Source organism: Streptomyces regalis, from assembly GCF_001509475.1.
Classification (GTDB): Bacteria; Actinomycetota; Actinomycetes; order Streptomycetales; family Streptomycetaceae; genus Streptomyces; species Streptomyces regalis.
The window spans coordinates 1-55,837 of record NZ_LLZG01000354.1 but is presented as its reverse complement, the minus strand read 5'-3'; the positions used below and the strand labels follow the sequence as shown (position 1 = coordinate 55,837).

56 protein-coding genes and 1 pseudogene (1 of these 57 cut by a window edge) are annotated in these 55,837 nt (G+C 69.8%); 32 read left to right on the top strand and 25 right to left on the bottom strand.

The window, feature by feature from the left end:
* Both ADL12_RS30140 and ADL12_RS30135 read left to right on the top strand, forming a co-directional pair.
* A protein-coding gene (locus ADL12_RS30140) for a TIGR03619 family F420-dependent LLM class oxidoreductase (protein ID WP_079052360.1) crosses the window boundary here: on the top strand, positions 1–284 show its final stretch. 661 nt of this gene lie to the left of the window's left edge; only the last 284 of its 945 coding nucleotides appear in the window; its start codon lies beyond the left edge, outside the window; it ends in the stop codon at positions 282–284.
* A gap of 132 nt (positions 285–416) precedes the next feature.
* Positions 417–1,064 carry a response regulator transcription factor gene (locus tag ADL12_RS30135; RefSeq protein ID WP_062707287.1) on the top strand — a complete coding sequence of 216 codons (648 nt, stop codon included), beginning with the start codon at positions 417–419 and terminating at the stop codon, positions 1,062–1,064.
* On the opposite strand, the gene ADL12_RS30130 is transcribed toward ADL12_RS30135, so the two are convergent.
* Positions 1,061–1,861, bottom strand: a complete 801-nt coding sequence (locus ADL12_RS30130; protein WP_062707285.1) for a hypothetical protein — start codon at positions 1,859–1,861, stop codon at positions 1,061–1,063. The genes ADL12_RS30135 and ADL12_RS30130 overlap by 4 nt on opposite strands.
* Positions 1,862–1,910: 49 nt before the next feature.
* Complete coding sequence (locus ADL12_RS30125; RefSeq protein ID WP_208614644.1) at positions 1,911–2,654, bottom strand: hypothetical protein; 744 nt, start codon at positions 2,652–2,654, stop codon at positions 1,911–1,913.
* A 176-nt stretch (positions 2,655–2,830) separates the two neighbouring features.
* Between ADL12_RS30125 and ADL12_RS30120 the strand changes: the two genes are divergently transcribed.
* From ADL12_RS30120 to ADL12_RS30105, 4 genes are all read left to right on the top strand, one after another.
* Positions 2,831–3,601 (top strand): SDR family NAD(P)-dependent oxidoreductase, encoded by a 771-nt coding sequence (locus ADL12_RS30120; RefSeq protein ID WP_062707282.1) that lies wholly within the window; start codon positions 2,831–2,833, stop codon positions 3,599–3,601.
* Positions 3,602–3,725: 124 nt separating this feature from the next.
* Positions 3,726–4,844 carry an LLM class flavin-dependent oxidoreductase gene (locus tag ADL12_RS30115; RefSeq protein WP_079052357.1) on the top strand — a complete coding sequence of 373 codons (1,119 nt, stop codon included), beginning with the start codon at positions 3,726–3,728 and terminating at the stop codon, positions 4,842–4,844.
* A gap of 124 nt (positions 4,845–4,968) precedes the next feature.
* Positions 4,969–6,699, top strand: a complete 1,731-nt coding sequence (locus ADL12_RS30110) for an N-acyl-D-amino-acid deacylase family protein (RefSeq protein WP_062707272.1) — start codon at positions 4,969–4,971, stop codon at positions 6,697–6,699.
* Positions 6,700–6,707: 8 nt separating this feature from the next.
* Positions 6,708–8,162, top strand: coding sequence for an aldehyde dehydrogenase family protein (locus tag ADL12_RS30105; protein ID WP_244188111.1), 1,455 nt, complete (start codon positions 6,708–6,710; stop codon positions 8,160–8,162).
* A 9-nt stretch (positions 8,163–8,171) separates the two neighbouring features.
* Here ADL12_RS30105 and ADL12_RS30100 read toward each other — a convergent pair whose 3' ends face one another.
* A complete protein-coding gene (locus ADL12_RS30100) occupies positions 8,172–8,471 on the bottom strand; it encodes a type II toxin-antitoxin system PemK/MazF family toxin (protein WP_159053332.1) in 300 nt (99 codons plus the stop codon).
* The gene (locus ADL12_RS55110; RefSeq protein ID WP_079052355.1) at positions 8,468–8,698 is read right to left on the bottom strand and encodes a hypothetical protein; all 231 of its coding nucleotides are present in this window, start codon (positions 8,696–8,698) and stop codon (positions 8,468–8,470) included. Before ADL12_RS55110 ends, ADL12_RS30100 begins: the two co-directional genes overlap by 4 nt.
* 83 nt (positions 8,699–8,781) lie before the next feature.
* Here ADL12_RS55110 and ADL12_RS30095 point away from each other — a divergent pair, with 83 nt between their 5' ends.
* The gene (locus ADL12_RS30095; RefSeq protein ID WP_244188110.1) at positions 8,782–8,958 is read left to right on the top strand and encodes an alpha/beta fold hydrolase; all 177 of its coding nucleotides are present in this window, start codon (positions 8,782–8,784) and stop codon (positions 8,956–8,958) included.
* On the opposite strand, the gene ADL12_RS30090 is transcribed toward ADL12_RS30095, so the two are convergent.
* Positions 8,948–9,343 (bottom strand): nitroreductase family deazaflavin-dependent oxidoreductase, encoded by a 396-nt coding sequence (locus ADL12_RS30090; RefSeq protein ID WP_062707263.1) that lies wholly within the window; start codon positions 9,341–9,343, stop codon positions 8,948–8,950. The two genes, ADL12_RS30095 and ADL12_RS30090, sit on opposite strands and share 11 nt — an antisense overlap.
* A gap of 147 nt (positions 9,344–9,490) precedes the next feature.
* On the opposite strand from ADL12_RS30090, the gene ADL12_RS30085 reads away from it, so the two are divergent.
* Positions 9,491–10,318, top strand: coding sequence for an endonuclease/exonuclease/phosphatase family protein (locus ADL12_RS30085; RefSeq protein WP_062707357.1), 828 nt, complete (start codon positions 9,491–9,493; stop codon positions 10,316–10,318).
* A gap of 45 nt (positions 10,319–10,363) precedes the next feature.
* Here the strand turns inward: ADL12_RS30085 and ADL12_RS30080 are convergent, their stop codons facing one another.
* The 3 genes from ADL12_RS30080 to ADL12_RS30075 are packed head-to-tail and all read right to left on the bottom strand — an operon-like array spanning position 10,364 to position 12,296.
* The gene (locus tag ADL12_RS30080) at positions 10,364–11,254 is read right to left on the bottom strand and encodes a hypothetical protein (RefSeq protein ID WP_062707256.1); all 891 of its coding nucleotides are present in this window, start codon (positions 11,252–11,254) and stop codon (positions 10,364–10,366) included.
* The gene (locus ADL12_RS51145; RefSeq protein ID WP_079052354.1) at positions 11,251–11,433 is read right to left on the bottom strand and encodes a DUF397 domain-containing protein; all 183 of its coding nucleotides are present in this window, start codon (positions 11,431–11,433) and stop codon (positions 11,251–11,253) included. The genes ADL12_RS30080 and ADL12_RS51145 overlap by 4 nt, the downstream gene beginning before the upstream one ends.
* A gap of 11 nt (positions 11,434–11,444) precedes the next feature.
* Positions 11,445–12,296: a helix-turn-helix domain-containing protein gene (locus ADL12_RS30075; RefSeq protein ID WP_062707254.1), complete on the bottom strand. Its 852-nt coding sequence runs from the start codon at positions 12,294–12,296 to the stop codon at positions 11,445–11,447.
* A gap of 212 nt (positions 12,297–12,508) precedes the next feature.
* On the opposite strand from ADL12_RS30075, the gene ADL12_RS30070 reads away from it, so the two are divergent.
* From ADL12_RS30070 to ADL12_RS30060, 3 genes are all read left to right on the top strand, one after another.
* Positions 12,509–12,943 (top strand): ATP-binding protein, encoded by a 435-nt coding sequence (locus ADL12_RS30070; protein ID WP_062707252.1) that lies wholly within the window; start codon positions 12,509–12,511, stop codon positions 12,941–12,943.
* 74 nt (positions 12,944–13,017) lie between these two features.
* Complete coding sequence (locus ADL12_RS30065) at positions 13,018–13,296, top strand: hypothetical protein (protein ID WP_159053331.1); 279 nt, start codon at positions 13,018–13,020, stop codon at positions 13,294–13,296.
* On the top strand, positions 13,293–13,574 hold the full coding sequence (locus tag ADL12_RS30060) for a hypothetical protein (RefSeq protein WP_062707249.1): 282 nt from the start codon (positions 13,293–13,295) through the stop codon (positions 13,572–13,574). The genes ADL12_RS30065 and ADL12_RS30060 overlap by 4 nt, the downstream gene beginning before the upstream one ends.
* A gap of 120 nt (positions 13,575–13,694) precedes the next feature.
* On the opposite strand, the gene ADL12_RS30055 is transcribed toward ADL12_RS30060, so the two are convergent.
* The 4 genes from ADL12_RS30055 to ADL12_RS30040 form a co-directional block, all read right to left on the bottom strand.
* Complete coding sequence (locus ADL12_RS30055) at positions 13,695–15,980, bottom strand: FtsX-like permease family protein (protein WP_062707248.1); 2,286 nt, start codon at positions 15,978–15,980, stop codon at positions 13,695–13,697.
* Entirely contained in the window at positions 15,977–16,669 is a 693-nt protein-coding gene (locus ADL12_RS30050) for an ABC transporter ATP-binding protein (RefSeq protein WP_244188109.1), read from the bottom strand. Before ADL12_RS30050 ends, ADL12_RS30055 begins: the two co-directional genes overlap by 4 nt.
* 58 nt (positions 16,670–16,727) lie before the next feature.
* Positions 16,728–17,138, bottom strand: coding sequence for a hypothetical protein (locus tag ADL12_RS56930; RefSeq protein WP_062707246.1), 411 nt, complete (start codon positions 17,136–17,138; stop codon positions 16,728–16,730).
* Between the two features lie 201 nt (positions 17,139–17,339).
* Positions 17,340–18,890 carry a CehA/McbA family metallohydrolase gene (locus tag ADL12_RS30040; RefSeq protein WP_062707245.1) on the bottom strand — a complete coding sequence of 517 codons (1,551 nt, stop codon included), beginning with the start codon at positions 18,888–18,890 and terminating at the stop codon, positions 17,340–17,342.
* Positions 18,891–19,091: 201 nt separating this feature from the next.
* On the opposite strand from ADL12_RS30040, the gene ADL12_RS30035 reads away from it, so the two are divergent.
* From ADL12_RS30035 to ADL12_RS30020, 4 genes are all read left to right on the top strand, one after another.
* The gene (locus tag ADL12_RS30035; RefSeq protein ID WP_062707244.1) at positions 19,092–19,940 is read left to right on the top strand and encodes an LLM class F420-dependent oxidoreductase; all 849 of its coding nucleotides are present in this window, start codon (positions 19,092–19,094) and stop codon (positions 19,938–19,940) included.
* 168 nt (positions 19,941–20,108) lie between these two features.
* Entirely contained in the window at positions 20,109–22,694 is a 2,586-nt protein-coding gene (locus ADL12_RS30030) for a bifunctional FO biosynthesis protein CofGH (protein ID WP_062707241.1), read from the top strand.
* A 121-nt stretch (positions 22,695–22,815) separates the two neighbouring features.
* Entirely contained in the window at positions 22,816–23,376 is a 561-nt protein-coding gene (locus ADL12_RS30025; RefSeq protein ID WP_062707236.1) for a hypothetical protein, read from the top strand.
* Between the two features lie 92 nt (positions 23,377–23,468).
* Complete coding sequence (locus tag ADL12_RS30020) at positions 23,469–24,677, top strand: DUF418 domain-containing protein (RefSeq protein ID WP_062707230.1); 1,209 nt, start codon at positions 23,469–23,471, stop codon at positions 24,675–24,677.
* A gap of 22 nt (positions 24,678–24,699) precedes the next feature.
* On the opposite strand, the gene ADL12_RS30015 is transcribed toward ADL12_RS30020, so the two are convergent.
* Positions 24,700–25,539, bottom strand: a complete 840-nt coding sequence (locus ADL12_RS30015; RefSeq protein WP_062707229.1) for a pentapeptide repeat-containing protein — start codon at positions 25,537–25,539, stop codon at positions 24,700–24,702.
* A gap of 357 nt (positions 25,540–25,896) precedes the next feature.
* Entirely contained in the window at positions 25,897–26,409 is a 513-nt protein-coding gene (locus ADL12_RS30010) for a DUF2165 domain-containing protein (protein WP_062707351.1), read from the bottom strand.
* Between the two features lie 115 nt (positions 26,410–26,524).
* On the opposite strand from ADL12_RS30010, the gene ADL12_RS30005 reads away from it, so the two are divergent.
* Positions 26,525–27,253 (top strand): class I SAM-dependent methyltransferase, encoded by a 729-nt coding sequence (locus ADL12_RS30005; RefSeq protein ID WP_062707348.1) that lies wholly within the window; start codon positions 26,525–26,527, stop codon positions 27,251–27,253.
* Positions 27,254–27,281: 28 nt separating this feature from the next.
* Here ADL12_RS30005 and ADL12_RS30000 read toward each other — a convergent pair whose 3' ends face one another.
* The gene (locus ADL12_RS30000; protein WP_244188108.1) at positions 27,282–27,785 is read right to left on the bottom strand and encodes a glycine-rich domain-containing protein; all 504 of its coding nucleotides are present in this window, start codon (positions 27,783–27,785) and stop codon (positions 27,282–27,284) included.
* Positions 27,786–27,915: 130 nt separating this feature from the next.
* On the opposite strand from ADL12_RS30000, the gene ADL12_RS29995 reads away from it, so the two are divergent.
* Entirely contained in the window at positions 27,916–29,217 is a 1,302-nt protein-coding gene (locus tag ADL12_RS29995) for a helix-turn-helix domain-containing protein (protein WP_062707225.1), read from the top strand.
* A gap of 79 nt (positions 29,218–29,296) precedes the next feature.
* The gene (locus tag ADL12_RS29990; RefSeq protein ID WP_063806751.1) at positions 29,297–32,095 is read left to right on the top strand and encodes a tetratricopeptide repeat protein; all 2,799 of its coding nucleotides are present in this window, start codon (positions 29,297–29,299) and stop codon (positions 32,093–32,095) included.
* Positions 32,096–32,098: 3 nt separating this feature from the next.
* Here ADL12_RS29990 and ADL12_RS29985 read toward each other — a convergent pair whose 3' ends face one another.
* Both ADL12_RS29985 and ADL12_RS29980 read right to left on the bottom strand, forming a co-directional pair.
* A complete protein-coding gene (locus ADL12_RS29985; protein WP_062707223.1) occupies positions 32,099–32,290 on the bottom strand; it encodes a DUF397 domain-containing protein in 192 nt (63 codons plus the stop codon).
* A complete protein-coding gene (locus ADL12_RS29980; protein WP_062707221.1) occupies positions 32,287–33,099 on the bottom strand; it encodes a helix-turn-helix domain-containing protein in 813 nt (270 codons plus the stop codon). The genes ADL12_RS29985 and ADL12_RS29980 overlap by 4 nt, the downstream gene beginning before the upstream one ends.
* A 113-nt stretch (positions 33,100–33,212) precedes the next feature.
* Here ADL12_RS29980 and ADL12_RS29975 point away from each other — a divergent pair, with 113 nt between their 5' ends.
* The 4 genes from ADL12_RS29975 to ADL12_RS29960 all read left to right on the top strand — a co-directional run bounded on the left by ADL12_RS29975 (position 33,213) and on the right by ADL12_RS29960 (position 36,488).
* A complete protein-coding gene (locus ADL12_RS29975) occupies positions 33,213–33,647 on the top strand; it encodes an ATP-binding protein (RefSeq protein WP_062707217.1) in 435 nt (144 codons plus the stop codon).
* Between the two features lie 267 nt (positions 33,648–33,914).
* Positions 33,915–34,748 (top strand): helix-turn-helix domain-containing protein, encoded by an 834-nt coding sequence (locus ADL12_RS29970; RefSeq protein WP_062707215.1) that lies wholly within the window; start codon positions 33,915–33,917, stop codon positions 34,746–34,748.
* A 100-nt stretch (positions 34,749–34,848) separates the two neighbouring features.
* Positions 34,849–35,196, top strand: coding sequence for a DUF6247 family protein (locus tag ADL12_RS29965; RefSeq protein ID WP_062707213.1), 348 nt, complete (start codon positions 34,849–34,851; stop codon positions 35,194–35,196).
* A 176-nt stretch (positions 35,197–35,372) separates the two neighbouring features.
* The gene (locus tag ADL12_RS29960) at positions 35,373–36,488 is read left to right on the top strand and encodes an ADP-ribosylglycohydrolase family protein (RefSeq protein ID WP_062707211.1); all 1,116 of its coding nucleotides are present in this window, start codon (positions 35,373–35,375) and stop codon (positions 36,486–36,488) included.
* A gap of 384 nt (positions 36,489–36,872) precedes the next feature.
* On the opposite strand, the gene ADL12_RS29955 is transcribed toward ADL12_RS29960, so the two are convergent.
* Together ADL12_RS29955 and ADL12_RS29950 are read right to left on the bottom strand one after the other, a co-directional pair.
* Positions 36,873–38,441, bottom strand: coding sequence for a sodium:solute symporter family protein (locus ADL12_RS29955; RefSeq protein WP_062707209.1), 1,569 nt, complete (start codon positions 38,439–38,441; stop codon positions 36,873–36,875).
* Between the two features lie 126 nt (positions 38,442–38,567).
* Positions 38,568–39,353, bottom strand: coding sequence for an SDR family oxidoreductase (locus tag ADL12_RS29950; protein ID WP_062707207.1), 786 nt, complete (start codon positions 39,351–39,353; stop codon positions 38,568–38,570).
* Between the two features lie 76 nt (positions 39,354–39,429).
* Here ADL12_RS29950 and ADL12_RS29945 point away from each other — a divergent pair, with 76 nt between their 5' ends.
* Positions 39,430–40,269, top strand: a complete 840-nt coding sequence (locus ADL12_RS29945) for a hypothetical protein (protein WP_062707205.1) — start codon at positions 39,430–39,432, stop codon at positions 40,267–40,269.
* A 10-nt stretch (positions 40,270–40,279) separates the two neighbouring features.
* Here ADL12_RS29945 and ADL12_RS29940 read toward each other — a convergent pair whose 3' ends face one another.
* Entirely contained in the window at positions 40,280–42,172 is a 1,893-nt protein-coding gene (locus tag ADL12_RS29940; RefSeq protein ID WP_062707203.1) for an MFS transporter, read from the bottom strand.
* 212 nt (positions 42,173–42,384) lie between these two features.
* Entirely contained in the window at positions 42,385–44,991 is a 2,607-nt protein-coding gene (locus tag ADL12_RS29935; protein WP_244188107.1) for a D-alanyl-D-alanine carboxypeptidase, read from the bottom strand.
* Between the two features lie 662 nt (positions 44,992–45,653).
* On the opposite strand from ADL12_RS29935, the gene ADL12_RS29930 reads away from it, so the two are divergent.
* The 3 genes from ADL12_RS29930 (at position 45,654) to ADL12_RS29920 (ending at position 48,104) form a co-directional block, all read left to right on the top strand.
* Positions 45,654–46,409, top strand: a complete 756-nt coding sequence (locus ADL12_RS29930; protein ID WP_062707201.1) for a GOLPH3/VPS74 family protein — start codon at positions 45,654–45,656, stop codon at positions 46,407–46,409.
* 371 nt (positions 46,410–46,780) lie between these two features.
* The gene (locus ADL12_RS29925) at positions 46,781–47,638 is read left to right on the top strand and encodes a helix-turn-helix domain-containing protein (protein ID WP_062707199.1); all 858 of its coding nucleotides are present in this window, start codon (positions 46,781–46,783) and stop codon (positions 47,636–47,638) included.
* A 274-nt stretch (positions 47,639–47,912) separates the two neighbouring features.
* Positions 47,913–48,104 (top strand): DUF397 domain-containing protein, encoded by a 192-nt coding sequence (locus ADL12_RS29920; RefSeq protein ID WP_062707197.1) that lies wholly within the window; start codon positions 47,913–47,915, stop codon positions 48,102–48,104.
* A 125-nt stretch (positions 48,105–48,229) separates the two neighbouring features.
* Here the strand turns inward: ADL12_RS29920 and ADL12_RS29915 are convergent, their stop codons facing one another.
* From ADL12_RS29915 to ADL12_RS29905, 3 genes are all read right to left on the bottom strand, one after another.
* Entirely contained in the window at positions 48,230–49,099 is an 870-nt protein-coding gene (locus ADL12_RS29915; protein WP_062707195.1) for a MerR family transcriptional regulator, read from the bottom strand.
* Between the two features lie 65 nt (positions 49,100–49,164).
* Positions 49,165–49,668 carry a glutathione peroxidase gene (locus ADL12_RS29910; protein WP_062707193.1) on the bottom strand — a complete coding sequence of 168 codons (504 nt, stop codon included), beginning with the start codon at positions 49,666–49,668 and terminating at the stop codon, positions 49,165–49,167.
* Between the two features lie 9 nt (positions 49,669–49,677).
* Complete coding sequence (locus tag ADL12_RS29905) at positions 49,678–50,670, bottom strand: ArsR/SmtB family transcription factor (protein WP_062707191.1); 993 nt, start codon at positions 50,668–50,670, stop codon at positions 49,678–49,680.
* A 95-nt stretch (positions 50,671–50,765) separates the two neighbouring features.
* Between ADL12_RS29905 and ADL12_RS29900 the strand changes: the two genes are divergently transcribed.
* From ADL12_RS29900 to ADL12_RS29885, 4 genes are read left to right on the top strand one after another with little or no spacing between them, the layout of a single operon-like run.
* Positions 50,766–51,959: an MFS transporter gene (locus tag ADL12_RS29900; RefSeq protein WP_062707189.1), complete on the top strand. Its 1,194-nt coding sequence runs from the start codon at positions 50,766–50,768 to the stop codon at positions 51,957–51,959.
* 18 nt (positions 51,960–51,977) lie between these two features.
* Positions 51,978–52,388, top strand: coding sequence for a hotdog family protein (locus tag ADL12_RS56925; RefSeq protein WP_244188106.1), 411 nt, complete (start codon positions 51,978–51,980; stop codon positions 52,386–52,388).
* The gene (locus ADL12_RS29890; RefSeq protein WP_062707186.1) at positions 52,361–53,680 is read left to right on the top strand and encodes a sensor histidine kinase; all 1,320 of its coding nucleotides are present in this window, start codon (positions 52,361–52,363) and stop codon (positions 53,678–53,680) included. The genes ADL12_RS56925 and ADL12_RS29890 overlap by 28 nt, the downstream gene beginning before the upstream one ends.
* On the top strand, positions 53,644–54,288 hold the full coding sequence (locus ADL12_RS29885; RefSeq protein ID WP_062707185.1) for a LuxR C-terminal-related transcriptional regulator: 645 nt from the start codon (positions 53,644–53,646) through the stop codon (positions 54,286–54,288). The genes ADL12_RS29890 and ADL12_RS29885 overlap by 37 nt, the downstream gene beginning before the upstream one ends.
* Before the next feature lie 51 nt (positions 54,289–54,339).
* Here the strand turns inward: ADL12_RS29885 and ADL12_RS29880 are convergent, their stop codons facing one another.
* Positions 54,340–54,771: an SRPBCC family protein gene (locus ADL12_RS29880; protein ID WP_062707183.1), complete on the bottom strand. Its 432-nt coding sequence runs from the start codon at positions 54,769–54,771 to the stop codon at positions 54,340–54,342.
* Between the two features lie 132 nt (positions 54,772–54,903).
* On the opposite strand from ADL12_RS29880, the gene ADL12_RS29875 reads away from it, so the two are divergent.
* Both ADL12_RS29875 and ADL12_RS29870 read left to right on the top strand, forming a co-directional pair.
* Complete coding sequence (locus ADL12_RS29875; RefSeq protein ID WP_062707181.1) at positions 54,904–55,134, top strand: hypothetical protein; 231 nt, start codon at positions 54,904–54,906, stop codon at positions 55,132–55,134.
* A 189-nt stretch (positions 55,135–55,323) separates the two neighbouring features.
* Positions 55,324–55,837, top strand: a pseudogene (locus ADL12_RS29870) (hypothetical protein); the annotation flags it as partial.

Here is a 55,837-nt window from a genome sequence, read left to right as displayed (position 1 = left end):
TACGGCGGCTGAGGGAAGAGGCGGCCCGCGGCGGAGCCGCCGATGGATGCGGTCAGGGGCCATTCACCATCGGCGCCATCGCCGAGCCCCTGTACATCGGAAACCCCGGCTGGGCCGTCGGCCGCCGGACCCTCACGGGCGAGCCCGAGCAACTGGCCGAGTCACTCCGGGCGTACCAGGCCATGGGCGTACACCAGCTCCAGGTCCGCTTCCGCAGCCGAAGCCGGACCGAACTCACCGACCAGATGGAGGCGTTCGGGACGCAGGTGGCACGGTTGCTGTAAGCGCCCCTCAAGGGGCCGCGGGGCGGCACCTTCCCGCTCTCCTTGAAAGCTTGAACATGTCCACGCCGACCCCCGTATGTATGGACGTACTGACGTACGGCTGACACGGCTTCGGCGGAAGGACACAATGGCGTGCGCACTTCCCGGAAACTCACCGTCGCCCTCGCCTGCCCCGAGGGCACCTGGCCGCACCCCGACTGGCCGGCCCCGGACGACCCGTACGTCGGTCAGGTGGTCCAGCTGGAAGCCCCGTTCAAACCGCCGGAGGCGACCGCGGACGTCGTGATCCTGTGCTGCGAGGACCCCTCGGCGCCCCTGCGGCAACCGTGGGCCGCCGACGTCCCGGTGATCGTCATCAGCCCGCGCCGGGACACCGAGACCATCGTCGAGGTGTTCCGCGGCGGGGCGGGCTATCTGGTCGAGGGCGACTACTGCACCTGCATGCTTTCCTCGGCCGTCGTCGGTGCCACCGTCGGGCACACCTACCTCTCCCCGGCGGCCTGTGCCGCCCTGCGCGAAGGGGCGCGGCGGATGCCCACCGGCGGGGAGGCCATGGAGCGGCTGCGGTCGCTGCTCTCGCCGCGCGAGCGGCAGATCATGGAGCTGCTGTCGACCGGCCTGGGCGCGCAGGAGATCGGCCTGCGATTACGGCTCAGCGAGAAGACCGTCCGCAACAACCTCAGCAACATCTACGCCAAGCTGGACGCACGCGGCAGCACGGACGCGGTCCTGCGGTGGCTGGGAGCCGCGCCCGTGCTTCGCATCAGGGAATGTGGCTAAGGTGCCGCAGCCCCCGACACCTCCGACAGCGGGATCTCGACGTCGGTGACGTTCTCGCCGCCCGCACCGAATCCGGGTTCCGACCTCAGGGCGCGGGTCGAATTCTGAATGCCGGAGGCTTCAGGACTTCCGCACTTCACATTGCGCAGCCAGAGGCGGCCGTCGGGAGTGCCGTTCTTCAGGATCTGCGGATAGAAGACGTGTACGTCCGCGGCGCCCTCGCTCGGCGAGAAGAACACCTTCTGGCCGTCCTGTGCCTCCTTGTACGTGGCCTTCAGGAATCCGCTCACATCGGTGCGCTTGGCGGACCACATGAAGAAGCCGAGGCTGTCCGCCTGCACGGTGTCCGTCCTGCTGAACGCCAGCGTCGTCGTCTTGTCGTCGCGCGTGATGTTGATTTCCGACGTGTTGAACTTCACGCCGATCTCGAAGAAGGAATTGCCGAGCTTCGTGCCGCCGTCCGCGGTGAATCCGTCCTCGAGCTGGATGATCCTGGTGACGGACGCGCTCACGTTGAAGGTCTTCGAGGCGGTGCCCGTCGATCCGCAGTTGTCGCTCACCGGGGAGACCCGTTGGTTGGGTCCGAGGCTGTCCCGCTTGAACTGGACGTCGACGAACTCGCAGTTCTCCAGCTTGTCGGAGTCCGCCGAGCAGTCGGCGGTCACTTCGGAGGGGGTGGCAGCACCCGCCGGGTTCATCAGCGGGACGGCCACCGCGACGGCCACCAGCGGGGACAGGGCGAGGACGATGCGCTTCTTCTTGCTCCGGTGGCTTCTGCTGCGGCCGGCGCGTGTCATGGGGGTTCTCCTATGGAACGTGGGGGATCGGGGGGGTAGTGGTCGAGGCTCAGCAGTCGGTCAGTACGGCCTTGGAGGTGCCGTCCACGACACCCGGAGCACCCGCCGCACCCGGCAGGACGACGGGGCCCTCGACGACGTCCGGCGCCACGAAGTTCTGCTCGGGGGAGGGGTTGGTGACGGTCGTCGCCTCACGGGCGTCGATCCGCACCCGCCATTCGCCGGTCATGCGCTGCATCTTCGGCGTGAACTCCATGTGGAGCACCTTGCCGACCGGCACTTCACGCTGTTCCGTGTCGCCGGCGGTCGCCGACTTCACGGTCATGTCGAGGGTTCCCTTGTGCTTGAGCCAGGACCCGGTCAGTGCTCCGAAGAGCCCGCCACCGCCGCCCTGTTGGGTGACGGTGTACTTGCCCTGTCCCTGGGCCGCCGTCGCCGACCAGGTGATCGACACCTTCGAGGGTTCGGTGGCGTTCGGTTCGCAGTTCGGGAAGTCGATGGAGGCCTTTTCGGTCGGCCCGTCGAAGGTCTCGAACTTCGTCTCGACGAAATCGCAGTTGTCGGAGGCGAAACTCGGTCCGGCGACGGGGTGGCCGCCGAAATCGAAAATGGACTGCTGCTTGCCATTGAGCACCTTGGCCCGCTGGCACATCGTCATGATCTGCTCGGGCGTCTTCTCGTCGGCGGCGTTCGCCGACGGCAGCAGTACGGTGGCAATGGCCCCGCCGGTCACCAGGGCCGCTCCGACCGCCACGATCCTGATCTTCTTGTTCTTCAGTCTCCGCTTGGGCATGGCGAAGATTTTGGATTCTCTTGACGGACGCCGACAGGGTCAAACATCCCTACTTGTGAGTCACGTGAGATTCGCCTCAGCAACGTCCAGGACTTGCATCTGACGCATCGTCAGGTATGGCGCTACGATGCGGAATCCACCGTGTCCACGGTGTCCACCGTGTGAAGGGGGCCGTAATGGGCAAGCTCGACGGACGGGTCGTCATCGTCACCGGGGCGGCGCGCGGGCAGGGCGAGCAGGAGGCGCGGCTGTTCGCCGCGGAGGGTGCGAGAGTCGTCGTGGCCGATGTGCTCGACGACCAGGGCGAGGCCCTCGCCGAGGAGATAGGCGCGCTGTACGTCCACCTCGACGTGGGCCTGGAGGCCGACTGGCAGGCCGCCGTCGCCGCCGCACGCAGGGCCCACGGCCACATCGACGGGCTGGTCAACAACGCCGGCATCCTGCGCTTCAACTCCCTCGTCGACACGCCCCTCGACGAGTTCATGCAGGTCGTCCGGGTCAACCAGGTTGGCTGCTTCCTCGGCATCAAGACCGTCGCGCCGGAGATGGCCGACGGCGGCACCATCGTCAACACCGCCTCGTACACCGCGGTGACCGGCATGGCGGCCGTAGGAACGTACTCCGCCACCAAGCACGCCATCCTCGGTCTCACCCGGGTCGCCGCCCTGGAGCTGGCACCCCGTGGCATCCGGATCAACGCCATGTGCCCCGGCGCCATCGACACCGCGATGTCCAACCCGTCGCTGCTGGATCCCGAAGCGGACGCCGAAGAAACGTCGAGGGCGCTCGACGGGCTCTACCGCAAGCTCGTGCCGCTCGGCCGGATCGGGAAGCCGGAGGAGGTGGCGCGGCTTGCGCTGTTCCTGACCTCGGAGGACTCCTCGTACATCACCGGGCAGCCGTTTGTGATCGACGGGGGCTGGCTGGCGGGGGTCTCGGTCATCTGACTGCCGCCTGACGCCTATCTGACTGCCCGTCAACTATTGACCATCCTTGCGCCCGGTGCCACAGTCGGCGGCATACCCGCCGATCTGACGATGCGTCAGAAACTACTGGGGACGGTGAACCTCCTTGGAATTCGGGCTCTTTGTACAGGGATACGTGGGCAAGCGCGCCGAGACCGACCCGCTCGCCGAGCACAAGGCACTGATGGAGGAGACCGAGTACGTCATCCAGGCGGACCGGTCCGGCTTCAAGTACGCCTGGGCGTCCGAGCACCACTTCCTGGAGGAGTACTCGCACCTCTCCGCCAACGACGTCTTCCTCGGGTACCTCGCGCACGCGACGGAACGGATCCATCTGGGTTCCGGGATCTTCAATCCCCTCGCCCAGGTGAACCACCCCGTGAAGGTCGCCGAGAAGGTAGCCATGCTCGACCATCTCACCGAGAACCGCTTCGAGTTCGGGTCGGGCCGGGGCGCGGGGTCGCACGAGATCCTCGGGTTCCTGCCGGGGATCACCGACATGAACCACACCAAGGAGATCTGGGAAGAGACCATCGCCGAGTTCCCGAAGATGTGGCTTCAGGACGAGTACGCCGGCTTCCAGGGCAAGCACTGGCAGCTCCCGCCGCGGAAGGTTCTGCCGAAGCCGTACGGGAAGTCCCACCCCGCCATGTGGTACGCCGCCGGGTCGCCGCCCTCGTACGCCATGGCCGCGAAGAAGGGGCTCGGGGTGCTGGGCTTCAGTGTGCAGAAGGTCGCCGACATGGAGTGGGTGCTGGAGCAGTACAAGACGGCGGTGGTGAACGCCGAGCCCATCGGTGACTTCGTCAACGACAACGTGATGGTGACGACGACGGCGATCTGTGCGCCCACGCACGCCGAGGCGATCGAGATCGCGGTGCGGGGTGAGCTGCACTACCTGCCGTCGCTGGTGTTCCGGTACCACGACACGTTTCCCCGTCCCGAGGGGTTTCCGGTGTGGCCGGAGACGTTGCCGGAGTACACGGCCGAGTTCGTGGAGCTTCTCATCGAGGAGGAGCTGTTGATCTGCGGGGATCCGGATGAGGTGTTCCGGCAGTGCAAGCGGTGGGAGCAGGCGGGGGCGGATCAGTTGAGCTTCGGGTTGCCGGTCGGGGTGCCCAAGGAGGAGACGCTGCAGACCATCCGTCTCATCGGGGAGCACGTGATTCCGAAGATCGATACGGATCCGGTTCATCGGACTACGCGGTTCCGGAGGGGTGTCTGATCGCCGTTGGCGGGTGCGGGTTCGTGGGGGCTGGTCGCGCCCACGCGGCGGAGCCGCAAATCGACACAGCCCCGCGCCCCCTGAAGGGCGTAGTCCGCACCGGAGTTGAGGAGGCAACGACGTCATGCTCGACCACCTGATCAAGGGCGCGACCGTCGTCGACGGGACCGGCGCGCCCGCCTACACCGCCGATGTCGGCATACGCGACGGTCGTATCGCCGTCATCGGCATCGTCACCGAAGAGGCCCGTACCACCGAGGACGCGCACGGACTCGTCCTCGCCCCCGGATTCGTCGACCCCCACACCCACTACGACGCCCAGCTCTTCTGGGACCCGTACGCCACCCCCTCCCTCAACCACGGCGTCACCACCGTCGCCGCAGGGAACTGTGGGTTCACGCTCGCGCCGCTCAATCCCGCCCGTCCGGACGACGCCGACTACACGCGCCGCATGATGTCCAAGGTCGAGGGGATGTCGCTGGTCGCGTTGGAGGAGGGGGCGCCCTGGAGTTGGCGGACGTTCGGGGAGTACCTGGATGCCCTTGAGGGGCGGATCGCCGTCAATGCGGGGTTCATGGTGGGGCATTGTGCGTTGCGGCGGCATGTGATGGGGCCGGATGCGGTGGGCGGGCAGCCGAGTGCGGAGCAACTGAGCGAGATCGTACGGCTGTTGCACGACGCCATGGACGCCGGTGCCTGGGGGTTCTCCACCACCCAGTCGTCGAGCCACTCCGACGGGGACGGCAGGCCGGTGGCCTCCCGGCATGCCGGGCCGGACGAGCTGCTGGCGATGTCGCGGGCGGTCGGCGAGCACGAGGGGACCCAGATCGAGGCGATCGTCGCGGGGTGCCTGGACCAGTTCAGCGACGCCGAGATCGAACTGTTCGTGGAGATGAGCGCCTCCGCCGGACGGCCGCTCAACTGGAACGTCCTGACCATCGACTCGGCCGTTCCGGAGCGGGTGCCGCGGCAACTCCTCGCGAGCGAACAGGCCCGGAAGGCGGGCGGCCGGGTGGTGGCCCTCACCATGCCGATCCTCACGCCGATGAACATGTCCCTGGGCACCTTCTGCGCCCTGAACCTCATCCCCGGGTGGGGGCCGGTCCTCGGGCTGCCCGTGCCCGAGCGGATCGCCAGGCTGCGCGAGCCGGACGTGCAGGCCGAGTTGCTCCGGCACGCCACCTCCAAGGAGGCGGGTGTCTTCCGGCGGCTGACGAACTTCGCGCGGTATGTCATCGGCGACACGTACAGCGAGGCGAACGCCGGGCTGACCGGCCGGATCGTAGAGGACATCGCGCGCGAACGCGGTCAGGAACCCTTCCAGTGCCTGGTCGAGATCTGCGCCGCCGACGATCTGCGGACGGTCCTGTGGCCCATGCCCACCGACAACGACCCCGCGTCCTGGTCCCTGCGCGCCGAGACCTGGCAGCACGAGGACGTGATGCTCGGTGGATCCGATGCCGGGGCGCATCTGGACCGGATGTGCGGGGCGCCGTACACGACGCGGTTCATCGGGGACTGTCTGCGCGGGCGGAAGCTGGTCGGCCTCGAGCAGGCGGTGAAGATGCTCACCGATGATCCGGCGCGGCTGTTCGGGCTGCGTGAGCGGGGCCGGGTGGAGGAGGGCTTCCATGCCGACCTGGTGCTCTTCGACCCGGAGCGGATCGACGCCGGTACGGCGACCCTGGTGTACGACCTGCCGGGTGACAGTCCGCGGCTGGACTCCAAGGCGATCGGTGTGCGGGCCGTGTGGGTCAACGGGGTCGAGGCTATCCGGGACGACGAGGTGAGCGGGGCGGTGCCGGGCAAGGTGCTGCGCTCCGGGCGGGACACGCGGACGGTGGCGACAAGGTGACTGCTCAGGTGACTGCTGAGGGGCAGCGTCTGTTCGTCGGTGGCGCCTGGGTGGAGCCGGACGGCGGTCACTACGAGGTCGTCGACCCGGCGACCGAGGAGACCGTCGGCTGGGCACCGGAAGCCTCGCGGGATCAGGTGCACGCGGCCTGTGCCGCGGCCCGCGAGGCCTTCGGGCCGTGGTCGCGTACGACGCCTCAGGAGCGGGCGGCGGTGCTCGCGCGTACGGCGGAGATCATCGGCGAGCGTTTCGCGCCATACGCCGCACTCGCCCAGGCCGAGACCGGCGCGACCACGGGGACGGCCCGGGGCATGCAGGTGGGTGTCGGGGCGGCCCGTTTCCGGCGGTACGCGCGCGTGGAGGACGCCGAGTGGGCGATCCCGCCGCAGATCAACGAGGCCGGGCCGATGGGCAAGGCGGGGGTGATGGGGGCCCTTGCCGTACGGCAGCCCGTCGGGGTCGTCACCTGCATCACCTCCTACAACAACCCGTGGGCCAACCCGGCCGGCAAGATCGCCCCCGCGCTGGCCATGGGCAACACGGTCGTCGTGAAACCGGCGCCGCAGGATCCGCTGTCCGTCTACCGGATGGCGGAGGCGCTGGAGGCGGCCGGGGCGCCGGCGGGTGTCGTGAACGTCGTCTCCGGGCGGGCGGTGGAGGTCGGCGAGGCGGCCGTCTCGTCCCCGGACGTCGACATGGTGAGCTTCACCGGCTCCACGGCGGTCGGGCAGCGCATCGCCGAGGCGTGCGGGCGGGACATGAAACGCCAGTTGATGGAGCTCGGCGGGAAGGGCGCGGCGGTCGTCTTCGACGACGCGGACCTCGGGTCGGCGGTGGCCGGGATCGGGACGACGTTCTCCTTCTACAGCGGGCAGATCTGCACGGCGCCGACGCGGGTGCTGGCCCAGCGGGGCGTGTACGACCGGCTGGTCGAGCAACTGGCCGTGTATGCCGGTCGGTTGAAGGTCGGGGATCCGCGCGAGGCGTCCACGGTCGTCGGGCCGGTGATCTCGGCGGAGCACCGGGACCGGGTGGAGTCGTACGTGGAGACGGGCCGCAAGGAAGGCGCGGTGGTGGTGGCGGGTGGTGAACGGCCGCCGTACGAGAAGGGCTTCTACGTCGCCCCCACCCTCCTCGCGGACTGCGCCAACGACATGCGCGTCGCCCGCGAGGAGATCTTCGGACCGGTCGTCTGCGTGATCCCCTTCGACGAGGAGGAAGAGGGCATCGCCCTCGCCAACGACACCGACTACGGGCTCATCGACTACGTCTGGTCCGGCGACGTGGCCCGCGCCTTCCGGGTCGCACGGCGGCTGCGGGCGGGCGGGGTCGGGATCAACACGGTCGGGCGAAACATGGAGGCGCCGTTCGGGGGGTTCAAGATGAGTGGGGTGGGCCGGGACGTCGGGTCGTACGCGCTGCACGCGTACAGCGAGGTGCAGGCGATCGTGTGGCCGGGATGAGCCGGGGGGCTACAGGTCGAACACGGCACGGAGGCCCATCTCGACGGCTTCCATGACGCGCTCGTCCACGGGCCCCAGGTCCTGGGTGAAGCGCGGCTCGGACAGTGTGCGGAACTCGCCGAGCACGATGGTGCCGGTCGAGGGCGAGGCGACGGGGATGTCGACAAGCGTGGCCTCACGTAGTTGCTGGGGGTAGAGCAGTACGCAAGTGGCGCACTTGTTCTGCCCGTTCAGCGCGTCGGACGAGATGACCAGGACGTGCGCGGGGCCCCCGGCGAAGTTCACCTCGTAGATGTGCCCGCGCTTCACCGGCCCGCCACCCGGCCCCACCGCTCCAAGGTGTCCTCCTCGCTCTCGTCCGGCTCGCCGACCGTCGTCACGATCCCGGCCTCGGCGCGCAGTCGCGCGGACCGCTCCAGTTCCTCGGAGAGCATCTGCCGGCGCAGTATGCGAGCCGTGTAGGCCGAGGCGTTGCCCTTCGCCTTCACGAAGGCGGCCACCTCATCGGGCAGGCTCATCGTCATGTTCACCGTCATGCCGCCATCATATCAGCCTCAATGTCCCGGCGTACGATGAATCGGCCGCGGCTGGACGCCGGCCTGACCTGACTGCCCCGGCCTTGAACCGGCTGGGCGAGCTCGACCTCCCCTGCACGCTCCTGCTCGGCGAGAAGGACCAGCCCGAGGTGGTCCGCTGCAACGAGGAGATGGCCGCCCGCATCCCCGGCTGCCGGCTGGTCCGGCACCCGGGCTGCGACCACTTCCCGACGGTGCGGGCGCCGGAGGTCAGTCGGTGAGGTCCACGCGGACCGTCAGCAGGTTCGTGCCGAAGGCCCTGACTCCCGCGCTGTTGAGGCGGGGGAGGCCGCGCAGGCGGGCGATCGGGTCGTCGTCCGGCAGCAGGTGGGCCGTGCCGGTGTGCCACCGCCCCCCGAGCCGCACCCGCACCCGAGGATCGGCCTTGATGTTGCGGACGTACTGGGACTTGTCACCGAACTCCGAGACCAGCCAGAAGGAGTCACCCACCCGGCGGCCGCCCACCGGCGTCTGCCGGGGCTGCCCCGAGACGCGGCCCGTGGTCTCCAGGACCGTCTGGAAGGGAAGGCGGCGGAGAATCGGGTTGCCGACGCGGCGCTGGAAGGCTGTGGCGGCACGGAACCGGAGATCGGCGAGGCGGGACATCGTCGGTGGGGCTCCTCAGTCAGCAGGTCAGGGACTGTTAAAAGGATCCTCTTGGGTGGTGCTGAAGAGGGCACTGCGTCACGCGCGATGGTCGAACTGTTGCTTCAATGGTCCCCGACGCGGCAGGACGAGAGCGGGTGGCTGCGGATGCGGGTCGTGACCTGGAACCTTTGGTGGCGCTTCGGGCCCTGGGAGGCCCGGCAGAAGGCGATACTCACCGAGCTGCGCGAACTGCGCCCCGACATCGTCGGCCTCCAGGAGGTGTGGGCCGCCGACGGCGAGAACCAGGCCGAGTGGCTCGCCGCCGAACTCGGCATGCACTGGGCCTGGGCCCCCTCACCGTCCCCCGAGCGCTGGCGCCGGCGGATCGGGGACCCCACGGTCGACATCGGGAACGCCGTACTGAGCCGTTGGCCGGTCGTCGCCCGGCGGACGCTGCGCCTGCCCGCCCCCGCCGACATGGACGACGGCCGCCTCGCCCTCTACGCCAGCCTGGCGGCCCCCGCGTACGACATCCCCTTCTTCACCACCCACCTCACCTCCGCTCCGAACGGCTCGGCCCTACGCTGCCGTCAGGTCACCGCGCTCGCCGGGTTCATCGCCGAGAACCGGGGCGACACACCCCTCCCGACGGTCGTCACCGGCGACTTCAACGCCGTGCCCGACTCCGACGAGATCCGCCTCTTCGGCGGCCGCCGGCCCGCGCCGGCCGTGCCCCGCCAGCTCTTCTCCGATGCCTGGCAGCACGCCGCCCCGGACACCCCCTCCGCCACCTGGGACCCCGCGAACCCGTACGTCGCGACCGGCCTGGAACCGGGCGTGCGGATCGACTACATCCACGTCGGGCCGCCCGGCACGGGCGCACTGGGCCATGTGCGGGGCGTCCGGCGGGCGGGGGACGGGCCGGTCGACGGGGTGTGGCCGTCGGACCATGCGGCGGTGGTGGCCGAGCTGGGAGACGGGCCGGTGCTCTGACGTTCGCAAGACGGCCTCAGCGCACCATCACTGCCGTCACTGCGGTCACTGCGTGAAGAACGACGCCGGATGCCGAGGGTCCGCCGAGCAGACGAACAGCCCCGCATGCCCGCCCCGGCCGACCGTCATGCCCACCGGCTCGCATGCCGCCCGCCACTCCTCGCTCTTCGGCTCCAGAGCGCGTTCCTCCAGGGGGCGGAAGCGCTCCGGGGCCCGGCCGTCGCAGCCGTCCAGTTCGTACTCGTACGTATCGAACTGCAGGAACAGCTCCAGCGGCGCCCGGCACTCACCGCACGCCATCGTCTCCGGCATGTCGGTCACGCCCCAGCGCATGCTGCCGCCCAACTTGTAGCCGGGGACGGTCGACACGTCGTCGACGAGGCCGCACTCTTCTAGCCAGGCCTCGTACCGATCGGCGAGACCGGCCGGGAGCTCGTCCCTCCAGGGGTACTCCGTGAGCCGTTCCGGATACAGCACACACGCGGTCGGGATCATGTCCAGGTCCCGTTCCCAGTGCTCGTCGGGATCCGGCTGCGCGACGAGCGGCTCGGTGACATCGCCGGCCCGCCGCCAGAAGAGCCGGCACGCCTGCCCCCAGCCCTCCGGATGCGGCTGGTCGTGCCACTCCGGGCACCACAGCAGTTGCACCAGGTCGGTGCTCTCCGGGAACCGGATCTCCGGGAAGTCCACGGCCGTCAACTGCGCCACGGCGACGAGCGGGTACGGGCCCTGCTGCCGACCGTTCACGTCCGGGTGCTCGGCGCAGTACGGCCACGGCTCGTCGGCCGGCCACCACAGCGGCCCTCCGATGTGGCTGTCGCGGGGGCCCGGCGCTCCCCGGCGGGGGTGCAGCCGTATGGTCGTGCGGGCGTATGGCGCCAACTCGGGGAAGGCCCGGACGGGATCGTGGGACGCAGGGCCGGTGGTGAGGGTCATGTGCGGGAGGACTTCAGGGCGTTGAGGAGGGCTTCGAAGGTGGAGGGGGTGGTGCTGAGGATGGTTTTGGTGGGGTCGGCGCTTTCGGTGAGGTGGATGGCGGTGGGGGTTTCGGATATGTGGACGCAGGCTTCGCCCTGGGCGCAGTAAGACGACTTCTGCCAGGTGAAGGGGAGCATCGTGGAGTCCTTTACAGGTTCTGAGCGAGCTCGTGGATGAGGTCTCGCGATTCGACGGGGCTGAGCGCGACGGCCTCCAGACGGTCCAGAAGCAGCCGGTACTGCGCCAGTTGAGCTTCGGAGTCGATGAAGACCGGGCCGTGGGACTGGTCCAACTGAGCCGTGTCGAGTGCTGGAACCGGGCCCTTCACGAAGTACACCGACTGGCCGGATCCTGGGTAAGAGCCGGCGCGGAACGGAATCACGCCGATCGTCACATGGGAGTGGTCGCTCACCTTGAGCAGGTGTTGCAGCTGGGTGCGGGTCACGTCCGGGCCGCCGAACCTCATCCGGAGGGCCGCTTCATGGATCACCGCCCGGTAGGGGATCGGGTCGGCTTGGTACAGCACGGCCTGTCGCTTGATACGGAACGAAAGACGGTGCTCGATCTCCGGTGGTGACAGTTCGGGGACGGCCTGACGGAAAATCGCCCGGGCGTAGTCGATGGTCTGGAGCAGTCCGGGCACATGCATGCCGTGCGCGGCATGCAGATGGGTGCCATGGTGCTCGATCTCGGCAAGGTCGAGCAGTCTGGGCGGGAGGATCTCGCGGTACTCCTCCCACCACCCGCGCCTGCGCTCTCCGGCCATCTCGACAAGGGCTTCGACGAGGGCGGGGTCTGTGCATGAGTACATGCGGGCCATGACGCGAACCCGTTCCGGGCTCACCCCGAACCGGGCCACTTCGATGTTGCTCAACTGCCCCGAGCTGGTGCCCAGCAGTCCGGCCGCCTGTGTGGTGGTCATCCCAGCGCGCTCGCGCAGCTTGCGCAGCTCGGTGCCGAGCCGCATGCGGCGGGCGGTCGGGGCAGCTCTGCCTGCCATATCGGAACACTCCCTGAAATGAGCCGAGTTGGTGCATCACTCACACGAGTGGAACTCTAAAGGAATCTTGTCGTTGGGTGAAAACATTCCTTGCGTTGGTTCTACTCTGCTTGTCAGGCGCCCCGCCTGGAAGCGCACCGTGGGACGCCACGGCAGAGACACCAGGCACCGTAGGCAAGATCCCAACTCCCCTCAGTGACCGGAGACTTCCGATGACCACCGTATCCCCGTCCTGGAACTACACCCTGCACCTCCCGCACGATCCACGCGCACCGGGCATCGCGAGGGGCGCCCTCAGACTGATCCTGGCCGCGCACGAGATGCAGGAACTCGCCCCCACCGCGGAACTGGTGGCGGCGGAGCTGCTCACCAACTCGCACCGCCATACCAAGGGCCCGTACGCCCTACGCGTCCGCTCGGCCGACCCCGGCCGCCTCCGAGTCGCCGTATGGGACACGGACCCGCGCGTCCCACCCGGCTTCTCCCATCCGGGCGCTCCACCCCCACTGGACGCCGAGGGCGGTCGCGGACTGCACCTCGTGCAGGCGTGTTCCGAGGCATGGGGTGCCTCGGTGTTCGACGAACTGGGCGCGTCGAAGGGCGGCAAGCTGCTGTGGGCCGAGTGCGGGGGAAGGGTGACGTGGTGAGCACGCGATGTCCGGCTCTGCCCGGCGGCGCCATACTGGGAAGTGGAGCGATGCCCTTTCACCAGGAGCAGACCATGAGCGCACAGCCCGAGCACGGCGGCTGGGGAACGATGCCCCTCCCGGAGATCCGGACCGTGGACGACCTGCGCAGTGCGCTCAGCCGCTACGGCTTCCCGGGCGACCGGGAGCGGTTCGAGGAGGAGCTGGCGGCGGCCATAGGAGCATCGCCGACCAATGACTTCGCCGGCGCTGCGGCGGTGGTCCGGGCTTACCGGCACCGGGTCCTGATCAGGAACTCGCCCGAGATCATGTCGGCTCTGGAAGATGCCCGCACTGGAGGCGGCGGCACGTGAACGAAGTCCCGTTGGAGGAGGCCGAGCCCGCCAGGAAGGCGTTCGGCGACCTGACGGAGGGGGAGCGGGAAGTCGTACAGAAGGCGCTCCTGGCCATCGGCCGCGATCCGGCGGTGGGGCGCGAGATCCCCGGTTGGCGTCCTCCGTCCGTGGAGTACACGTACACGACGCCCTTGGCCCGAGACTCGGCCGAGGCGATCACGGTCGTGTACACGCACACTCCGGGGATGGGAGTGACCGTCGTCTACTACTTCCGTGATCCACAGGTGGTGTGCTGAGCCCACCGCATGGCGCCGGGGAGCCCAGCCGCGGACTGCCGGGGCGAATCGTGAGTCGGCTCGGCTTGCGTGTGGCGGAGCAAGCCGAGCCGGGGAATCGCAGGCGGTCGAGTGTCGTACTCAGTCGCGCCGGATCAGCTCCGGGTCGATGCGGCGCCCGACGAGCGGCAGTGTTCCGATGGCGGACACGGCCGCCACACCCAGTGCCGCGAGCGCGAGCACCGGGAGGCCGGCGAAGTCCCAGTAGATCGCGCTGCCTCCGGTGATCAGGTAGCTGGACTCGGCGAGCTTGCCGGCCACGAGCGCCAGGGCGAGGCCGATGCTCAGCGGCAGCACGACCTGTACGCACTGCGCCGCCCGCATCGTCCGTGCCCGTGCGCCGATCAGCGTGACGGCGGTGACCTGCGGGCGCCGCTCCACCGCCCGGTCGGTCGCCGAGACGACGAAGGCCGCGGTCCCGATGACCAGGCCCATGATCATGCCGACGGCGAGCAGGGTCTCGAGGACGGCGATCTGTTCGAGGCCCTCGATGTTCACGCCGACCAGCTCGATCTCGGCGATCGGTGCGACCGCGGCGATACCGTCGAGGACCTGGCGGACCTGATCGGGATCGGAGTCGCTGGTGAGGACGTACTGCCCTGACTCGGGACGGGCGCCCGCGGGGAGTTCGGACGGCGGGACGAGGATGGTCGCGCTGCCGGCCACGGACGGGTCGTACGGCGCGTACAGCACGCTGTCGGAGGTGAGGGTGACGTGCAGAGTCCTGCGCTGAGTCCCTTCCCGCAGGCGGTAGGTGAAGCCGGCTCCCGGCCGTATGCCCGGGTCCACACCCGCGTTCGGGTTGTTGAGCATCAGCACCTTGCCGTCCACGCACCCTTCCGCGCGCTGCACCATCTTCGCCAGCTGGGCGCAGGTGGCCACCAGCGCGGTGGCCTGCGGCTGGACTGCGGAGCTGGGGTTGTTCAGGTCCGTCCAGGAGTCCATCGTCAGGGCGTGGGCACGTACGCCTGGCACCTCGGCGAGCCGACGCTGCTGCTCGGCGGTGAGGTCGGACCGGGAGATGGAGTAGTCCTGCACCGGAGCGGACGGCCGTGAGACCTGGTCCAGCTGGATGAGTACGCCCTGGGCGAGGGAGGCGGCGAACACGAGCAGGACGAGACCGGTGACGACCCGCATCGTGCTTCCCGGTTCGACCTCGTTGCGGCGCATCGCCAGGTTCAGTGTCAGGGACTGCGTGGTCCGTGCCAGTCGGCGGGCGAGGACGTAGGAGATCAGGGGCAGGGTCAGCACCAGCCCCAGGCCCGTCAGCAGGATGCCCGCCGGGATCAGCAGCACGTTGGGGCCGATGCTGTTGGCGGGATGGTCCGTGAAGCCGGTGGCGCAGTAACCGATGACGATGCCGAGGCCGGTCACCAGCAGCAGGACGCCCCACTTGGCGGGGCGCTTGGAGACAGCGGTGCGGCGTACCGCCAGCGGATTGGCGGCGGCGTCGCGGGCGCTTGCCCGTCCGACGAACCAGGCGAGAACCGGGCAGCCGATCAGACAGACGGCGATGGTGGTCGCGGAGGGCGTGCCGTCGTCCGGGTACCACCTCAGGCTCGGCAGTCCGGTCCGCGTCATCACCTGGTTGAGGACCCAGTACTCGCCGAGGCCGAGAATCGCGCCGAGCAGGGCCGCTACGACGGTTTCGGCGGCGTTGACCCGCTGGGTGCCCCTGGTGCTCAGGCCCAGCAGGCGCAGGGAGGCGAGGCGGCGGTTGCGGCTGGCGGCGGAGAGCCGGGCGCAGACGGAGAGGAAGATGCCGAGGGGGAGCAGGACGAGGGAGCCCAGGGCGAAGCGCAGGTAGGTGAGGGTCGAGGGCTCGACGGCCGGGAAGGGGGCGTAGCTGTATCCCCAGCCCTTCAGGGCGCGTCCGTCGCCGGCGATCTTGCCGTGTGTCGTGCCGACGTAGGCGAACAGCTCGTCGGGATGGGCGAGTCCTGCCGCGCTGATCAGGCCCTCCTCGTGCCCTGGCAGGAGTCCCTTGACCGCGGGCCGGTCGCGGAGCAGGTCATGCACGCGGGGGGAGACGAACACCTCGCCCGGGTCCGGGAGCCTGTTCAGCCCCGGCGGGATCTTGTCCGCGTCCTTGGTCCCCTTGGCGACGAACACCCGGGTGAACGCCTTGGAGCCGTACGGGTCGGTGCGCTGGAGGACCAGCGTGGAACCCGCGGGCTGTGCGGAACTGGACTGTGGCTGCCGTGCGGCGGCCCGGCCGTCGTGTGCGTCGAGGATCTGCGGGATGGTGAGGACCAGGGCGAGGCAGCACACCCCGAGGGAACCGCCGGCGGCCATGAGGAAGAAGCGGATGCGGTTGCCGCGGCCGGAGCCGAAGAGCAGGCGCAGACCGAGCAGGAACTCCCTCACGCCGCCCCCCGGGGAGTGAGGACCCCGTCGGACATCGTGTAGTGGCTGTCGGCCTGCGCGGCGACGGCGGGGTCATGGGTGACCAGGATGACGGCGGTGCCCTGCGAGCGTGCCAGACCGAGGAACTCCTTCAGTACGGCGGCCGCGTTGGCGCTGTCGAGGGAGCCCGTCGGCTCGTCGGCGAAGACGACGGCCGGGCGGTGGACCAGGGCTCGTGCGACGGCGACGCGCTGGCCCTGTCCTCCCGACACCTGTGAGGGACGCCGCTCGCGCAGTTCGCCGAGTCCGAGCCGGGCGAGGACCTCGCCGGCGGCCGCGAGCGCGGGCTTCTTGCGCTGCCCGGCCAGGCGCAGCGGCAGGGCGGTGTTCTCCTCGATGGTCAGCTCGGGGAGCAGTTCGCCGTACTGGAAGACGAAACCGAAGCGTTCCCGGCGCAGCGTGCTGATCTCGTCGTCGGTGAGGTCGCCGAGCGTCTGCCCTTCGAACCGCACCTGTCCGCGCGCGGGAGGCAGCACTCCCGCGAGGCAGTACAGCAGCGAGGACTTCCCCGAACCGCTCTGCCCGGTGATGGCCGCGACCTCCCCTCGGGAGATCGAGAGGTGGGCTTCGCTGACAGCCAGTTGCGTGCCGTAGGAGAGGTCTACTCCCTGGGCCGAAAGGACTTCTGACGTACTGATGGCTTCCCCCAAAGAAGCGACCGGGCCCAGGGGGTCAACCTGGGCCCGGGACGTGCCGGTGTGCTGTCGCTTACCTCTGGTAGTGCTTGGTCGGCGAGCAGTTGTCGGGGTTCAGCGAACCCTTGTCACGGCAGACGCGGATGTACGCGTCGTCGGTGTACTGCTGCGAGGGCGCCCAGTTGAGGTAGTCCAGCGGAACGCTCTGCTTCTGCTTCCCGTTGTAACGGCTCCAGTCGTAGCCCTCGACCTTCACCTGCATGTACACGTTGTGGCCGTCACCATTGTTGGTGTCCTTGAGGTTGCCCTTCCACTCGAAGGCACCGTGGTTCTGGCCCGAGGGCCACCACTTGTACTGGCCGCTGTTGAACTGCGCACCCGACGTCGACATCGTCGGAATGGTGTGCCACGAAGCGGCGACTGCCGTGCCGGCCCCCAGTGCGAAGAGGCCCGCGGCGAGAGCGCCTGCTGCCAACTTACGCATGTTTCCTCCCGTTTGTTTTCTGTTGTGCGGCTTCGGTGGTCATGTCAAAGCCGACGTGAAACTAACATCAGAGAAACGGGGAGAATGGGCGTGAATGGGGGGGACTTGACGTTTCTGTCGGGCCCTTGGGTGGCGCAGCCTTTGCGATGATCTTGCTCTTGCTTTACCAGCGTGTGACCATTTTCAGCCGAGGGTGAGGCGCTACGAACGCCCCAGGAAGATGGGATTCGTGAACGCCGCCAACGCCCCCGGCAACGGCCCCACCGCCGCCTCATGCCGCAACTCCGCCCGCACATAGGCCGCGTACGAAGGCGTCGTACGCCACTCCACGACCCCGGACCCCGCCACCGGCAGCGGCGCGCTCGTGAACAGCACGCCCTGGTCGGTGACGAAGCGGACCGTGCAGCGAGGGGCGCCCGAGGCCTCCAGGCGGACGGTGACCGGGGTGTCGCGGTCGACCTCCAACCGCTCACCGATGCCCGCCTGTTCACCCCGGCCGCCCGACACCGTGAAAGCCAGGGAGACGTTCTTGGACTCGGCCACGTACGACCGCCCCGCCCTGATCCCCTCCTGGATCGCCTCCCGCGTCAGGTCGTCGGCCAGGACCACCGTCTGAGGTGAGCCGACCGGGTCCGGGTCGCGGTGGGCGTCGCTGTTGCCCATCGCCGGGATCCAGGAGCGGGAGTTCGAGCGCGCGGACGCGACCAGCATGCTGTCCCAGTCGGCCAGCGCCACCTCGTCGTCGGGGGTGTAGGGGCCGTTCCAGACCTCGACCGCGTCCGCGTCGCCGAAGCCGAACTTCCAGTTGCAGCCGACGCAGGTGGCGTGCGGATGCGCGGGGACGACGAGGCCGCCGGAGCGGCGGATCTGGCGGGCGAACTTGCCGAAGCGGTTGTCGCGGGCCCGGTAGCGCCAGTCGACGAAGGTGCCGGGCTCGGTGCCGAGCGCCACCACGTGGCCGTTGCGGGTCGTGACCTCCTCGCCGAGCATCACCAGGAGGTCATCGCCTGCCACGTCCGCCCAGTGCGCGTGCGCCGAGTGCGTGTTGTGCTCCGAGCTGTTGATGAAGTCCAGGCCCGCGGCACGGGCGAGAGCCGCGATCTCGGCGGGTGTGCGGCGGCCGTCGGAGTACCAGGAGTGCAGGTGGCAGTCCCCCCGGTACCAGGCCCGCCCCCGGCCCTTCGCCCGGTCCGGCGGGTACGCCGGTTCGGCCACCTCGCCGGGCTCGCCGTAGGTGAGGGTGATCGTGAGCTCGTACGGCAGTCCCTGCGGCGCCACCGTGTAGGGGCCGAGGGCGATGTGCCAGGTGCCCTCCCGCACCGGGCCCGGGATGTACCCCGGCGTCGCGTCGTCCGCCCGGATGAAGAACTCCGTGCGCGCCCCGCCCGACCAGCCCCGGAAGCCACGGCCGCCGAGCTCCGTGCCGCGCCAGTCGAAGATGCCGATGTCGAGGGCGTTGCCCGGGGTGCCGGCCGGGACGGACGGTTTCTCGTAGGTGTAGGAGACCTTGATCTCCCGGACGCCGGACGGCACCTCGACCGGCACGTACACGAAGTCGGGGGACCCGGGCGGCAGGGTGCCCCGCACGGTGCGGGTCTCCGCGTCCCGGGTGTCGTCGGCGTCGGCGCCTCTCGCGAAGGTCACGCTTCCCAACGTAAGCGCGGCGGCGGCGCCCGTCACGAACAGTGCGCGTCTTCCCAGGCCCGCGTAACCCGCGTGACCCGCGTGGCCCGCCTGATTGTCCTCGCACATGCTGCTGCTCCCCAGGGTGTCGTGTAGTGACAGGGCGTGGGTGGTGCAGTGGTGGTGCGTGCAACTCTCGTATTCAGCCGTGAACTGCCGTGCAAGGGAAGGGAATCGGCAGACAATCGGCAGCCGGCCGGCAGTCGGCGTGAAGTATGTGCCGACCGGTCGGTATGGACATCGGGGCGTCCGCGCGGTACAGATGCGGTCATGCGCATCTCCGTGACGATCTTCCTCACCGACGAGACCATCACCCCGACCCGGCTCGCCCGTGAGCTGGAGCAGCGCGGGTTCGCCGGGCTGCACCTGCCCGAGCACACCCACATCCCGGTCGAGCGGGTCACCCCGTACCCCGCCGGCGGTGATCTGCCGCCCGAGTACGGCCGTACCCTCGACCCCTTCGTCGCCCTCGGCCAGGCCGCCGCTGTCACCGAACGGCTCGGCCTCGGCACCGGCATCACGCTGGTCGCCCAGCACGACCCGATCGACCTCGCCAAGCAGATCGCGACCGTGGACCACCTCTCCGGGGGGCGGTTCACCCTCGGTCTCGGCTTTGGCTGGAATGTGGAGGAGGCCACTGATCATGGGGTCGAGTGGGCCACGCGCCGCGAACTCGTCCGGGACCGGATGGCCCTGATGCGGGCCCTGTGGGCGGACGAACCCACCGCGTACGAGGGGGAGTTCGGTGCGGTGCAGGCCAGTTTCGCTTATCCCAAACCCGTACAGAAGCCGCGTGCGCCGAAGGTCGTCGGGCCTCGCACCCTCATCGGCGGAGCCGCCGGGCCGAAGCTGTTCGCGCACATCAGCGAGTACGCCGACGGGTGGCTGCCGATCGGTGGCCGCGGATTGTCCGAAACCTTGCCTGTGTTGCGGGCCGCCTGGGTCGACGCCGGACGTGATCCGAATGCCCTTCAGGTCGTGCCGTACGCCGTTTTCCCCAGCCCCGGCAAGCTTGCGCATTATGCGGAGCTGGGGATCGAGGAGGTTGTGGTGCAACTGCCTCCGGCGGGGGAGGGGGAGGTGCTTCGGGTGCTGGACGAATACGCCGAGTACTTGTAGCCGAGGGGGCGGGCAGCCACCCCAGGGGCGCGGGACCGTGTCGATATGCGGCTCCGCCGCGTGGGCACGACCAGCCACAACACACCCGCACCCGGCAACGCACCGTCAGCCCCCCCAGACCACCCCCGACCCCGCTGAACCGGCGGAGCCCCTCCGTATGCTCGAAGGATGACGATTCCCGCGACCTCCGGAACCGGCCCGACCGAGAACTCCATGCGTCGCGCCCTCAAACGCGCCCGGGACGGCGTCGCCCTCGACGTCTCCGAGGCGGCCGTACTGCTCCAGGCCCGCGGCGAGGCCCTCGACGATCTCGTCGCGTCGGCCGGCCGGGTGCGGGACGCGGGCCTGGAGGCGGCAGGCCGGCCCGGCGTCATCACGTACTCGAAGAGCGTCTTCATCCCCCTCACCCGGCTGTGCCGCGACAAGTGCCACTACTGCACCTTCGTCACCGTGCCCGGCAAGCTGCGCCGCGCCGGGCACGGGATGTTCATGTCGCCGGACGAGGTCCTCGACATCGCCCGCAAGGGCGCGGCCCTCGGCTGCAAGGAAGCCCTCATCACCCTCGGCGACAAGCCGGAGGAGCGGTGGCCGGAGGCCAGGGAGTGGCTGGACGCGCACGGGTACGACGACACCATCGCCTACGTCCGGGCCATCTCCATCCGCATCCTGGAGGAGACGGGCCTGCTGCCCCACCTCAACCCGGGCGTCATGACCTGGACCGACTTCCAGCGGCTGAAGCCCGTCGCCCCGTCGATGGGCATGATGCTGGAGACGACCGCGACCCGCCTGTGGTCCGAGCCGGGCGGCCCGCACTACGGCTCCCCGGACAAGGAACCCGCCGTACGGCTGCGGGTGCTGGAGGACGCGGGGCGTTCCTCCGTCCCCTTCACCTCCGGGCTCCTCATCGGGATCGGGGAGACGTACGAGGAGCGCGCCGAGTCCCTCTTCGCGCTCCGGAAGATCTCCCGCGCCTACCACGGCATCCAGGAACTGATCATCCAGAACTTCCGCGCCAAGCCGGACACCGCGATGCGCGGCATGCCGGACGCGGAACTCGACGAACTCGTCGCCACGGTGGCCGTCGCCCGGCACATCATGGGCCCGAGCGCCTGCCTGCAGGCCCCGCCCAACCTGGTCGACGACGAATACGAGCGCCTCATCCGCGCCGGCATCGACGACTGGGGCGGGGTCTCCCCGCTGACCATCGACCACGTCAACCCCGAGCGCCCCTGGCCGCAGATCGAGGAACTGGCCGACCGGTCGGCCGCCGTCGGCTTCGAACTGCGTGAACGGCTCTGCGTCTACCCGGAGTTCGTCCAGCGCGGCGAACCCTGGATGGACCCGCGGCTGCTCCCGCACGTCCGGGCGCTCGCCGACCCGGAGACCGGCCTGGCGCGCCCGGATGCCGTCGTCGAGGGGCACCCGTGGCAGGAGCCCGAGGAGGCGTTCGTCGCGTCCGGCCGTACGGACCTCCACACCACCATCGACACCGAGGGCCGTACGTCCGACCGCCGCGACGACTTCGACGAGGTGTACGGCGACTGGGGCGCCCTACGCGAGGCGGCCGCGCCCGGCATGGTGCCGGAGCGCATCGACACCGACGTCCGCCAGGCGCTGCGGGTCGCCGCCGACGACCCGACCCGGCTGACCGACGAGGAGGCGCTGGCGCTGCTGCACGCGGACGGCCCGGCGCTGGACGCGCTCACCCGCATCGCCGACGACGTGCGTAAATCGGCGGTCGGCGACGACGTGACGTACATCGTCACGCGGAACATCAACTTCACCAACGTCTGCTACACCGGCTGCCGCTTCTGCGCCTTCGCGCAACGCAGGACCGACGCCGACGCCTACACGCTCTCCCTGGACCAGGTCGCCGACCGCGCCCAACAGGCCTGGGACGTGGGCGCGGTGGAGGTCTGCATGCAGGGCGGCATCCACCCCGACCTGCCGGGAACGGCGTACTTCGACATCGCACGGGCCGTGAAATCCCGCGTCCCCGGCATGCACGTGCACGCCTTCTCCCCGATGGAGGTCGTGAACGGCGCCACCCGCACAGGCATGTCGATCAGGGAATGGCTCACGGCGGCGAAGGAGGCGGGCCTGGACTCCATCCCCGGCACCGCAGCCGAGATCCTCGACGACGAGGTCCGCTGGGTCCTGACCAAGGGCAAGCTGCCGACGGCGACGTGGATCGAGGTGATCACGACCGCGCACGAGCTCGGCATCCGGTCCTCGTCGACGATGATGTACGGCCACGTCGACCAGCCCCGCCACTGGCTCGGGCACCTGCGCACCCTGGCCGGGATCCAGCAACGCACGGGCGGCTTCACAGAGTTCGTGACACTGCCGTTCATCCACACCAACGCGCCGGTGTACCTGGCGGGGATCGCGCGTCCCGGCCCGACCATCCGCGACAACCGTGCGGTCACCGCCATGGCCCGCCTCCTCCTGCACCCGCACATCCCCAACATCCAGACCAGCTGGGTGAAGCTTGGCACCGAGGGCGCGGCGGAGATGCTCCGCTCCGGCGCCAACGACCTGGGCGGGACGCTGATGGAGGAGACGATCTCGCGGATGGCGGGTTCGTCGTACGGCTCCTACAAGTCGGTACGCGACCTGGTGGCCGTCGCCGCGGCGGCCGGCCGTCCGGCGAAGCCGCGGACGACGCTGTACGGCGAGGTGTCGGAGGAACGACAGCGGGCGGCGGCGGCCTCGGACGGGCATCTGCCGGAGCTGCTGCCGGTGCTCGACTGATGCCCATGCTCGACTGATGCCGGTGCCGGACTGAGGAGGACCGCCTCGCGGGGGTCGGTACGATGATCCGACCCCCGCTGGAGGGGTTCCGTGGGGTTCCGCGGCTTCCGTAGCTGAGGAGATGCGTGCCGTGCCTGCTCCCAAGGTCTGGGTGACCGGTCTGACGGTGGGAGCGATAGCCGCCGTCACCGTCCTCGCCGTGCAGGCCGACAAGGGGCCGCACCCGACGGCCACGGCGGCCCGCCCGAGCGCGTCGGCGTCGGCGGGCGCGAGCCCCGCACCGTCGAAGTCCACCGCACCCGTCGCCGTACCGGAGGGCTCGGGCACGGGACGCCGGATCGTCTACAGCCTCGGGCAGAAGCGGGTCTGGCTGGTCGACGCGAGCGACGCGTCCCGCCGTACCTTCACCGTCTGGCCGGGCACGGTGAGCCCGGACGTCGGCACCTACGCGGTGTCGTCGCGCACCATGGCCACCACGGGTTCGGACGGCGTGCAGATCGAGAACATCATCTACTTCGCCGCGAAGTCCGGCGTCTCCATCGGCTTCTCCAACGCCGTGGACGGCTCCTCGCCCCCGCCCGCCGACGGCAAGCAGACCGGCGGGGTCCGGATGCGCGCGGCGGACGGGGCGGCGCTGTGGACGTTCGGGGAGACGGGCACGACGGTGGCCGTCGTCAAGTAGCAGTCCGCCGCGTCCCTCTGCATCCTTCGATGTACTGCGGGGTCGACTTTGCTCATGACGATTCGGGCCGTTGCCGCCGTGACGATGAATCCATGACGCACACGGACGCGCGAGCCCCGCAGACACCGGCACTGGATTCCTCGCCCACCGGACGGCGACTGCCCCTCCTCGACGTACTGCGCGGAGCGGCCATCCTGGGCACGCTCATGACGAACGTATGGATCTTCACCGGTCCGGGCGGGGAGTGGGGAGCCCTGGAGTCCGGTTCGAGCGAGCTGTCGTTCGGATCACTCGCGGGAGCCGTGGAAGGCACCTTCAGTGTGCTGGCGAACGGCAAGTTCCTGTCGCTGCTGACGATCCTGTTCGGAGTCGGGCTGGCCATCCAGTACGCCTCGGCGGCGCGCCGCGGGCAGCCGTGGCCGGGGCGCTACCGGTGGCGGGCGCTGTTCCTGTTCGGCGAGGGCACGGTGCACTTCGTGCTGGTCTTCGCGTGGGACGTGCTGATGGGGTACGCGGTCACCGCGCTGCTCGTCGCCTGGCTGCTGACCCGCTCGGAACGGGCACAGCGGCGGGTGATGTGGTGGGCGGCGGGGATACACCTGACGGTGATCGGCCTGCTGACGGCGGCCCTGACCCTGGCCGGCACCGACGACAGTGATACAGGCGGCGACACCGGCGGCGGCGTCTCCCGCGAGGTCGTCGACCTGTACGCGCACGGCAGCTACCCGGACCAGATCGCCTTCCGCCTGGAGAACGCGGTCGCGCTCCGCATGGAGCCGGTACTGACCTTCTTCCTCCTGATCTTCCTCTTCCTCCTGGGCGTACGACTGTTCCGGGCGGGGGCGTTCGGCGCGGACGAGACGGGGCGGAGGCTGCGCTCCCGCCTCCTGCTGTGGGGCCTGGGCCTCGGACTGCCCCTCAACGTGGCGGCGACACTGGCCGGCCCCGACCTGTTCCTGATGGCCCGGTACGGCACCGCCCCGCTGCTGGCCCTCGGCTACATCGGCCTGATCGGCGCGCTGATGGACCGGGTACGGCGGCCGGGCCCGCTGATGACGGGCCTGACCTCCGTCGGCCGGACGGCCCTGTCCGGCTACGTCCTCCAGAACGTGCTGTGCGTGCTCGTCTCCTACGGCATCGGACTGGGCCTCGCCGAACGGCTCGGCGACACGGGCCCATGGTGGGTGGTGGGACTGTGGGCCGCGGTCTGCGCGGTCCTGATGGTGGGCTCCACGCTGTGGCTGCGGCGCTTCTCGACTGGGCCCCTGGAGGCGGTCCAGAAATGGGCCCTGCGCCACTGATACGTGAGGGGCGTCGGGGTGGTCATCGCGCCGCGTTCTGAAGATCGGTGGGGCGCGGGGAGCCCGTGGTGGGAGTGGGAGTGGGAGCGGAGGCGGCCGGGCTCGGCGTCGGCAGATCCCCCTCCGGGCGACGCACGCGGGTCAGATCGGCTCCGTCCAGCTGCACGTCCATCAGATCCGCCTCCCGCAGATCGGTGTGGTGGAGCGAGGCGCCACGCAGGTTCGCCTTCTCCAGGTCGGCGGCTTTCAACTGGGCGGAGTCGAGGCGGGCTTGGGACAGGTTCGCCTCGGTGAGCACGGCGTCGTTGAGGACGCTTTTGCTCAGGTTCGCCCCGGCCAGATCGGCGCCCTTGAGGTTCGTTCCTGTCAGCGTGGCGCCACGCAGGTCCGTGCCGGACAGTTTCGTGCCTTCCAGGTTGCCGTGGGAGAGGACCGCTCCGGCGAGGTTCGCCCCGCTCAGATCGGCCCGGTGAAGATCGACGCCGGTCAGTTGGACGCCTCTGAGGTCGATGGGGCGATCACCGTCGTGCGCGGGGTCGCGCTGACCGAGCACAGAGAGGGCCGCCTGGATGTCGGGAGCCTTGCCGGTCGTGGACGACTTCTTGGCGGCGCGAGTGCGGATGTACTCGGACAGGGCGTAGAGCACCGCCGGCTGCTGTCGCGGGGAGTCCTCCATGATGCCCTGCAGGGAGAAGATCGCGCCTCTGCGGATGTTGGCGGAGCCGTTGTCCAGCCGTTCCATGGCCTTGTCGTACCGGTCCGCGATCTGTCCCTGCTCCGAAATGGTCAGCTCTTCGGCGGCCTGCGTCACGGACACCCAGGTGAAAGCCAGTGTGGCGACCGCCGCGACCCCGGGGAGCATCAGCGCGACGAGACCCGCTCGCTGTCCCCACAGGGCCCCTTCCGCGGGCGGCCCCTGCGCCGGGCGGGAGGCGGCGCCGGTCCCGCGGCGCTCCGGTGCTCCGCGGCGGTGTCCCGGGCGATGCGCTCCCAGCGGGGCTCTGGCGCGCCGGCCGGCGGACCGGCCCGTCTGTGCCCGGCGTTCTGCGATCCGCCGCAGCTGTCTGCTCCGTGCCCCTGCTCGCGGTATGCCACTGGTCATGCCTGCCATTCGAACCGACGGCGGCCCGGAGAGGGGCGGATGTGGCTGCCGGGTTCACAGGATTCCCACTCATCCGGGCCGTCGGTCGTCAGGAGCGGTGGTTGTCAGGAGCGGTGGTCAGCCGGCGTCGGTCCGCTCGCCCTGCCCGAACGGCAGATGGTTGACGATCAGCACGACCCCGCTGAACAGGAACACCCGGGTCGCCGCGTCCAGCCCGTTCCAGTCCCCCGACTGCCACATCGAGAACCACTCACCACCGATGGCGATGAACCCGCCGCCGAACAGCAGCATCAGCATCAGCAGGCCGTAGGTGGAGAAGCGGCGGGCGCGCCGGTCGTCGCGGCGGAACCAGAGCCAGGTGCCGTATATGAGGACGAGGGCAGCGACGGTCTCCCAGACGATGATCGCGATGTACGCCGCGTCCTGAAGTCCCTTGCTGGTGACGGCTCTCCACATCAGGTCGTCGTCCTTGAAGGTCGTATCCATCGCCAGGACGTGCTGCACGAACTGCTGGTTCGTGCCGAAGTCGGTGATGTTACCGAAGGCGACGAGGGTGATGTAGAGGGCGACCGTCGCGGTGAGGAGGGTGGCGGCCAGGTGGAGGGCGCCGCGTGGGGGTGTCTTAGGCATGGTGGTCATCTTCCCTGTGCGGCCGCTGTGTTCGGTACCCATTCGGCCAGTGAGCGGCGATACGGTGTTCAGCTCAACGGACACCAGTCACGCGCTCACCCTGCCGAGGACCTTCATGCCCCACGCGCCCATGACGCCGGCCGAGTACTGGGACAAGTACAAGCCCCATAAAGGCCAGGGATCCCAACGGGCTCCAGAGGTGGACCGGTTCGACTGGGCCCAGTACCCGGGGCACGGGCCAGGCTCCGACTTCCTCGGCCACCCCCGCCGCGCGCTGGAGCTCGGACCGGCGGAGGGCAAAGAAGCCGCCTACCTGGCCCGGCACGGCGTGGAGGTGACCGGTGTCGACTTCTCCCCGGTTCAGGTCGAGCGGGCACGAGCCTGGTGGAAGGACATCGCCGGGCTGTCCTTCGTCCACGCCGAGGCCTGCGCCCACCTCTCCTCGACCTCCGTGGTTTACGACGCCATCTACTCGGTCTGGGGGGCCGTATGGTTCACCGACCCCGAAGACCTGTTTCCCCTCGTCCTCGAACGCCTGGCCCCCGGTGGCGTCTTCGCCTTCTCACAGGCCGAGCCCGCCTCAGGCTCCTACGGCCCCCAGCAGATGCGGGGAAAGTGGCTCGAAGGGCGGGAGCGTGATCTCACAGTGCTGCGCTGGCAATACGACCCGGATCTGTGGGCCGACATCCTCAAGCGGCACGGCTTCACCGAGATCCAGGTCCAGGTTCTCGAGGCCCCGGAGCCGGGGAACCTTGGCACGCTGATGGCCCGTGCAGTCCGGCCTGCGGGCGGACGACCCTGCCTCCCCCTGGATGGGCATGCGAAGGGGCCCGGAGGCACCTGAACGCCCCCGGGCCCGATCAGGCTTCCGATCAGTGGCAGTTCGCCCCGGGACTGCACGGCCCACATTTGCCGAAGTCCCGTTCCCAGAGTTTCCAGTCCACGTCGAAGCCGGTGTCGGCGATGATGTGCGCGGTGCGCTCGACCGAGCCGTCGTACTTGAATTCGATTTCCGGAATGTGCTCCAGGAACCTCCCGTCGAAGTTCTCGGCACAGAACTCGCGGTAGTTCTTGGTGTCCAGGATGAAGACGTGCACCGCCAGATCGACCAGGCGGCCACAGCACATCTCCAAGCCCTGGCCCCACTTCTCCATCGCTGTGATCAAGTACGAGACCGCAGCGCCGAACAGTCGATTGGCCATTATCTCGTCGACCGGGTGATCCCGCATCAGGAGCTGGATCTCCCGGTCCCACACGTCGCGCTTCACGTAATTCCGGGGATCGCGGACCTGGGTCTCCTCTGCTGCCGTCATTGTCTCCTCCACGGTGTCGTCCGCCCTCGGCCCAGAGCCGGGCCGATACTCGAACGACACCACCGGACATGGGCGTTCAGTGGTCAACTGCCTTGTTCAGCGCACCGTTTGCAGATGCTGCACACGCCGTCGACGGTCCGGGTGTGCGCTGGCTACCGTGGATTGGCCCGGCCCTCGGCCAGTGGGAGGCGCGATGCGCACCATGGACCCGCTGTGGAATTCCACCCAGGTCCGAACACTTGTCGAGTGCCAGGACCCTGGCGCGCTCATCCGCATGGGTCGGGTCAGTAGGGGCTGGCGGCAGGCCGACCTCGGGGTGAGGCTCGGCTGCTCGGCGTCCACCGTCTCCCGCATGGAGCAGCGCGGTAGCCGACCCGCGGACCTGTGCCTCCTGCGCCGGGCTGCTCAGGAGGTCGGTGTGCCACCGCACGTTCTTGGTGCGGCACTCGGATTGAACATGATGCAAGCCACTAAAGTGGCCGCCGATGGTCCACGCCGCGTCAAGGAGGACCCCATGCGCCGCCGGACACTGCTCGCGGCCGCCGGCCTGGTGGCCCCCGCCCAACTGCTCGCCAACGTGGACGATGCCCTGGCGATCACCCCTGACCCGACCGGCTCGACCGTGCCACTCGACACACGCCTCGCCCGAGCGCGAGCCTTGTTCGACGCGGGCCGGCACGCCGACCTTCTCGACGCGTTTCCCGGGCTCCTCGCTGACGCCCACGATGCGGCAAGGTCCAGGAGCGACCTCGCGCACGCGCGGCTTGCGTCCTGCTACTGTCTCGCAGCCCGTCTCCTCATCAAGATCGGCCGATATGAGAGGGCTCGCCTCACTGCGGACCGGGCCACCGTTTATGCGGAACTCTCCAGCTCACCGCTGGCGGCTGCAGCCGCAGCCCGGGAACTGAGCATCGTCCTGCGCCACCAGGACCAGCCCGACGCCGCACGACGCCTGATCGTGGATGCTGCAGTGAAGGTCGAGGCCACAGGGCTGACGACCGCTGCCAAGTCGGCGGCATACGCTCAAATGCTGTGCACTGCCTCCTACACCGCGGCACGGGCCGGTGACCGAGAGCAGGCACTGACCATGATCCGCGAGGCGTCCCGAGCTGCGAGCGGACTCCCACGGCAAGCTCCGGCCAGCCGGGTGTTCTCGCTCACCCCGGCAGCCGTCGACCTCTACGCCGTCGGCGTCCACTGGGCGCTGGGAGACGCCGGAACCGCCATTCAGGCAGGGCGGGCACTGCACCCGGATCAGTTTCCAACCGCCGAACGCAAGGGTCGGATGCACACCGACCTCGGCCGCGCGTGGTGGCAGTGGGGTAAAGCGGAACAGACAGCGACAGAATTGCTCTCCGCGCTCCGCGTTTCTCCCGGAGAGGTGCGCGACCGCCCGGCCATTCGGCAGATTGTCAGTGACCTGTCGGTACGGCACCCGAGAGTGAGCGGTGTCCGCGAGCTGGTTGCGGCGACGGGAGTTCAGCCGAGGTCCTGAAGGACCCTGCCTTCACGTACTCCTTGAACCAGAATGGTGACGGCACGGGGTCTGGGCGAGCAAACGAGGGGACACGCGGGTGGCGCAGGCGCGGCCGTCGATGCAGGAACTGATCCGGCAGCGCAGGCGGGCCGGCTTCGTGGGGCGGGCCGACGAGCGGGCCGCGTTCCGGAGGAACTTCGAGCTTCCGCCGGAGGACGAACGGCATCGGTTCCTGTTCCATGTGCACGGGAACGCAGGGGTCGGGAAGACTTTCCTCGTGCGGGAGCTGGAGCAACTCGCCCGCGAAAGGGGCGCGCTCACCGCGTACGTCGACGAGAGCGTGAGCAGCGTGCCGGAGGCGATGTCGGCGATCAGTCGCCAATTCGCGCGTCAGGGATACAGGTTCAAGGAACTGGAGCGGCTGCTCGCCGCGCACCGGGAGCGGCGTCACGAGGCTGAGGCGGCTGAACTCGCCACGCTGGAACCGGGGTCGGCCGGGCCGTCCGCGGGCAGCATGGCGGTGGCACGGGCCGGGCTGGTCGGGCTGGGGATGGTCCCCGGGGTGGGCTCTTTCGCAGGCGCTATCGACGCCTCTCAACTCGCCCAGAGTACCGACCGGTTACGAGCGGGACTGAGCGCGCGCTTCCGGAGCCAGGAGGACGTGCAACTGGTCCTGTCCCCGGAGCGGGTCCTCACACCGGTGCTGTTGAGCGCACTGTGCGACGCGGCGACCACGGCGCCTTGGACAGTCTTGTTCTTCGACACGTACGAGCGCACAAGGCCGTTCCTCGACGGATGGCTGCACGAGCTGATGACGAGCGACCGGCACGGCGCCCTGCCCGCCACGGTCGTCGTGGTGACGGCGGGGCAACACCCATTTGACACCGCTCGCTGGGGCGCCTTCGCCGACTTCATGACGGACGTACCGCTCGACCCGTTCACCGAGGCGGAGGCACGCGCGCTGTTGGCGGACAGAGGGGTCGTCGCCGAACCAGTGGTGGAGGAGGTGCTGCGCCTCACGGGTGGACTGCCCCTCCTGGTCTCGACCCTTGCCGAGCAGCGCCCTGCAGACCCGGGCGACATCGGCGACCCCGGCGCCACGGCCGTGGAACGCTTCCTGAAGTGGGAACAGGATCCGGCACGGCGGGCGGTGGCACTTACCTGCGCGTTGCCCCGGAGTCTGGACATGGATGTGTTCAGGGCCGTCGTGGACTGCCAGGACGAGGAGGCCGACGCGCTCTTCGGCTGGTTGCGAGGGCTGGCGTTCGTGGACGACCACGGTGATCGGCTGCGGTACCACGATCTGGTGCGGGAGCCGATGCTTCGGTTGCAGCGGCGGCTCTCACCGCGTGGCTGGGCCCGGCAGCAGGCGCGACTGGCGGAGGTGTTCGGGGAGTGGCGCACCGAAGCCGAGGCCGGCCGTGAAGCCCGCGAGCTGTGGGCGGACGAGGACTGGCTGGAGTTGCGGCTCGCTGAGTCGTATCACCTGTTGTGTGCCGGAGCACGCGGTGCGTTGCCGGACGTGCTGAAGGACGTGGTGATCGCCTGTGGAGAGGGTGAGGCGGTGGCCCGGCGGTGGGCGCGGACCCTGGCGCAGGCAGGCGCGGACACGGATGCGCAGGTACTTGGCACGTGGGGCAGCGACTTGCCGGAGGCGCTTGGGCGAGGAGGAACGCTCGACGCCCTGGGCTTGTTGCTCGCGCGGGGTGGCTTTGATGCGCGAGGAAAGGCGCAGGCCCATCGGCTGCGGGGTGTAGCACTGGGAAACCAGGGCGAAACCGCCGGCGCGCTGGTCGAGTTCGACCGTGCTGTCACGCTCGATCCGGAGCTGGCATCGGCGTACGTCGCCAGGGCGGCCGTGCGGGCACGAGCGGGTGACCTTGTCGCCGCCATTGCCGATCTGGATCGCGCCGACGAGATTGCGCCCGGCAGCGCAGTGGGCCTCAGCCTGCGTGGCGACTACCACCGTGTGACCGGAAACAGTGAAGCGGCCATCAGGGACCTGGACCGCGCGATTGAACTCGATCCGACCAACTGGTCCGCCTGGGCGGCTCGCGGGGTCACACGTCACCAACTCGGACAGCTCGACGAGGCGATGGAGGACTTGGACCGCGCTCTGGAGCTGGATTCGGGGTATGTCTGGGCCTTGGTGCGCAGGGCCCGTGTATGGCGCTCGCGCGATGACGGGATGCGACGCCTGGCCGACCTGGATCGTGCGGTCGCGCTGGCACCCGATGAGCCCTGGGTGCTGTGCGAGCGGGGCGACGCGTTGGTCAGCGCGAGCCGTCACGCGGCGGGCCTCGCCGATTACGACCGGGCCATTGAGCTCGATGGGGAGTACGCGTCAGGGTACGCGAGCCGCGGCGTCTGCCTAGGGCTGCTTTGGCGTCATGGTGACGCTATTGCGGACCTCGACCGAGCCATCGAGCTCAACCCCACCTATGTTTGGGCGCTGGGGCAGAGGTCGAGACTTCATAGTCAACTTGGTGCCCATGAACGGGCCCTGGCCGATGCGGATCGCGCAAAGGACCTACGTCCGGGTGATGCGTGGGTTCTCGCCCAGCGGGGTTGGGCATTGATCGGCCTGGACCGACTGGACGAGGCGCGCGAGGAGTTGGACCGCGCTCTCGAACTGAACCCGGACTACGTGTGGGCCCATACCTGGCGAGTGCGGGTTCTGAGTCGTCTCGGTCTCTGGAACGAAGCGCTGGCGGACGTCAACCGCCAAGTCGAGCTGATGCGGTCCAAGTCCTGGGCCAAGGCGGATCTCGCTCTGATGGACGAGGCGATCCAGGCACTGCGCGGCGCCCCGGACACCGAACGAGCCCGCATCACCCCGATCCTCACCCAACTCACCGAGACGCGGGACGCCGTTCGATCCCGGGTGGCGGAGTGACGGTCAGCGCCTTCCCGCGAATGCCACGAACTCGACCCACGAGCCGTTGGTGAACGCGAGCCGTGCGCCGTCCCGGTTCTTGGAGTCGCGGACGTGGACGGTGGGGGCGGTGGGGGCTATGGCGACCTCGACGCAGTCCGGTTCGTCGGTGCCGCTGTAGCTGCTCTTGAACCACGTCAGTGCGGTGGTGGTCATGTCTCTTCTCCCAGAAGTTTCTCGATGAAGGCCAGTGACTCCCGGGGGGAGAGGGCCTGCGCCCGGATCATTCCATAGCGCATCTCCATGACCTGGACTTCCCGGGGATCACTGATCACTCGGCCGTGCAGCTCTGCCGCCAGGTAACCCAGTGCTTTGCCGTCCCGAAGTTTCAGCACGCGGAACGAACCGCTCACGTACGCGTGGTCCGCTCGGCTTGTTGGCATCACCTGGATCTCGACGTGCCGCAACCTGCCGACCTCCAAAAGGTGTTCGAGCTGTTGTCGTAGCACCATCCTGCCTCCGACCGGCCGCCGCAGCGTGGCCTCTTCCTGGACGAAGGTGATGAACGGCCGGGGAACTCGCTCAAAGACGACCTTGCGCGCCATGCGTGCGGCGACGACCCGGTCGATGTCCTCCTCCGTGTGCGCGGGCCGCCGAGTCTCGTACAACGCCCGTGTGTACTCCGGGGTCTGGAGCAGACCGTGGATGTGAAGGGCGGTATAGGCGCCCATCTCGACGGACTCGTCCTCCAACTTCGCCAGATCCCGCACCTTCTTCGGATACCGAGCCCTCTCCACGTCCTCCTTCATCGCGGAGATCTTCCCGCCCGCCCCCACTGCCTCATCGGCCTTGTCCAGGAAGTCAGGCTTCGGGATGCGCCGCCCACGCTCCACCGACGAGACCATCTCCTCGCCGTACCCGATGGCGGCGCCCAGTTCTCCCTGCTTCATTCCGGCGGCCTCGCGCCACATCTTGATCTGCCGTCCGACCGCCCTGAGTACGGCCTCGGCCTCCTCGTCCTCCACCCTCGTCCCTCCCGACGTACGAGCAGTACGACCCGGACCTGTACCCGGACAGTCACGGTCCGTACCCGGGTCGTTGCTGTTCAGCGTAGGAACGGCTCGCCACGCTAAGTGACATGAGTCCGAAATCCCTCCCCCAAGTCACCTCTTTCACGCACCACTTCGCGGTTCAGCTGTCCGCGACTCGAAGAGGTGCTCGACTCGCTCGCCTCCTCACCGAGCGCCAACTCGCCGACTGGGGATGGCGTTTCGAAGGCGGGACGCATGTCGTGGCCGAGCTGGCGTCGAACGCCGTCCTCCACGGTCGCGTCCCGGGGCGGGACTTCCGGCTCGGGCTGAAGCTCCACCCCGACGGCACCCTCCGCATTGAGGTCACCGACGCCCGAGGCGACCGGATCCCGCGGATCCCCGGTCCGATCGCCGACGACGCGGAATCGGGCCGGGGTCTGCTGATCGTGGCGGCGTACGCGGACCGTTGGGGCGTCGACGAGGCGCCGGCCAACTGCAAGACCGTGTGGGCGGAATTGGCGCCGGATCGCGTGGACCAGTGACCCGGACGTGCCCGACGCCAAAGACAAAGAACCGGGGAAAGAACCAAACCCGCCCCACCCAGCCCGTCGACCACCGCACCCCTGGTCACCCGGTCGAGTGATCGCGTCGAATTCCGCTGGCGTGTCGGCGAATTGGTCAGGCAGCGTCGATCTCGGCGAAAACAGCCGCACACCAACTCGACGAACAACCGCACACAGCAAACGGCCCCCGCCGGGACTGCAATCCCGAGCGAGGGCCTGATCACCCAGGAAGAAGAGACCTTCCCGATGACTGAGCAGCACCTTAGCGCGCACGCACGCCTCCGGCCCGCCCGTTCCTCCCTCGGAGTTGCCCACGTGGACGAAAGCCATGACCAAGAGTTCACCGTCGTCGGAAACCATCTGGCCCAGCACGCCGAGCTGTCCCTGACGGCCATCGGGCTGGCGGTCCACATTCAGTCACTCCCGACCGGAAGCCTCGTCGGAATCAAGGCCCTCGCGGCGAAGTTCCCCGAGGGGGAGACGCGCGTCGCCTCGGCCCTGCGGGAGCTGGAGAGGCACGGGTATCTGTCCCGCACGAAGGAGCGCCTGCCGTCGGGGCGGATCGTGACGCGCACGACCTCGTACAACAAGCCCCAGGCGCGTACGACCCGCGCGACCCCCGCACCTCGCCGCGAACCGGCCCCGGACCTCAAGGAGCCGGAACAACCGGCCCCGACCGCACAGGCGCACATCCCGTCCGCACCCGACCTGCCCGCCCACCGCACGGCTCGCAACGTGCTCGTAGGTCTCCGCGTCCGCGACCCCCGCCTCCATCTCGCCGAGCACGATGTGCGCCGCCTCGCGCCTGCTGTAGCGACCTGGCTGGAGCGAGGCGTCGCCCCCGACGACGTACAGCGAACGCTCTCGGCGGGGCTGCCGCGGGAAGGCGTACGTCATCCGGCGCGCTTCCTGGCTCACCGCCTCGCCGCCCTCCTGCCTCCACCGTACGAGCCCGCCCCCGGGCCGGAGGCCGCCCGCCCCGACCCCCTCCAGAACTGCGACGGCTGCGACCGGGCCTTCCGGTCCTTGCAGCCAGGCCGGTGCCGGGACTGCCGCCCGGCCGGCGTGACGGCGGCGTAGAGACCCGGAAGTGAGCCCCGTGACAAGCGTTGCCCACGCACCGCTCCACCGACTCCGCCGGTACCGTACGAGGACCGAGTCACCCGCACCGGAGGTCACCGTGAGCGCCCAGACCGACGGCCCGTACGGACCGCTGATCCCCATGCCCGAGCTGACCCCGGACGCGCTGCGGGCCGCAGTGGCGCGTATCGCGCCGAGCAGGATCCCGGCCCTGACGCACCACCTCTTCGAGGCCACGACGAACGCCCAGCAGACGCAGAGCCTCGCACCGCTCCGGGCCTTCGTGCACTCCTGGGCCGTCTTCGTGGCGATCGAACGGCACCCGGACCGGGCCGCCCGGTTGCGTGAACTGGAGCAGCTCGTGGACGCGGGGGAGCAGGACCCGACGCAGGCCATCAACGAGATCCGCGCGATCAGGGAGGCCGCCGAGGCGGAGGCCGGGCTGTGACGGATTGGGCATGGCGCAGCAATGTCACTCGGTACGGGTGATAGCTGGCCACTCAGGATCACTCATGACCATTTCGGTCACACCTCGCATACCATTCCGCCCCCTGAACTGACCGTCCCCGGTCGATTACAGTGGCGAATCGTCGTACAGACGGACGCTGTCACGGGGAGGTCTTGGTGGGTGCGACAGTCGGCGCCGTCTGGGGCCGTACCGAACAGCAGGACTTCCGCAGCCGGGTGCGCGGCACGCTTCTGGGCGCGGCCGTGGGGGATGCCCTCGGTGCGCCGGTGGACGGGCTGGGGCTGGACGAGATCAAGGAGCAGTACGGCCTTGAGGGGCTCGTCGATCTCGGGGTCGGGTATGGCCGGCGCGGTGCCGTGACTCACCTCACGCAGCTCACGCTGTTCAGCGTGGACGGGTTGATAAGAGCGCAGGTCCGGCGGGACACCGGCGCCTGGCATCCGCCCACCGATCTGCACCGGGCGTATCTGCGCTGGGCCGCCACACAGCGGGACTGGGGTCCCGACGAGCGCCGTAAGGACGACGGGTGGCTGGCGCGGGAGGAGTGGCTGTACGCCCGCCGGGATCCCACCCGCGCGCTCCTGCTCGGCCTCGGTGACGAGACCATGGGCACGCTGGAGTCGCCCAAGAACGCGGCCGAGCTCGGGCCCGAGGCCGTCGCCCGTTCCGCGCCCTTCGGACTGCTCGTCGGCTGGGAGCCGCAGCTCGTCGTCCAGCTCGCCGTGGAGTGCGCGACGCAGACCCACGGCCATCCCATCGCTTACCTGGCGGCAGGCGCGTACGCCGTCATCGTGCACGGTCTCGCCTGCGGGGAGAGCCTCGACGGGGCCGTGCAGCGGGCGCTCGCGCTGCTCGCCCTGCGGCCCGGGCACGAACCCGTGTCGGACGCGCTGCAGCACGCGCTGGGCGCCGTACGGCAGGGCATGCCCACCCCGGCGCGGGTGGAGGAGCTCGCGGCCGACGGCTCGGCCGACGGGCTGCTCGCAGCCGCCGTGTACTGCGCCCTGGTCGGCGAGGACGTCCGCCACGGGCTGTGCCTCGCCGTGAACCACGACGGCCCGTCCGCCGCCGCGGGCTCCCTCACCGGCGGCCTGCTGGGCGCCCTGCACGGCGAGACGGCCCTGCCCCCGGCCTGGCTCGCCGAACTGGAGGGCCGCCCCACCATCCTCGAACTCGCCGACGACTTCGCCATGGAGATGACCCAGGGCCCGGCCCTGCACGGCCCCGCCGGATCGGCGCCGGGCTGGCTGGCCCGGTACCCGCGCGCCTGAGCAGATCCGGCCACGTGGCCGTGTGGGCTTCGTCCGGGTTGGCCGACTGGTACCTGCGCGGCTGAGCTGATCAGGTCTTGCGTGGCCGTGCCCCCTCTGCTCGGGTTGGCCGACCGGTACCCGCGAGGTTCAGCTCGGGGCCGCAGCCGCTGACACGGGCACCCGGGCCTCTCGGTGAACAGCTCACCTATCCGCGCTGCCACTCCTCAGGTACCGAGGGCCCCCCGGGTGCGAGGTCGGCGGCCTCACTCCAGGTGCCGCGACGACCACGACACCGGGCCTTCGAGCGGGTTCGTCGGCCGGAGGCCCCGGCAGTGGGCAACGGCAAAGGCGGCCACCCCGGGGTGGGAGTGGCCGCCCTTGTCCGCATGCCCTTGCCGTTCCTCAGTCCTTCGCGCGGACCACGTCCTCCATCGGGCCCGCCGGTGCCGGCACCGCTGCCGCAGCCGCGCCGTCCCCGTCGGTGTTGATCTTCTCGATGATCGCGAGCCGCTCCGGGGTGTCCTCCGGCTTGATGAAGCCGACGAGGATGTACAGGACCAGCGACACCGCCAGCGGGATCGAGACCTGGTACTGGAGCGGGACGCCGCCCTCGATCTGCCAGCTGATCGGGTAGTTGACCAGCCAGAAGGCGAGCAGACCCATCGACCAGCTGGTGAGCGCGGCGGTCGGGCCGGAGCGGCGGAACGGGCGCAGCAGGCCCAGCATCATCGGGATGGCCATCGGGCCCATGAGGCCGGCGACCCACTTGATGACGACGGTGATGATGTCGCCGAAGGTCGGGGAGTTGACCTGCGTCGCGGCGGCCATGGACAGGCCGAGGAAGACGACGGTCGTGATGCGTGCGACCCGCAGGCCCTGCCCCTCGCTCCAGGCCCGCGCCCTGCGCCACACCACCGGCGCGCAGTCCCGGGTGAAGACGGCGGCGATCGCGTTGGCGTCGGAGGAGCACATGGCCATCGTGTGCGAGAAGAAGCCGACGATGACGAGGCCCAACAGGCCGTGCGGGAGCAGCTGTTCGGTCATCAGGCCGTACGAGTCCGAGCCGTCCCCCTTCTCCGACGTGACCAGCAGCGGCGACATCCACATGGGGAAGAAGAGGACCACCGGCCAGACCAGCCAGAGGATCGCCGACAGGCGTGCCGAGCGCTCGGCCTCGTACGCGCTGGCCGTGGCCATGTAGCGCTGGGCCTGGTTGAGCATGCCGCCGTTGTACTCGAAGAGCTTGATGAAGAGGAAGGCGAGGAGGAAGACCGTGCCGTAGGGGCCGACCAGCGGCTCACCGTGGCCCTGCAGCTCCGGCCGGTCCCAGGCGTCGAAGAAGCCGATGCCCTTGTCGTCCAGCTTCATGACCACGGCGACGAACATCGCGACACCGGCCAGCAACTGGATGACGAACTGGCCGAGTTCGGTCAGCGCGTCCGCCCACAGGCCGCCGATGGTGCAGTAGACGGCCGTGATGGAGCCGGTGATGAGGATGCCCTGGTTCAGCGAGATGCCGGTGAACACGGACAGCAGCGTCGCGATGGCCGCCCACTTCGCGCCCACGTCCACGATCTTCAGCAGCATCCCGGACCAGGCCAGCGCCTGCTGGGTCTTCAGGTCGTAACGGTTCTTCAGGTACTCCAGCGGGGAGGCCACATGAAGCCGTGAGCGGAGCCGGTTGATGCGCGGCGCGAACAGCTTGGAGCCGATGGCGATGCCGAGCGCGATGGGGAAGGACCAGGTGACGAAGGACGTGACGCCGTAGGTGTAGGCGATGCCCGCGTACCCGGTGAACATCACCGCGCTGTATCCGGACATGTGGTGCGAGATGCCGGACAGCCACCACGGCATCTTGCCGCCCGCGGTGAAGAAGTCGCTGACGTTGTCCACCCGCTTGTGCGACCAGACGCCGATCGCCACCATCACGCCGAAGTAGCCGATGAGCACGGCCCAGTCGAGACCGTTCATGTGCGCCCTCCCAGGGTTCAGCCCGGCGCTCATCCTGGGCGCTGTCGCGTGAACACGACAAGTGAGCGTAAGGTCAAGGGGAGGTAAAAGTGTTCGTCATGAGGGTCTGCGTTCATCCATGTGAACTCATCGCATCAGCTCCCCCGCGTTGACCAGCAACGACTGCCCCGTGAGGGAGCGTGCCCTGTCCGACGTCAGGAACACCACGGTGTCCGCCACATCGCCGTCCGTGGCGAGATCGGGCAGCGCCATCCGTCCGGTCAGCCGTTTCAGCACGTCGGCCTCAGGTACGCCCTCGGTCTGGGCCGTGAACTGGACGTACGCCCGCACCGGAGGCCCCCACATCCAGCCCGGCAGTACGGTGTTCACCCGGATCCGGTACCGGCCCAACTCCCGGGCCAGCGAGTACATCGCACTCGTCAGCGCCCCCTTCGACGCCGCGTACGCCGCCTGCCGCACCTGCGAAGGGGCGGCGACCGAGGACTGGGTCCCGATGAACACGACCGAGCCCCCGCGCTCCTTGAGGGCCGGCAGACAGGCCCGTGTCATCCGCAGCGACCCCAGCAGGTTCACGTCGATCACCGACTGCCAGGTGGTGAAGTCGGCGTCCTCCAGCCCGCCGAAGTAGGAGTCCCGGGCCGCCACATGGACCACCCCGTCGATCCCCCCGAACCGCTCCCGCGCGAGCGCCGCCAGCGCCTCGCACTGCCGCTCGTCGGTGATGTCGGTCGCCCGGTACGCCGTGTGCGCCCCGTGCGGATCGATCTCGGCGGCGCTCTTGGCGAGGTTGGCCTCCGTGCGCGCCCCGAGGACCGCGTTCCCGCCGTCGCGCACCACCGTGGCGGCGACCTGGTGACCGAGCCCGGCGCCCACCCCCGACACGACGACGGTCTTGCCCGCGAGCAGTGACATTCCGCTGCCTCCCGACTCTGGACGCACTATCTGACGGCCCGTCAGAGTATGGGTGACCGCAGGAAAGGGGAACCGCATGAGCGAGGACACCCGCAGCGAGGCGTACGCCGAACTGGCCGCCGTCGGCCCGTACGGAGTCCACCCGGGCCACGCCCTGATCACCATGGTCGAACCGCACCCGGGCCACGAGTACGCCTACAACCGCTGGTACGAGGACGACCACTACTACGCCGGCGCGATGGCCATGCCCTGGATGTACGCGGGCCGAAGGTGGGTGGCGACCAGGGACCTCCAGCTCCTGCGCTACCCCGAGAAGTCGGCGATCGCCCAGCCCGTCACCGCCGGCTGCTACATCTCGACGTACTGGATCACCGCGGGCCGCTACGACGACCACATGCGCTGGACGGTCGCCATCAACAAGCGCCTCAACCGCGACGCCCGCGTCTACCAGGACCGCACCCACGTCTTCACGGCGTTCCAGGACCACGAGGCGACGGTGTACCGCGACGGCGCGGCGGGCCCGCGTGACTTCCACGCCCTGGACCACCCGTACGCGGGCCTGGTGGTGGAGGTCATCGACGCGGACTCACCGCAGCAGCGCACCGAGCTGCTGGAGTGGCTGCGCACGCGGCACCTGCCGAAGCGCCTGGCGGGTTCCCCGGCCGCGATGGTGACAATCTTCCGGCCCACGCCGCTGCCGCTGGACCGCATGTCGTACGTCAAGCAGGTCGAGGGGGTCGACACCCGCCTGACGCTCCTGTGGTTCCTGGAGGCGGATCCGAGGGAGTGCTGGCAGGGGCACTTCGCCGGCCTGGACACGGTGGTCGAGGAGTCGGGGCTCGGGCGGGTGGAGCTGGTGGCGCCGTTCATCCCGACGGCGCCGGGGACGGACCGGTATGTCGCCGACTTGCGCTGATCAACGCCGGTCAGGGCATCTCCTCCGGACACGGAGTGCCCCGCGACACGGCGTAAGGCGCCGCCAGGCGATACGTGCCCGCCTTCGGGGCCACCAGCATCGTCCACCGGTCACCCATCGCGTCCTCCTCCGTCTCCCTCAGGCAGCCGTTGACGTTGTCGTACGACTTGGGCTCGCCCTCGGGCCGGTTCTTGGAGGCCTCCGTCTCCTGCGGAGGATCGAACTTCGTGCCCTCTTCGTCGACGAGGCTCAGCCACGGCGAGTACGGGATGCGGATGAGGATGCGGCCCGGCTTGCTCACCCGCATCGTCATCTCGCCCTGCTCGGCCCGCTCCACGACGGCGTTCGGCTCAGCGAGCGGCGTCGGGTTGGTCACTTCGAACAGCTGCCAGTTCGCGTCGCCCCAGACCTGCTTGAGATACGGCATCCCGCGCTGCACCAGCTCCCGCTCGCGCTCGGCACCGGTGGGGTCCGGCTCGTCCTTCGGCAGCACCACGAAGTGCACGGCCCACCGCTTGAGCCACACGTGGTAGTTCGCCGAGTTGAGCGTGCCGTCGTAGAAGAGCGGGTTGCGCTTCATGTCGGCCTGGCGGAGCCAGCCCCGGGCCAGATTGACGTACGGCGCGAGCGCGGAGGCCTCGCGATGGGAGCGGGCCGGCACCACCTCGACACGGCCCTTCTCCGCGCCGACCTCCTGCAACTCGTTCACCAGCGGAGTGAGCTCACGCGCCCATGAGGCCTCGGGGGCGGCATGGATGATGTCGTCGACCGTCTTGAAGCCGATCCACCCGCCGAAGGTGACCAGCGCCAGCACAGCCGTGTACCACTTGCGTGAGCGAGGCACCGTGAACGGCAGCGCCGCCACCAGGGCCGTCCCGGCGAACAGCATCGCCAGCCGCGTGATGTTCGAGCCGATCTGCGAGCTGAACACCCAGACCAGGACGACGGACAGACCGTAGACCGCGGACACCAGCCGGACCGTCTTCCACTCCTCGGGGACGGTCAGGAAGGTCACGGCCGCGAGCAGCAGCGGCAGCAGCATCGAGCCGATCACCATCGGCTGGGTGCCGGAGAAGGGGAACAGCAACGCCGACACGGCCACCACGGCGGTCGGCGCGATGCCCAGCGCCCAGGCGCCCGGACGCCGCTTCTGCAGGAACAGCGCCACCGCCACGAGCCCCACGAACAGCCCCGCCACCGGCGACGACATGGTCGCCAGCGCGGCCAGTGGCGCCGCGCACAGCGCCTTCGCCCAGCGTTTGTAGCGCCAGCGGTGGGGCCAGCAGAACACCACGGCGACCGCGCCCAGCGCGAACATCATGCCGAGCCCGAAGGTCACCCGCCCGGAGATCGCGTTGCACACCAGCCCGAAGACCCCGGCGAGCGCCGCCCACAGTGCGGTCTTCACCGTGGGCGTCCCCCCGTCGGCGCGAGGCCGGGAGTGGGGGAGGCTGCGGATGAGGACGAGCGTCAGCAGGCCGGCCGTGATCGTCCCGGCGATCATCATCGTCGTACGGACACCGAGGACCGACATCAGGTACGGCGACACGATGCTGTACGACACCGGGTGCAGGCCGCCGAACCAGGCCAGGTTGTACGCCGAGTCCGGATGCCGGCCGACGAACTCGGCCCAGGCGTCCTGGGCCGCGAGATCGCCGCCGCTGCTTGCGAATGTGAAGAACCAGATGACGTGGAGGAGCCCGGCCAGAGCCGTGATCGACAGCACCGGATGGCGCAGAAGGCGCTCACGCAGGGTGAGGAGGACGGTGCTCAGACGCGAGGGCGGTCTGTTCTCCGTAGGGCTTTGACGGTCTTCCCGGCGTGGCGCGGGCACGCGTATTCGCGGACCGGCTCCCCGTCCCGGATCGGCGTCGTCGGCGCGTGTCGGCTCCGCAGTGGCCACCTTTGAGGCACTCCCCGTGCTGTCCCGTCTGCTCTTCTGGCTGCCTTCTGTTCCGGCCGCGTCCCGTTTACCGCGTGTTCTCGGCCCTGTCCCGGAAGGTTCTCCGGCCGCGCCTTGTGAGCGACGACCTGCCCGTTTCGTGACGCTAGCACGCAGCCCGCCGACGAGCGCCGTCGGCGGGCTGCGGTGCGATGCCGCTGTGCCGTCCCGCCTCAGGCGATGCGGGTCAGCTTGTCCGTGAAGCCCGGTTCGGTGAGCTCCGTCTGGAGGGCGACCGGGATCTTGACGGCGCCGCTCGTGCCGTCACCCACGGTGAGCGTGCCCACCTTGGTGCCGGCCTTCGCGGTGTTCGGTACGGCGTCGGAGGCGAAGGTCAGCTCGACCTTCAGGCCGGGCCAGCCGACCGCCGTGACGTCCTTGGTGGCGACGACCGGGGTGCGGCCGCCGAGGCCGTCGTCGACGTATCCGACGACGTCGCCCTTCTTCAGCAGCGTCGCCGACTTCAGGGCGTCCTGCGCGGCCCGGATCAGCTGGTCGCCGGAGTCGAGAGCGGCAGCGAGGATGCCGCCGCCGGCGTCCGGCTGGCGCACCACGGCGCCGATGATGGTCCGGGTCTCGCCGCCGACCTCCTTCTTCGCGGCGAACACGAGGTTGCCGAGGGCGGAGGTGGTGGTGCCGGTCTTGATGCCGACGACATTGTTCTTGCCGACCAGCTGGTTCCAGTTGCCGTGGTTCCTGCCCTTGTAGTCGTCGTACGACATCATCGCGGCGACCTCGCGGAACGCGGGCTCCTTCATCGCCGCCTTGGCCAGCTTCACCTGGTCCACAGCCGTGCTCACGGTGGTGTTGTTCAGACCGGAGGGGTCGGTGTACGTCGTGTTCGTCATGCCGAGTTCCTTGGCGGTGGCGTTCATCTTCGTCACGAACGCCTTCTCGGAACCGGCGTCCCAGCGGGCGAGCCGGCGGGCGATGTTGTTCGCGGATGCGATCAGTACGCTCTCCAGGGCCTCGCGCTGGGTGATCTTGTCGCCTGCGGTCACGTCGACGGTCGACTCCTGGCCCGCGTCCGACTGGTCCTCGGCGGCCTGGTCGATCTCGATGTCCGGGCCCTCGGCACCGCTCTCGAGGGGGTGCTCGCGCAGGATGAGGTACGCGGTCATGACCTTGGCGACGCTGGCGATCGGGACGGGCTTCTGGTCGCCGGAAGAGCCGAACGTGCCGAGGCCGTCCACGTCGAGCGCGGCCTGGCCTTCGGCGGGCCACGGGATGTCGACCTTGCTGCCGTCGAACGTGTAGGTGTCCTCGGCGGTGAGGTCGAGGGTGGGGGCCGGGAGCGGGCGTACGGACTGGACGACCCCGAGGATGATCACGAGCAGGAGGACCAGGGGGGTCCAGATCTTGACCCGCCGGATGATCGTGCGGACGGGGGTGTCCGGGGGCCGAGGCGTGTTCGTCAGCTCGGCGAGCAGGTCGAGCGGCGGCTTGGGCGGCAGCGGCTGCTGGGTGGTGCGCTCGGGGCCGACCTGGGGGACGGCGGCGGTGACGTCGGCCGGGGCCTTCCGGGGGTTCGGGGCCTTGGGGGTGTCCTGGCGGATGTCCGGCTTGAGCGCGACGAATTTGCTGGTGCGCTCGGCGGGGGCCTCGGGCTGCCTGGGGGCCTTGAGGGTGGTGGTGGGCTGGTCGACGGGGGGCTTGGCGGGGCGTACGGCCTTGAAGACGGCGGTCGGCTGATCGACGGGCTTGGCCGGGGGCGCGGCGGCGTCCTGTCCGGCCTCGGCTTCGCCTTCGGCCCCGGTGTTCCCACCCGCACCGCCCGTGCGGCTCTCGTCGTCGGGTGCGGGTGGCCCTTGAGGGGCGTCCTCGCCGTCGGCGGCTGCCGGCGCGTCGTCCTCGGCGTCGGTGGGCTTGTCGGTGCGGCTCGCAGCGGTCTCGGCCTTCGATGCCGACCCGGCAACCGCGCCGTCCCCGGCTCCGTCGGCCTCGTCGCGCGCGTCGGCGTCCTTGGTGCCCTCTTCGGTGGTGTCCTCGGAAGCCACCCAAGCCGCCACAGCCACCCTCAGCCGATTATCACCCGGCGCGGCAGCCTTGCCCTCGGCACCCTGCGAGCCCTCGCCCGCGCTGTCCTCGGCGTTGTCAGCCTTGGCTTGCGTGTCCTTGGCTTCGGCGTCGGGGCCTTCGGCCGCGCTGCCTTCGGCGTTGTAGGTCTCGGCCTGCGTGCTCGCGGTGTCTGAGTTTTCGGCGTTTGCGCCAGCGGCGTTACCGGTCTCGGCTTGCGCGTCCTCGGCGTTGTCGGCCTCGGTATCCCGGCCTTCGGCCGCGCTGTCCTCGGCGTTGGCGACTTCGGCCTCGGCGCTGCCGGCGTTGGAGTCTTCGGCGTCCTCGGTCTTGGCCTGCGCGTCCTCGGCGTTGTCGGCTTCGGCCTCGGCGCTGCCGGCGTTGGAGTCTTCGGCGTCCTCGGTCTTGGCCTGCGCGCCCTCGGCGTTGTCGGCTTCGGCCTCGGCGCTGCCGGCGTTGGAGTCTTCGGCGTCCTCGGTCTCGGCTTGCGCGTCCTCGGCGTTGTCGGCTTCGGTCGGCTTGCGCGTCCTCGGCGTTGTCGGCTTCGGCCTCGGCGCTGCCGGCGTTGGAGTCTTCGGCGTCCTCGGTCTCGGCTTGCGCGTCCTCGGCGTTGGCGACTTCGGCCTCCGCGCTCCCGGCGTTCGAGCCTTCCGCGTCCGCGTCCGCGTCGGCGTCGGCGGCGTCGTTGGTCTCGGCCCGCGCGCTCTCGGCGTCGTCGGCCTCAGCGTCAGGGCTCCCAGCCGCGCTGCCCGCGGTGCTCTCACTCACAGCCTGGGCGTTCCCGGCGGCCGTGTTCGCAGCCTTGGTGTCGTCGGTGTCTGTGTTCGCAGCGTCGGTGTTCCTGGCGGTCGTGTTCGAGCTGTCGGCGTCGCTGGCGCCCCCGCCCCCCACGCTCACGTCCTCGCCCTCCCGGGCCCCCGTCTCGGCCCCGTCGGTCTCCTCCAGCTTTGCCCTCACGGCCTCCAGCTCGCGCCGGGACAGGATCCTGGTTGCTGTGTCGACGCCGCCGCGCGGTGTGGCGCTGTCGCGTGCCACCGCCAGTCGAGGGTCGCGCTTCTCACGGGTGTCGGCTGCGCGCGTGCCGTCGGATTCGGGAACCGGACCCGTGCTCCCCGACGTCGGTTCTGCCGACGACTCGCGCTGCTTCGACCTGTCGGGGGACTCGCCCGCCACCGATGCCTCCTCCATGTGCCGCCGCACGCCCTCCGTGCGTCTGCCGAACCGTGAGCCGTCGCCCGGACACCGTGCCCGCACGACCCCCCGTGCCGCCGCTTGAACCATGTACCAGTGTCCTGTGCGCGGCCCTCAACTTCTGCGGTAGACGAGAACGACATACCTACTGGTTCCCTCACGAACCGGTCACGCACCCTCGACAGATGAATGTGAGAGGGGTCACCCTGTCTTTCATCCACGCGGGGAGGCATGGATGGGCAGGAGCCGCAGAACACTTCCGGAAGAGCTTCTGCTGCTGGCGTTGGACCCGGCCACGGGTACCACCGCGCAGCCGCAGTCGCTCGACCTCGGTCTGGCCGGAGCGCAGCTAGTGGAGCTGGCGCTGGCCGGACGGATAGCCCCAGACGGGGATCGTATCGCCGTGGTGGCACCACGGCCGACTGGAGATCCGACATTGGACTGCGCATTGGAGTTGCTGCGAAGGCGTGGCGCTCCCGTGCGTGCCGTCCACTGGATTGGCGGGCCACGCTTGGGGCTCCGCCAGACCTACCTCTCGCATCTGGAGCGGTGCGGCATGGTGCATGCCGTGGCGGGCCAGATGTGCGGGGTGTTGCCGACGACTCGCTATCAGGCGACGGACAACGAGATCAGCCGGGAGATCAGGGCCCGGCTGGATTCAGCGATCCGCACCGGCGTACCGCCGGACCCGCGGACCGCGGCGCTCGCCGCCCTGGCACACGCGGTCGGCCTCGGCAAGCACCTGTATCCGGGGAATGAGGGGCGATCCTCTCGTTCTCGGCTGCGGGACCTGATCAGGCATGACCCCATGGGCGGTCTCGTCGCGCACGCGGTGATGGACGTCCAGAACGGCGTGGCGGCACAGCCGCGCCGCAGCCCGGCCCCGGCCGGCCGTCAGGCCGCCCCCGGAGGCAGGGCCGCAGCGGAACCCGCCCGAGGCGTTCCGGTGCAACCGCGCCGCGGATCCATGGCGCGTGTCGTGGCCCACTGAGCCGCAGTCCCACGACCCGCACCAACAGGTCCAGCGCATGCACCATCTGGTCCACCCGTTCCACCCGTTCCACCTGATCCACCCGTTCCGCAAGCTGCTTCACACGCACGCCACGTGCAGCGCCGCACCGCAGTCCCCAAGACCCGGTACGGGAGCCGCTGGTCCGCGCGGGGCGACGGGACCGTACGTCCGGACGACGACAGGTCCCGCCGCCCCGCGCGGCCGTATTTGCCGGGGGTGTCCCCGAACTGGCGTGTATCCAGCGCATATCCACCGTTTCCCAGCGGTAGTAAGCACCTTGGTGGCAGTCTGCTCAGCAGCAGATACGCAAAGTGGCAATCAGCAGTCACGCAGCCGGAGGTGCACGTCCCGTGGCGTCCAATGTCAATCCCACCGTCAGGCGACGCCGGCTGGGCCAGGAGTTGCGCCGGCTCCGCGAACTCAAGGGCATGACGGCCGAAGAGGTGGCGGAGCGGCTGCTGGTCTCGCAGTCGAAGATCAGCCGGCTGGAGAACGGGCGGCGCAGCATCAGCCAGCGCGACGTCCGCGATCTGTGCGGGGTCTACGAGGTGGAGGACCACCGCATCGTCGACTCGCTCATGCAGATGGCCAAGGATTCGCGGCAGCAAGGGTGGTGGCATTCCTTCGGCGACATCCCGTACAGCGTCTACATCGGGCTGGAGACGGACGCGGCGAGCCTTCGGGTGTACGACCCGCAGGTCGTCCCCGGGCTGTTGCAGACCAAGCAGTACGCGGAGGCCCTGATCGCCGGGGCGTTGCCGGAGACGCCGCCCGCCGAGGTCGAGAAGCGGGTCCAGGTGCGTATGCGCCGACAGGAACGAATCTCCACTGAGGAGAACCCGCTGCGCCTGTGGACCGTCTTGGACGAGGCCGCCCTGCGCCGCGTCGTCGGCAACCGCTCCCTCATGCGTGACCAGTTGGAGCAGCTCGTCGAGCAGTCCCAACTGCCGCACGTCACCGTGCAGGTGATCCCCTTCGAGATGGGCGCGCACCCGGGCCTCAACGGGCAGTACGCGATCCTCGAGTTCCCGGACGCGGCCGATTCCAGCGTCGTCTACATCGAGGGCGTGACCAGCGATCTGTACCTGGAGAAGGCGAACGACGTCCAGAAGTACAGCGTGATGTACGAGCACCTGCGGGCGCAGGCCCTGAACGTGGAGCAGTCACGGCAGTTCATCGCGGACATCGCGAAGGAGTACGCGCGCTGATCACCGCGCCGAGCACCGCGCCGATCACTCGTCCGGGGGACCATCCCGGCCGGAGAGGCGCGGTACGGTACACCTTCTCCAGGCCGGGATGGAAGGCTCCACTGGAATATGCCATCCAGTCGAGTGAATAGTCGCTTCGTAAGCCGATGTTGGCTAGTAGCGTCGATCACGCCACCCAGCAACAACGTTGGCGTGAATCGCGCGGCGAGGTCCGGTTCAGTCCGGACGGGCAGCGCGGTGACAGCAACTCACCATCTGGCAGTTCGGAGCAAACATGGCAATTCGTCAGGGTGCCACGGACACGTGGACCAAGTCCTCGTACTCCACAGGGAACGGCGCGTGCGTCGAGGTCAAGTCGCCGCTCACAGCGGCCATGGCGGTACGGGACTCCAAAGTTCCCGAGGGCCCGATCCTGGCGTTCCCCGCGAACGCGTGGAACACCTTCGTGGCGTCGGTCAAGGCGTGAGGGGCGAGGCTGTCTGATCCTCACCCCCCGGCCAACCGCACGATCAACAACTGCACAAGCACTACAGCAAGAGCCCTCTCGACCAGCCCGCCGTCCTTGCCGAGAGGGCTCGGCCGTGCCCCGGATCACCTCACGGGGAACGCCACATCGCACGCCGGGTCCTCAGCCCCCGCCGCGTCCCAGTCCGCGAAGTACACCTCCCGGCACGGGCCCGCCTGCCACAGCCCCTGCTTCGGGATCCACTCCTCCACCGCCTCGAAGGCGGCCAGGATCTGCGGATGGGCCACCTGCGCCTTGCTGATCCGGGTATAGGCGAGCCGCTGGGCCGGCTCCACCCGTACCTTCATCTCCCGCGCACGGCCCTGCCGCTCGACCCACGCCCGGGCCGCCGCCTCGTCGGCCACCGGCACGCACGCCTCGGCCGGACCGTCGCTCTCCTCCGACACGTCGGAGTGGTACACGACGAACGGCGCCGCGGTGATGCCGCCGCACTCCCGCGCGCCTTCCTCAAGGCGCCCCAGCGACGCGCCGATCCACGCGGGCAACTCGCCCGCCAGCACATGCCGTGTCTCGGTGATCAGCACCTGTTCGGGCACATCCACCGTCTCGACCACGAACTTCCCGTACATCTCGGAGCTCCTCCCCGACAGTCGTCCACGGAGGTACTCGGCGAGTGTCCGCTGCCCGGCCACCCGCGCCTCGACGTCCGCCCAGTAGGCGGTGAGCCGGTCCGCCGCCGCGGCCCCGTCCGGCGCCTCGACGACCTCCGCGACCCGCGCGAGCGGCATGTCGAGTTGGCGCAGGCGCGCCACCAGGCGGGCGCGCTCGACCTGGCCGACGCGGTAGTAGCGGTAGCCGCTGACCTCGTCGACGTGCGCGGGTGGCAGCAGCCCGAGGCGGTCGTACAGGCGCAGCGCCTTGGCCGACAGTCTCGCCCGCGCGGCGAACGCACCGATGGTGAGCAGTTCGTCGTCCACGGCCTCATCCTCCGTCACCGGGCGGCTCTTGCGCCCGGTGCGAAGGACGTTCCGCCCTGCCCCAGGGGCAAGGTCAACACCGGCTAGGCGAGGGTGCCCTCCACCGCGGCCACGATCTCCGCGGCCTCCGGCTCGGTCTGCGGCGAGAAGCGGGCCACGACCTTGCCGTCCCGGCCGATCAGGAACTTCTCGAAGTTCCAGCGGATGTCCCCGCTGTGCCCCTCGGCGTCGGCGAAGCCGACCAGGCGGTCGTAGAGCGGGTGCCGGCCCTCGCCGTTCACCTCGACCTTCTCCGTCATCGGGAAGGTCACGCCGTACGTCGCCGAGCAGAACTCGGCGATCTCCTCGGCGCTGCCGGGCTCCTGGCCGAGGAACTGGTTGCAGGGCACGCCGAGCACGGTGAAGCCGCGCTCCGCGTACTGCTCCTGGAGCTTCTCCAGGCCCGTGTACTGCGGGGTCAGGCCGCACTTGGAGGCCACGTTCACGACGAGCACGGCCTTGCCGGCGTACTGGGAGAGGTCCGCGGAACCGCCCTTCAGGGCGCCGATCTCGACGTCGAGGGGGGATGCGTTGATGTCAGCAGTCATAAGCGGATGCTAGCTCCGGTAGGTGCCGGGTCCGGGGGCAGGTCCGGCCGCCTTCACGAGCACCTCCCCGGCCGCCGTACGCGAATACAGCACCGAGCGCCCCGCCCGCCGTCGCTCCACCAGCCCCGCGTCCAGCAGCACCCGCAGATGCCGCCCGACCGAGCCCAGCCCCTGCCCGGTCACGGCGACCAGCTGGGTCGTGCTCAGCGGGGAGTCGAGGAGTACCAGCACCGCAGCTCGCCCGCTCCCGAGCAGCGCGCCCAGGCTCGCCGGAACCGCCCGCGCGCCGGGGTCGGTGAGGGCGCCCGCGCACGGGTAGATGACGGCGTAGCGGTCGGGCTCCTCCCAGGAGACCCAGCCGCCCTTCGGGGTGATCGGGACGAAGACGAGTTCGGCGCCGGAGATCTCGCGGGGCGGGTACTCGTGCAGGTTCACCTGGAGCCGGTTGTCGCCGAGCCAGCGGGTCCGCCCGGGCCGTAGCGAGTCCAGTACGGCCGCCCAGCCGCCCCGGCTCACCTGCGCGGTGCGCGCGACCACATCGGCCTCCAGGACACGTCGGCGCCGGTCCCAGTCCGGACGTACGGCCTCGGTCCAGACGTATTCGAGGAGTGCCGCGGCCCGTTCGGGGAGGTCGTCCCGGTCCAGTACGGCGGGGAGGGGGCCGGCGAGGGCGACGGTGAGGTGGGCGCGGGCCCGGCCGGGGTCGGCCGCGCGCACCCGTGCCACGCCCTCCTCGAAGGGCTCGCGGTCCCTCGGGGTCGGGGTGAGGAAGTCGGCGATCCAGTCCTTGCCGAGCCCGGCGCGGACGAGGTGCGCGGTGACCGGGTCGGCGGCCAGGCGGGTCCGGTAGGCGGGGCGGTGCCGGTTCAGCCAGGCGCGTTCGCCGGGGTGGGCGGCGCTTCCCAGGTGCAGCAGCTTCAGCGCGGCGAAGGTCTCGGCGAGCGGCGAGAGGACGAAACGGCTGCCGGCGAGCGTGTCGGCATTGATCTGCCACCAGCCCATGCCGCCCCGCCCCCCGGTCCACGCCGGTCCACGCCGACCTTTCGCTCCCGCGCGAAACAATAACGACCTGTCACCGGCTCTTTCAGACTCCGCTCATGCGCAGCTACCGACAGCTCTTCCGCACCCCGGAGTTCACGCCTCTCTTCCTCGCCTCCTCCGCCAACGTCCTGGCCCAGACGATCAGCGGTCTGGCCCTCGGCACGCTGGTGTTCCGGGCGACGGAATCTCCGCTGCTGTCGGCGGTGAGCATGTTCGGTCCGTCGCTGGCGCAGATGCTCGGGGCGACCTTCCTGCTGTCCGGTGCCGACCGGCTGCCCCCGCGGTCCGCGCTGACCGGCATCTCCCTCGTCTTCGCCGCCGCCACGGCCGTCCTCGCGCTGCCCGCCCTTCCCCTCTGGGCGGTCTTCGCCGTGATCCTCGGACAGGGCCTGGTCGCCTCGCTGGGCGGGGGAGTCCGCTGGGGGCTGGTGAACGAGATCCTCTCCAAGGACGGCTTCATGCTGGGGCGTTCGGTCTTCAACATGATGGCCGGGATCGCCCAGATCGTCGGGTACGCGACGGGCGGCCTGCTGGTGGCGGTCCTGTCGCCACGCCTGTCGCTCCTGCTGTCGGCGGCGCTGTACGTCGCGGCGGCCGCCGTGCTCCGGCTCGGCCTGACCCCGCGCCCGCCCCGCGCCCAGGGCCGCCCGTCGGTCGCGGCGACCTGGCGCAGCAACGCCCTGCTGTGGTCCTCCCGCCCCCGCCGCCTCGTCTTCCTCGCCCTGTGGATCCCCAACGGCCTCGTCGTCGGCTGTGAGTCCCTCTACGTCTCCTACGCCCCCGACGCCGCGGGCACGTTGTTCGCCTGCGCGGCGCTGGGGATGTTCGTCGGCGACGTGACGGTGGGCCGCCTGGTGCCGCCCCGGTTGCGCCCGCGCCTCGGCATCCCGCTGCTGGCGCTGCTGGCCGTGCCGTACGTGTTCTTCGCGCTGCGCCCGGGGGTGCCGGTGGCGGCCGTCGCCGTGGCCGTGGCCTCGGTCGGCTTCGGTGCGAGTCTCGTTCAGCAGGAGCGCCTGATGGCCCTGACCCCGGACGAACTCAGCGGCCACGCCCTGGGGTTGCACGGCGCCGGGATGCTCACGATGCAGGGAGTGAGCGCGGCGCTCGCGGGGTCGGTGGCCCAGCTGACGTCCCCGGCGACGGCGATGACGGTGATGGCCGTGGCGTCCCTCGCGGTGACCCTGTCGCTGACGGTGGCGAGCCTGCGGCACGCGGAGGAGGGCGGGCTGGTGGCGACGGGCCGGGGCTGACAGCCGGCCGGCACCGCGGTGCCGGTCAGCCCAGCGTCAGCGGGGGACGCGATTGTTGGTGGGTACGACGTCCGCTACGGCAGCGGAGTCGGCGGTGTCGCCGCCGGCCGGATGACCCTGGCCCTGCTGCCCGAGGTGATGCGCGCGGTCTTCGACATCGAGAAGATCGAGAGGGGCGTCAACTTCGGCCTGGACAAGGTGCGTTTTCCCCGCCCGATACCGGTGGGCGCCCGCGTCCGCGGCGCCAAGCCGGCCGGCGAGGTGGAGGTCGACGGACAGCCGCATTCGGCGTGCGTAGAGGGGAGTTTTTCCCACCGCGTCACCACCCCGACCCTCGCAAGAATGAGTGCACGGGCGCTTCGGCCCACGTACCGCACAGGCAGCAGAGAGGAGCGAGCCGTATGGACCGCACGATGCAGCTCGGGGTGAATCGCACGCCGGACGAGATCAGGGGATTCTCCGTCGCAGCCGGATTGGTGGGGCTGCGCAGGGCAATGGCCCTGTGCTGGATGGCGTCGGCGGCCCTCGGCCGGTCCCTGGCGGTCTCCGGGGCGATCAGCCTGGTGGGACCCGGCCTCGGCATGGTGCCGCGCGCCATGGAGGGCGTACGCAATCTGGCGGCCCGTCAGCGCGAGCTGGCGCTGCGCTGGTCGGGCGTGGAGATCCCGGGCCCGCCCGGCCCGCTGCCGCCCGCACCCGCGGGCGCCTCCGGGGCGGTCGCCCGCTACCGGTGGATCATGACCGACCCGCAGACCCGGCGGGAGTACGTCTGGGTGCTGGCCGACCCGCTGGCCGGCGCGTTCTTCGCCTTCTTCCCGATCGCGCTGGTCCTCAGCGGGGTGTGGGGCATCTTCCTCGCCTTCTCCGGCGCCCCGCTGGCCGTCGAGTGGGACGGCCTGTGGTACCAGTTCATCCCGGTCGAGGGCCGGGCCACCGCCGTACTCGCCGGTGTCCTCGGCGTCCTGCAGCTGCCGCTGGCCCTGTGGTCGGCGCCGCGCGCCGTGCGCCGGCACGCCCTGTACACCCGGGCGATGCTCGCCCCGAGCGAGAGCGAGCTGATGGCCGGCCGCATCCAGCACCTGGCTGCCACCCGCTCCGACGCCGTCGACACGCAGATGGCCGAGATCCGCCGTATCGAACGCGACCTGCACGACGGAGCCCAGGCCCGCCTGGTGGCGATGGGCATGACCCTGGACGCCGCCGAGCACCTGCTGGAGACCAACCCCGAGGCCGTCCGCGCCCTCCTCATCGAGGCGCGCGAGTCCTCCTCCAAGGCGCTGGAGGAACTGCGCAACCTGGTTCGCGGCATCCACCCGCCGGTCCTCGCCGACCGTGGACTCGCCGACGCGGTACGGGCGTTGGCCATGGTCTGCCCGGTCCGCACCGAGGTCCAGGTCGACCTGCCGGGCCGCCCCGAGATGCCGGTCGAGTCGGCCGCGTACTTCGCGATCTCGGAGATCCTCACCAACGTCGCCAAGCACTCCGGCGCCGACCGGGCGTGGATCGACATCCGTTACGATCGCGGAATGCTGCGCATCACCGTCACCGACGACGGCCACGGTGGCGCGGACGCCTCGCGCGGCAGCGGCCTGCGGGGTATCGAGCGACGGCTCGCCACGTTCGACGGGGTGCTCGCCGTGAACAGCCCCCTGAACGGCCCGACCATGGTGACGATGGAGCTTCCGTGCGTATTGCCCTCGCCGAAGACCACTTCCTCCTGAGGGACGGGCTCATCCGCCTCCTCGGCGCCTACGGCCACGAGGTCGTGGCCGCCGTGGACAACGGTACGGAACTGCTGGACGCGCTCATCAAGGAGCAGCCGGACGTCGCGGTCGTCGACGTCCGGCTGCCGCCGACGTTCACCGACGAGGGCCTGCGCGCGGTGCTGGCGGCCCGCGAACGGATGCCGGACCTGCCGGTCCTGCTCCTCTCCCAGTACGTGGAGCCGCTCTACGCACGGGAGTTGCTGTCCAGCGGGGGCCGGGGCGTCGGCTACATGCTGAAGGACCGCGTCACCAACGGCACCCAGTTCCTCGACTCCATCCGCCGCGTGGCCGAGGGCGGCACCGCGATGGACCCCGAGGTGATCTCCCAGCTCCTCGTCCGCAAGGAACGCGACGAGGCTGTGGGCAGCCTCTCCGGGCGCGAGCGCGAGGTTCTGGAGTGGGTGGCCCAGGGCCGCTCCAACGCGGGCATCGCACAAGGCCTGTTCATCTCGGAGAAGGCCGTCGCCAAGCACATCAGCAACATCTTCACCAAGCTGGGGCTGCTGCCGGGCGATGCGGACAACCGGCGGGTGCTGGCGGTGCTGGCGTATCTGGATCAGTGACGGTGTGACGGTCCCCGGCCCGAGCCCGCGAAGGACGGCTTGACGGCTTGCTCACCGGCCTTGTTCCACGTACTCCTTGAACTGCTCGAGATCACTACGGACGACCCGCTCGATGGCGTTGGCCTGGGCGAACCCTTTCGGCCCGCCGAAGGCCTCCCGGACGGTGCCGGGGTCGTACTCGAGCCGTGCCTGCACCCGGGTGCGGTTCCGGTCGATCGGCAGCAGCGAGAACGAACCCGCGAGGTCGGGACCGCCCGTGGTACGCCACTCCAGCACACGTTCCCCCGCCCGATCGGAAACCACGGCCTCGAACTCCCGAGCCCGCCCCCCGGTCTCCACGTCCAGATGCGCCCGGCCTCCGGCCTCCGTACGGGCGTCGCGCACTCCCGCCAGGAAGCGCGGATAGTCACCCACCCGGTGAAGCCTCTCCCAGGCCGTGTCGATCGGAACTCCCACATCGACGTGTTCTTCGAGGGTGCTCATGGCCCACCTCCACGTCCGGCTCATAGAGCATGACCTGCTGCTTCCAGTGTGCGCCCGTACGCGTCTGGTGGCCCGCTCCACCATTGCCGCAGTCCGGCGCACCCTGACGCCAGGCGCGTCGTTAGGATCGCCATGAAGATCATCGCTACCGCCGCGCTTGCCGCCGCGACCCTCATCCTGACCGCCGCCGTCCCCGCCTCGGCAGACGGGGACCGCGAGACTCGCCAAGCCGGCCTGAAGGGCTCGACCAACTCTGTGGTCACCCCCGAAAACAACATCCCCATGAGGATCAACGTCGACGAGAGCGCGGACAGCGACCTCCCGCAGGGAATCCTTCCGCGCATCATGGGCCAGCTCCTCTAGCGCGTCCGAGTGAAGCGGAGCCGGTGCCGGGTAGGGCGGGGACGTCACGTCCGTCCCCGCCGCTGCCGGTGGCGCACGGCCGCTCATCGCCCCGTCAAGGTGGCACATGCATCACACATGCATCATGCATGCATCACATATGAGTCAAAGATGCAAAAATCGATACATGTGGCGCGGGGAGGGACGCCGATGGATCTGGACACTGTCGCCGACGAGCTGTACGGCCTGCGGCCGGAGGAATTCATCCCCGCCCGCGCCGCACGTGCGGCCGCAGCCCGCACGGCCGGCGACCGCGCCCTGGCAGACCGGATCACCAAGCTGCGCCGCCCGAGCCTGTCGGCCTGGGCCAGCAACATCCTCGTCCGGGAACACCGCAGCGAGGTCGAACCCCTGCTCCGCCTCGGAGAGGGACTGAGGCAGGCACATCGCGACCTGGACGGCGCCCAGCTGCGCGAGCTCAGCCGCAGGCAACGGACCCTGATCAATGCGCTGTCCCGCCAAGCCGGACAACTGGCCGCACAGGCGGGCCACCCCATCAGCGACGCCGCCCGACACGAAGTCGAAAGCACCCTGCGCGCCGCCCTCGCAGACCCCGAGGCCGCCCGGGAATGGGCGAGCGGCAGACTCAGCAAGCCCTTCGGTCCCGCCACCGACTTCCCCACAATCACCGAGCACGCAGCCCCACGCCGCGCCCCCGCCGCAC

Excerpts from the sequence above, each read along its gene's own strand:
- ADL12_RS30130 (WP_062707285.1), bottom strand. The coding sequence starts at position 1,861 with ATGACACGCGCCGGCCGCAGCAGAAGCCACCGGAGCAAGAAGAAGCGC.
- ADL12_RS30125 (WP_208614644.1), bottom strand. The coding sequence starts at position 2,654 with ATGCCCAAGCGGAGACTGAAGAACAAGAAGATCAGGATCGTGGCGGTC.
- ADL12_RS30120 (WP_062707282.1), top strand. The coding sequence starts at position 2,831 with ATGGGCAAGCTCGACGGACGGGTCGTCATCGTCACCGGGGCGGCGCGC.
- ADL12_RS30110 (WP_062707272.1), top strand. The coding sequence starts at position 4,969 with ATGCTCGACCACCTGATCAAGGGCGCGACCGTCGTCGACGGGACCGGC.
- ADL12_RS55110 (WP_079052355.1), bottom strand. The coding sequence starts at position 8,698 with ATGACGGTGAACATGACGATGAGCCTGCCCGATGAGGTGGCCGCCTTC.
- ADL12_RS30090 (WP_062707263.1), bottom strand. The coding sequence starts at position 9,343 with ATGTCCCGCCTCGCCGATCTCCGGTTCCGTGCCGCCACAGCCTTCCAG.
- ADL12_RS30085 (WP_062707357.1), top strand. The coding sequence starts at position 9,491 with ATGCGGGTCGTGACCTGGAACCTTTGGTGGCGCTTCGGGCCCTGGGAG.
- ADL12_RS30080 (WP_062707256.1), bottom strand. The coding sequence starts at position 11,254 with ATGACCCTCACCACCGGCCCTGCGTCCCACGATCCCGTCCGGGCCTTC.
- ADL12_RS51145 (WP_079052354.1), bottom strand. The coding sequence starts at position 11,433 with ATGCTCCCCTTCACCTGGCAGAAGTCGTCTTACTGCGCCCAGGGCGAA.
- ADL12_RS30075 (WP_062707254.1), bottom strand. The coding sequence starts at position 12,296 with ATGGCAGGCAGAGCTGCCCCGACCGCCCGCCGCATGCGGCTCGGCACC.
- ADL12_RS30070 (WP_062707252.1), top strand. The coding sequence starts at position 12,509 with ATGACCACCGTATCCCCGTCCTGGAACTACACCCTGCACCTCCCGCAC.
- ADL12_RS30065 (WP_159053331.1), top strand. The coding sequence starts at position 13,018 with ATGAGCGCACAGCCCGAGCACGGCGGCTGGGGAACGATGCCCCTCCCG.
- ADL12_RS56930 (WP_062707246.1), bottom strand. The coding sequence starts at position 17,138 with ATGCGTAAGTTGGCAGCAGGCGCTCTCGCCGCGGGCCTCTTCGCACTG.
- ADL12_RS30040 (WP_062707245.1), bottom strand. The coding sequence starts at position 18,890 with ATGTGCGAGGACAATCAGGCGGGCCACGCGGGTCACGCGGGTTACGCG.
- ADL12_RS30035 (WP_062707244.1), top strand. The coding sequence starts at position 19,092 with ATGCGCATCTCCGTGACGATCTTCCTCACCGACGAGACCATCACCCCG.
- ADL12_RS30030 (WP_062707241.1), top strand. The coding sequence starts at position 20,109 with ATGACGATTCCCGCGACCTCCGGAACCGGCCCGACCGAGAACTCCATG.
- ADL12_RS30025 (WP_062707236.1), top strand. The coding sequence starts at position 22,816 with ATGCGTGCCGTGCCTGCTCCCAAGGTCTGGGTGACCGGTCTGACGGTG.
- ADL12_RS30020 (WP_062707230.1), top strand. The coding sequence starts at position 23,469 with ATGACGCACACGGACGCGCGAGCCCCGCAGACACCGGCACTGGATTCC.
- ADL12_RS30015 (WP_062707229.1), bottom strand. The coding sequence starts at position 25,539 with ATGCTCCCCGGGGTCGCGGCGGTCGCCACACTGGCTTTCACCTGGGTG.
- ADL12_RS30010 (WP_062707351.1), bottom strand. The coding sequence starts at position 26,409 with ATGCCTAAGACACCCCCACGCGGCGCCCTCCACCTGGCCGCCACCCTC.
- ADL12_RS30005 (WP_062707348.1), top strand. The coding sequence starts at position 26,525 with ATGCCCCACGCGCCCATGACGCCGGCCGAGTACTGGGACAAGTACAAG.
- ADL12_RS29995 (WP_062707225.1), top strand. The coding sequence starts at position 27,916 with ATGCGCACCATGGACCCGCTGTGGAATTCCACCCAGGTCCGAACACTT.
- ADL12_RS29985 (WP_062707223.1), bottom strand. The coding sequence starts at position 32,290 with ATGACCACCACCGCACTGACGTGGTTCAAGAGCAGCTACAGCGGCACC.
- ADL12_RS29975 (WP_062707217.1), top strand. The coding sequence starts at position 33,213 with ATGAGTCCGAAATCCCTCCCCCAAGTCACCTCTTTCACGCACCACTTC.
- ADL12_RS29970 (WP_062707215.1), top strand. The coding sequence starts at position 33,915 with ATGACTGAGCAGCACCTTAGCGCGCACGCACGCCTCCGGCCCGCCCGT.
- ADL12_RS29955 (WP_062707209.1), bottom strand. The coding sequence starts at position 38,441 with ATGAACGGTCTCGACTGGGCCGTGCTCATCGGCTACTTCGGCGTGATG.
- ADL12_RS29950 (WP_062707207.1), bottom strand. The coding sequence starts at position 39,353 with ATGTCACTGCTCGCGGGCAAGACCGTCGTCGTGTCGGGGGTGGGCGCC.
- ADL12_RS29945 (WP_062707205.1), top strand. The coding sequence starts at position 39,430 with ATGAGCGAGGACACCCGCAGCGAGGCGTACGCCGAACTGGCCGCCGTC.
- ADL12_RS29930 (WP_062707201.1), top strand. The coding sequence starts at position 45,654 with ATGGGCAGGAGCCGCAGAACACTTCCGGAAGAGCTTCTGCTGCTGGCG.
- ADL12_RS29920 (WP_062707197.1), top strand. The coding sequence starts at position 47,913 with ATGGCAATTCGTCAGGGTGCCACGGACACGTGGACCAAGTCCTCGTAC.
- ADL12_RS29910 (WP_062707193.1), bottom strand. The coding sequence starts at position 49,668 with ATGACTGCTGACATCAACGCATCCCCCCTCGACGTCGAGATCGGCGCC.
- ADL12_RS29905 (WP_062707191.1), bottom strand. The coding sequence starts at position 50,670 with ATGGGCTGGTGGCAGATCAATGCCGACACGCTCGCCGGCAGCCGTTTC.
- ADL12_RS29900 (WP_062707189.1), top strand. The coding sequence starts at position 50,766 with ATGCGCAGCTACCGACAGCTCTTCCGCACCCCGGAGTTCACGCCTCTC.
- ADL12_RS29890 (WP_062707186.1), top strand. The coding sequence starts at position 52,361 with ATGGACCGCACGATGCAGCTCGGGGTGAATCGCACGCCGGACGAGATC.
- ADL12_RS29880 (WP_062707183.1), bottom strand. The coding sequence starts at position 54,771 with ATGAGCACCCTCGAAGAACACGTCGATGTGGGAGTTCCGATCGACACG.
- ADL12_RS29875 (WP_062707181.1), top strand. The coding sequence starts at position 54,904 with ATGAAGATCATCGCTACCGCCGCGCTTGCCGCCGCGACCCTCATCCTG.